The organism is Bacillus cereus group sp. BfR-BA-01310 (genome assembly GCF_022664325.1).
Classification (GTDB): Bacteria; Bacillota; Bacilli; order Bacillales; family Bacillaceae_G; genus Bacillus_A; species Bacillus_A paramycoides.
Map to the genome: position 1 here is coordinate 57,672 of NZ_JAKUHD010000012.1, position 57,671 is coordinate 115,342.

A 57,671-nucleotide genomic window follows, 5' to 3' on the forward strand; every position below is an offset into this window, starting at 1 on the left:
TAAAAATAATGAGTGTTATTTATTTAATAGTATCTATTATAACCGCTTTTTCTGCTGGAGCACTTATACAGGATCCAGGGTTTGGTGGAATATCATTTTCAATAACAGGCGCAGTTGGTGTTATGATAATTGGATCGATATTCCAGTCTGTTCTCGTATTTTGCGGGATATGGGTATTCATCCTATTAGTAGAAACGGTCATTAAAATTTATGAAAAAATGAAGTGAGTGAGAGGGAGAAACATATGCGAGTAAGAAATATTCAAGGGGAAGATTATATAAAGATTCATTCCGTTTTAAATGATTGGTGGGGCGGAAGAGACATGGCACATATGTTGCCAAAATTGTTCTTCGTTCACTTTCAAGAAACGAGTTTTATCATTGAAGAAAATGGAGAAACGTTAGGTTTCTTATGTGGTTTCTTTTCACAAACGAATAAAGAGGAAGCGTACATTCATTTTATCGGCGTAAATCCAAAGTATAGAAGAAAAGGAATTGCATCGACATTGTATTCTTATTTCTTCGATGCCGCTCGTGCAAACAATCGTAAAGTTGTAAAAGCAATCACATCACCAGTTAATAAAAAATCGATACAATTTCATCAAGAAATTGGTTTTCAAATTGAAGCTGGGGATGATGAAATAGAAGGTGTATCCGTACATACAAATTATGACGGGACCGGCGGGAGTAGGGTTTTATTTTTAAAACATGTGTAAAAGTAGGCTAGCGCGAAGTTAGCCTTTTTGTTGTGAGGAGGCATAAGTATGGAGAGTAAACAAAGTAGAAATGAGTATTTACAGCGCATATATAAAGTTCAAGATTATATAGAATCAAACATAAACGATTCGCTTTTAATTGAAGAACTAGCTGATGTAGCAGGATTTTCAAAGTATCATTTTCATAGAATTTTTAAAGGGATGATGGATGAGCCGTTATCTCGGTACGTGAATCGTTTGAAATTAGAAAGAGCAACACATTTACTTACATATCGTATGGATATGACGGTTACAGACATTGCTTATCACTTTGGATTCACGGATTCAGCAGTTTTCTCCCGGACATTTAAAAATCATTACGGAGTAAGTCCATCTTACTATAGAAATCACAATAGCAAGAATTGCAAAGACGGGAACGAAGGTTATCAATACAATGAATGTAAGAAGGTTCGAGGAAATGTTGAAATTAAAACAGCGGACAATGTAAACGTTGCATACATAAGACATGTAGGTACATATAAAGATTTAACTATAGATTTTCCAAAGATGATAGAAAAACTATTTCATTACGCAACGGAGCAAAACTATCATGTATTCGAGGATACGAAGGTATTAACAATTTATCACGATCATCACGAGTTTACAGAAGACTATCATTTAAGAACGAGCCTTTGTATAACAATTCCAGATGAATCCGCTGTAGAAACGAGCGAAATTGGAATTATGGCAATACCGCCAGGAAAGTATGCAGTAGGCCATTTTGAAATATTCCAAGACGAATATAAAGGGGCATGGGATTTCTTATATGGCGAGTGGCTACCGAATAGCGGATATAAACCGAGAGATTCGTATCCTTTTGAAATGTATAAAAATGATCCAGGGCAACACCCAGAACATAAACATATAGTTGAAATATATGTACCTATCGAACCTTTTTAATCATTGATTAAGGGGGAAGAACAATGCAAAATGCTGAAAAGTTAGATTGTGTTATAAAAGAAAAATACAAAAATATTAATGGTATGTTAGTTGTACATAAAGGTGATGTTGTTTTTGAAAATTATTATAATGGTTACGGTTCAGATGATGCATTTCATGTAGCATCAGTCACAAAAACGATAATCTCTGCGTTAATTGGAATATGTGTAGATAAAGGCTATATAAAAAGCGTTGATCAAAAGGTAATGGAATTTTTCCCGGAATATAATTGTAATTCAACTGAAATAACAGTGCGGCATCTTCTTACAATGACAGCTCCATATCCTTATGCAGATTGGCAGGAACCACTAGAAGAATTATGTACACAAAAGGATTGGATAGAGTATACGTTAAATAGAATCGGACAAGGCGGAGAAATTGGATCTTTTAAATATTCATCTGCAGGAGCTCATTTATTATCAGCAATAATTACGAGTGTAACTGGGAAAAGTGCTCGTGAGTTTGCGAATGAATACCTATTTCAGCCTATCGGTATAAGAGAAATTCCAAACTACAATATGAAAGCATTTGGATTTGATGACTTATTCGGAAAAGATGTAAAAGGATGGGTTCACGATCCAAACGGTATTTCAACTGGTGGTTGGGGACTTACATTAACAGTTAAAGATATGGCTAAGTTTGGACAATTGTATTTGAATGAAGGTATTCATAATGAAAAGCGAATCCTTTCAAAATCATGGGTAAAAGAATCAACGGTGATGAATCCAAATCGATATGGGTACTTATGGTGGTTACGAGAAGAGGATGGTATCTTTTCATACTGTGCAATGGGTGATGGTGGGAATGTGATTTGTTGTATTCCGGAGAAGGAATTGGTGGTGGTGATTGCGTCTGAAATTGTACCTGAAGCGCGGGATAGATGGAGATTAATCAAAGAGTGTATATTTCCTTATTTAAAAGTTTTATAAAATGATAATCAAAGGAATAGTTATACTAGTTATGTTCTTCATGATTGAAATAAGTGTTGTGAGAACGAAGTCGTTCAATTAAGATTAGAAAACTTCAACACCTATACGATTATTGAATAATTGAAAGGTGTTGAAGTACTTTCTAAGTTAATTAAGATACATTAAACTGAAATGCCTTTTTCTTTAATTGTTAACTATTTTTTAACTTTTCGATGTATAAGGTACATCATGCCGAGCACAATTGCTAATAAGATAAATTTAAATAATTCCATTAGGCTGGCATCCCACTTGTTTTGCAATCCATCTGTTAAATAAAATACATTAAACATACCATGTAAAATTGCGGGTGGTACTACAGAACAACCATACTCTCTCGTGTACGTCAAGATTATAGATAATATAAATAATAACGAGAGATAACTTAATATTCCTAAAAACCATAACTCATAGTTTTTATAAAAGAGTGCTACTGGTAAATGCCATAAAGACCAAAGTGAAGCGGTAATTATTGCTGCTTGTATTAATGAATATTTTTTTCGTAAATAGTAATGAAAATTCCCACGCCAAATAATTTCCTCTAAAAATGCAGATAAAGATCCAATTGTAAGACCAATGAGTAGGAGAAATCCCAGTTCATTACAATGATTAAATAAGAACTTTATATTATAAATATAAAAATAGAAATGGAGACATAGACCTAGAAGTAGTGGGAATAAAATGGAGAAAATTGGTGATTTTAATGTTAGACGTGAAATGCTAAATGTATGAACTATTTTTTGTTTCTTATATACTTTTTGATATAAAATAACCGCTAACAGCGGAACAACCATCGTAAAACCCAAATAATTACGACCATTTTCTATGTTTAGTAAAACGATATAAACAAGCGATGTGAGAAAATAAATGTATAATGTTGAATAATAAACTATGTTTTTATTAATATTATTCACCTACCTAAGTACGTATAATTTGTTAATCGAATATTGGATATTTTAATTATATATGAAGTGGAAATAGACAGAATGAATATTTTCATATTGTTGATTCTAATAATAGAGAAGAGGATTAAATTTTATACCGCTTATTATGTATAAGTAAGAGATAGAAAGAGATAGAAAGAGATTGCTCTAGATGGATAAAAGACGTTGTTTGAAAGGTGAGGGTATGATGACAAAGTCTAATATTGTAGAAATTATTTCAGCTTTAGTATCTATTATCGGCGTGTATATACTAATAAATGCACCAGAAATGGGGAGTAAGGCAGCAAGTAAATCTGTTGCAGAGCAGGGCGGTCATATGGATACGAGTACATATTTAGCTATATTACAAGGATATGGAAATTCATATACAATTCTAGGCGCGATTTGTTTATTTATGGGATTGTTCAGTTTAATTTCGATAATTTCAATTCAAGTGTATAAAAGTAAATAGACGTTGAAAAAACAATGCTCCTGTCAACTTGGCAGGAGTATTATTTTTATAAATAAGAATTTTTACGTTACAGGTTAATGAAGAAGGACGAACGATTATTATAGTAACTCATGATATTGAAATAGCTAAGCGATGTAATAGAATTATTAAGTTAGTTGATGGACAAGTAATGCGGAGTTAAAGGTAGAGATAATAAGAGCTAAGGGGAAGGGGTTATTAGTGAAAAGGAATCTATAATTTTAGAAAGAAATTATACGTAGTTTTTCGAATAGTGTGGTAATTAATTCGAGAGGTTAATACTATTAGATTTGAGGAACGGAGAAATTTCATGTTTATCGCCACTTACACGAAACATTGAATTAAAAATAATTGAACAAGAGGATATTGTAATTTATTGAGGCATTCCATACAGCCAATGTTAATCAGTACAAGAACGAGTTTGCTCTTGTGCTCATTGACATCCACTGGAGATAACATAAGATAAACTCCAATGCCTGCTGTAAGCCTCATAATAAGATTATATTACTTTAGATTTTGTATTCACTTTTTGTTCTTTCTTTTGCATGGAAGCAAGGCCAGCAAATAAAGCCATTACCACGAGAATTCCACCTATAACAGCATTCGCTTCAACACTAAAACGTTCAATCGTAATGCCACCAATTGTGGAGCCAAACGCCATTCCTACATGGACAGCTGAATTGTTTAAACTTTGCTGAATGTCCGATGTATCAGATGCAGCTATGATTAAATAGCTTTGAATAGCTGGTTGAAGTGCCCAGCTCAGCATACTCCATACTATCATAACCATAAGGAAAAGTGCTGCGTTAAATGTTGTAAAAGGAAGAATGAAAATGGACACTGCAAAAACGGGAATTACAGTAATTATCGTTTTCTTAGGACCTATACGATCTGACAACAATCCACCAACACCTCCGCCGATGATGGCCGCGATGCCAACAATCAAATACATTACGCTTATCCAGTTTCCATCAAGACTGAGTGTTCTTTGTAAAAAAGGTGTAAGATAGGCATAAAGCGTTAAATGGCCTCCAAAGAATAAAACAGACGTAAGTTGAATGCATATGATTTTTTTGTTTTTTAATGTTTGTAGTTGTGCCTGAATTGATATACTTGGTTTCGGTTCCATCTTTCCTAATAATAATTGGATACATACAATTGAAATTGCAGTTAAAACGACAATAAAGACAAACGGAGCGCGCCATCCAAAGGCATTACCGAGCATCAATCCAAAAGGAACACCTAATACGAGAGAAGCACTAACACCCATTAATACTAAACTAATCGCACGAGCACGGTAAGCTTCTGAACTAATATTGGATGCGATTGTTAAACAAAGGGAGATTAAAAGTGCTGCGCACATTGCCGAAATGATTCTAGTAACTAAAAGCACAGTGTAACTTAAGCTTAAGACAGTAATGATATTGGCAAACAACGCCACAGATAAAGTCAAAAGCATTAATCGTTTCCGTTCCATCTTTGATGTAGCAGAAAGTAGCAAGGGCCCCGATATGGCAAAAGTTAGAGAAAAAACGGAGATTAACATCCCTGCTTGGCCTAGGGAAATACCGAAATCATTTGCGACTAAAGGAAGAATACCTCCAAAAATCATCTCTACTAGGCCGACGACAAAAGAAACAATCGTCAGTAAATATACACGTTTGTTCATAAAACACCTCTCTTTAATAATTTTAAAAAATGCACTTCAATATGGAAGGTTACCATTCTATTACTTAAAGAGCAAGCTCAATAATAAAAAAAGAATTTATAGTAATTTTCTACATTCATAAATGTCATTCGATTCCGAAAAAAGTAAATCACCCCGTAACTTTCCACTATAAAAAATCGTTAAACAAAAGAAAGGATTTTTACTCGCGAATGGAGGAGAGACATGAAGATTCTAATTCTAGGTGGTACACGTTTTTTAGGAAGAGCGTTTGTAGAAGAAGCTTTGAAAAGAGGGCATGAAGTTACATTATTTAATCGCGGAACGAATAAAGAAATTTTTCCTGAAGTAGAGCAGTTAATCGGTGATAGAAATGGCGATGTATCAAGTTTAGAAAATCGAAAATGGGATGCTGTGGTGGACACATGTGGATTTTCTCCGCATCACATTAGGAAAGTAGGAGAAGTACTTAAAGATAATATTGAACACTATACATTCATCTCAAGCCTTTCCGTATATAAAGATTGGATTCCGTTGCACATAAAGGAAGACTATGTATTACAACCTGAACCTTCTATTGATAAGTTAAAGGCTGTAGAGAATGGTGAAATATCTCCTTATGAGTATTACGGTGCGTTAAAAGTATTATGTGAAAAAGAGGCAGAGAAGTATTGGCCAGATCGTGTTTTACACGTAAGAGCAGGACTTCTTTCAGGAATGTTTGATTATACAGATCGGCTTCCATACTGGATTCAGCGCGTAGCACAGGGCGGTAATGTATTAGTTCCTGGCAGGAAAGACCGTCCAGTTCAGTTCGTTGATATAAAAGATGTCGCAAGCTTTGGACTAAACATGTCAGAAAATAATAAGGTAGGGACATTTAATGTAACAGGTCCGAAAGATAAAATGACAATGGAGGAATTATTAAATACGTGTAAAGAAGTTACGAATAGCGATGCTGAATTCGTTTGGGTCAATGAATCATTCATGAATGAGAATAAAGTGCAGCCATGGACAGAAATGCCTTTATGGCTTCCTGAAACTTTTTCATTGGAAGGTGAAACAGAGCCGTGGAAAGGTGGATTCTTTGTTAATATAGAGAGCGCAGTTAAAGCCGGGCTTACTTTTAGAAGGTTAGAGGATACAGTTATAGACGTGCATGAGTGGATGAAGGGTATGAAAGATAGGGAATTAAAGGCAGGTATTTCGGGTGAGAGGGAGAGAGTATTATTAGAGAAGTGGTATTAAGAATGGGAAACAAAGGTATTTTGAGAAGGATTTGATTTTAAGGGATGGTATGATTCATTGTATAAATCTTTACTCAAGGAGATATTCTATTTATTTCTAAACTATAGTAGTTATTATGAATATAATAGTTGAATATAAAAGAGCACACTTATTCATAGCGAAAGTGTGCTCTTTTCCTTACTTATATTGTGATGGCGAAATACGGTCTAGCCATAGTATGCCATCGTATTGTTCAATCGGTCTTAAAATTTCTTCATAGTCTTTATCGCCCCAGTGTCTTGCGGTAGTAGGGGTAAACATCCAAGACGTTTCAGGGCGATTGCGCTCTCCTTTCAAATTGACAAATATATTAGGATTTTGAGATGTTCGCAGTATATTTTCGATGCTTTGTTCAGCGTGGTCTATATCTATAGGGACTATTTTATCAAGGTCATTACTATCCCAACTATTTCCGCTATACGCATATACGCCAATTGTATACATTTGCTCTTTTATCCGTTGAGGTAAATAATCAATCATATTAGGTGCTTTAAAATTGTATTGTTGGTATTTGGTCCAGTCGAGTATCATTTTTGAATTTTGTTTTCGGATATGATAGTTATGTCCCCATACAATGATTTTTTTATTTTTGTACTGAATATCACTTAACCAAGCTAAGGTTTGCCCCATCTTTTGATCTCGAATATAAAGTGATAGATCGGAAAGTTTAAAGTCTGTTGGGTAAATAGAGTTTTTTTCTTTTACAGTAGCATCTTGGTGTGTCTTAATTGTATCAATACGTGTACTGATAGTCTTTTCTAATAGGTTTACATCATATGTATTTGATGGAGCTACCTTAGTCAATTCTGTTTTATGTTGTTGGACAAACGTTTTAATTTTTTCATATTTGGCTATTATCGGCTGAATGTCCGTTTTATATTGTTCATAAGAGTACTCATTATCTTTAGGTGCAATTTTCTCCTCTATATTGAGTAATTCTTTATGAGCTATTTCTATATCATTAGCAATTTCAGGATTAATTTTTTCTAACCATTCTTTTGCAAACTCGGGGAAATAAGAATACCATCTAAATTGAGTATCAAAGCCTGTTAATATAAGAGGTGTTCCTTTTTCTTTTTGCTCTTTTATATATTGAAATAGCTCCACTATTTCTTCAGTATGCCAAACACCATATAAAGATTTTTTCATGGCCTGCAAGGCTGTTAATTGGTCGAGGTTTTGATTTACAGCATTTGCCTCTGCAAATCCTGTTTCAAACGCAATTACATCATATCCCATTTCTTCATGTAAATACTTAATCATACGTACTTTTGATTGGTTTATTTCCTTAGCACCATGTGTACTTTCCCCAAGTAGAACAATTCGTTTATCTTTTATTTTTTCTTTTAAAAAGGATAAATCTTCAGTTGTCTGTGCGTTTGGTTCGTTTAATTTTTGTGCATTTTCCTTTATCCATTCTTCCCATTTTGGCTGATCTTTCGGTTTCTCTTCAGCTGAAATCACAGATGTAAATGCTGTGAAAGCTAGAAGTGAAGTAATTATTCCTATTTTCCACTTAGTAAACACATATTTCCCCCCATGAAACAATTTTGTTCTTTAAATAACAGGATATATATCCAAATATATACTGTTCTTCCATGTATTTATATTAGTTGATAATATCATAAGAAACAATATAAAAATTAAGAAAATTCGATCTAGAATTAGATAATGAAGGTTATTATTTTTATTAGTTACTACGAGTTAGTTGACAACAAATAACGAATCAATAGTTAGAATAATGGTTTTTATCTAAAAATATTGAAAGGCATGATTGGATTTAGTAACCTTAATTTATAAATAATAGTGTGTAATTAGGTATAGTGCATATGAAAAAAGCTTTTGTGTACTTACTTGCAATTACAATTGTTTAATATCTTAATCCAAAACTATATAAAGGTGGTACAAAATAGTGGATCTTACATTTAAAGTAGAAAAAACATGTTTTAATTACCGCGTCGGAGCAATTTGTAAACAAGGTAATAAAATACTAATTCTGCAAGGTGACGGTGAAGATTTTTGGTACGTACCAGGTGGCCGTGTAAAAATGCTAGAAAATAGTGAAGATGCATTAAAACGAGAGCTTGCAGAAGAACTAAGCGTTCCTATTGAAGTGAAGAGATTAATATGGTCAGTAGAAAATTTCTTTACACTTTCTGAGCGGAAGTTTCATGAAATTAGTTTTTATTATGAAGTAGAGCTACATGAATTGCCAGCGAATGGAGCGGGTCAATATATTTTGGAAGAAGAGGGTAGAACTTATATGTTTAAATGGGTGCCGGTAGAAGAGTTAGATGCATATAACTTACAACCAGCGTTTATAAAAGAGAAAGTAAAGGATTTATCAATTCATACAGAACATATCGTTTTACAAAAGTAAACGTATTCGGAGGGGAAAACGGTGAAGGGGACTAAAAAAGAGATACATATAGATGATAAAGTAATGCGTTACACACATATCGAAAAAGGTTCTAATACAATTTGCTTTATGTTCTCAGGTTCAGGCTACAATTATGATAAGCCATTATTTTATTATGCAACAATGTTAATGCTTGAACATAAAATAGATGTAGTACATATTCATTATTCCTACGATGGACAATTAATGGAACAACCAATGGAAGAAATAACGAAAGTGATGATGGGTGATATTAATCCTATAATGAATGAAGTATTAAAAAGTGGGCAGTATAGCGATTTGATGTTTTTAGGAAAATCACTCGGAACAATCCCGATTGCAAATGATTTAATGAAGAGAGAGCAATACCTACAGTCAAAAATGCTATTAATTACACCTCTACTGACGTATCATTCGATTTTTGAGTCAATCTTACATAGTCATCACGAAGGGCTTTTAGTAATTGGAGACAAAGATCATCAATTCAATGCAAATCAAATTGAACAATTAGATCAATCGAATTTAAAGATTGAGGTTGTTAAAAACGCTAACCACTCTTTAAATGTTGGAGAATTTGAAACAGAGAATTCAATTGTAGCTATAGCAAAAGTAATAGAAAAACTAGAAGAAGTTGTTAGGTCAAACTAATTTAAGTTTTCAATACATGCAAAAAGAGGTGCAATTTGCACCTCTTTTTTATTTAATAAGCCTTCAACACATGAAGTAAATAATCTTTCCGATTGAGCGGATTAAAGTCAACCCGTTTTCGAGTAGGGAAAGGAGCCTTCAGTTCAGTGAAACCAGAAGGATTAGTTGTAAAGATACCTTCACCTTCAGTAAATGAATGTAGTAGTCGCTTAAAGCTTTCCGTTTTCGCAACAGGTAATGATCCAGTTAAGTGATAAGAATCATTATGCAATATAGGCTCTGCGAAAGTAGCTGGAATGGCAGCTAGTTTATACATCGCTGTACTAATTGAATGCTCTGGAACAGTTAATTCAAATTCATTTATTGGTTCAAATACACATGTTCCAGCTCGTTTCAAAGCATCCATTAAAATGAGCGGAGTTAAATTTCTAAAGTCGCTCGCTGTTGTCACAGGGCTTGCATAACCGGTATGAGTTAACGTGACTAGAATATCAGTAACTTCCCATCCGTATAAACCTTGTTTTAATGTTTGAAATACAGTATCCTCAATTGCTTTATGAAACGCTAAAGGTAGTGATCCAAGCTCAACACCTAAGTTATACGTTATGCCAGAGCTAAGCTCACCTCGTTCAATTTTGAAGCCGATTGTTGCGTAAAAAGGATTCGCCTTTTCACCCATTACTTCAATGCTATTTCCTATTCCGATTGGCTTTTCAATACAAACAACTCGCGTATTTGAAAAAGTAACTTGTAGATTGTATTTTTCATGAAGCATTGTCTCGATAACTTCTTTTTGTACTTCACCGAAAAGGCGAATATATAGTTCACTATGAACATCGTCTTTCCACACTTTAATGAGCGGATCTTCTTCACATAGTTCCATAAGAGCTACATATAAATCATGATTTCTTTCTTTAGGCATTGCTTTAATGGCTGCTTCCATTTGTGGTTCGGCCAATTGAATGTCTTTAATATGATTCGTCCGTTCTCCGATAATATCACCAATTTTAATATCGCTAAATCCCCAAACCTTACCAAAATCTCCACTTTGAACAGTAGGAGTTTGAACTGCATTGCCATTATGAAAAATACACATTTTTTTAATCTTTTCTTTATGTGTTAGAGACTTACTACGCTGAATATCAACATGTTTTCTAACGTGTAAACTACCAGAAAACACTCTTACATAAGCTATCTTTTCGCCAGAAGACTCACGTTCAATTTTAAAAACAACACCGGATAATGTATCATCTTCACAATGCGATGATGTATCCGCGGGAAGCATAGCTGAAATATTTTCAAGTAATTCAGTTATCCCTATACCTGTCATTGCTGAACCGAAAAAGATAGGGTATACATTTGTTCGCTGTATTTGCTTTTCTAGTTCTTTTCTTAATAGTGCGTCCGGTACAATTTCGTTATTTACATACGATTCAAGTAATGATTCGTTATATGTTGCTAGTAGTTCAATACAATCTTCATATGATTCATATTCAATAATGCGAGCTTGTTTTGTTCCTTCGTTTTCAACTGCATAGAAGGGTAATACTTCATTTGAAAGAGTTTCTCTTATTTGTTTCACAACTTTTTCAGTATTTGCGCCACTACGATCAATTTTATTAATAAATAAAACAGTCGGTATGTTTAGTTTCTGTAATGTCCGCATTAAGATTTTTGTTTGTGCTTGCACACCTTCAACGGCAGAGATAACTAAAATCGCACCGTCTAAAACGCGGAATGATCGCTCCACTTCAGCGATAAAATCAGCGTGTCCAGGTGTATCAATGACATTTACTTTTAAATCATCAAGAAAGAAAGAAACGACAGATGCTTTAATTGTAATTCCTCGTTGTCTTTCTAATTCCATTGAATCAGTATGTGTATTTCCGCTATCTACTCGACCGATTTCTTTAATCACATTCGTTTCATAAAGAATACGCTCAGTCAAACTCGTCTTGCCAGCGTCCACGTGCGCGACAATCCCTATATTTATAGTTGGCATATATTAAAATCCTCATTTCGTTTTCCATTTTCATTTCCTCTTTTCTATTTGTGAATTGCCGCATTACAATCACTCTCCAGTCATTTAAATTATTACTATTATAATGTAATTTACATTTTTTGTAACGCGACAAAGCGCCTTAATTTGGAAAAATAAGAACGAAAACAAAATGCTTGCATTTTAAATTGTTATCAATTATATTAATTGACATATCAACTATTGATGCATCAAACATTTTTGTTTTGAATGTAAAGGAGGGGTAATTTGACAAGTTCATGCTCAAAAGAAGCGATTATTTTATATAAATTACACTTCCTCAATAAAGAAGTAAGTTCGAAGTTTGAAGGGTGTACTGGTATGAGTCAGTCTAGACTAGAACTCATACTGCAGTTATATGAAGTAGATGAAATTAGTCAAAAAGCACTTCAGCAAGAAGTGAATATTGATAATGCCGCAATTACGAGGCATTTAAAACAGCTGGAGGCAAACGGAATGATTACAAGACGTAAAAATCCAGATGATAACAGAATTACTTTAGTTTCTCTAACTGAAGAGGGAAGAAATAAAATTCAAGTGTTTCAAGAGGAAAAAGAACGTTTTGCCGCTTCAGCATTTAAAGGATTAAGTGAAGAAGAACGCGATAATCTTTTAACTATGTTAGATCGCATTCAAGAAAATATAAAAGAATTATAAAAAAAAGGGAGAATACAACTATGACTAACTCAGTAAAAACAAATGATTTTAACGAAATTTTAACAGGACGTCGTTCAATTCGTAAGTACGATACTTCAGTGAAAATTAGCAAAGAAGAAATGACAGAAATTCTTACAGAAGCAACATTTGCACCGTCTTCAGTAAACATGCAACCATGGAGATTCTTAGTTATTGAAAGTGAAGAAGCAAAAGCAACACTTGCGCCACTTGCTAAATTTAATCAATCTCAAGTAGAAACATCTTCAGCGATGATTGCTTTATTTGGTGACTTAAACAACTTTGATAACGCAGAAGAAATTTACGGTACAGCAGTTGAGCGCGGTTTAATGCCAGCTGAAGTAAAAGAAGATCAAATGAAAAGACTTTCAGGTTACTTCTCAATGGTTACACCAGAAGTAATGAAAGATACAGTACTAATTGACGGTGGTCTTGTAGCAATGCAATTTATGCTAGCAGCTCGTGCTCACGGTTATGACACTTGCCCAATTGGTGGATTTGAAAAAGACCAAATCGCAGAAGCATTCGGATTAGATAAAGAACGTTACGTACCAGTTATGTTAATTTCAATCGGGAAAGCTGCTGACAGTGGTTACCAATCAGTACGTCTTCCAATTGACAAAGTTGCTGAGTGGAAGTAATCTTATAAGATCTTAGAAATATATGGAATATGAGAGGGGAAACATCATGATTATTATTCACGCAATATTTCAAGTAGATCCAGCAAAACAACAATCATTTTTAGAAGAAATTCAGCCACTAATTCATGGTTCAAGAGAAGAAAGTGGAAATGTATCTTATGATTTATATAGAAATACAGAAAAAGAAAGTGTTTATACGATGGTAGAAGTATGGAAAGATGAATCCGCAGTTGCGAGCCATAATGCGAGTGAACACTTCACATCTTTCGTTAGTAAAGCATCACAGTTTTTAACTGCTCCGTTAAATGTTCAAGTGTATAATGGAGAGCTAGTACAAAAATAAGAGAAATCCTTGGGAGCTTTGAACTAAACCCTAAAAAAGATGACTTTTGCTAAAGTCATCTTTTTTATATCTACGATTCGTGGTACAGCTCAATTAGAAAATAAAGTCGATGAATTCGATTTGTATTTTCATTCTTACTTGCTTCCCTACAGTATTTATACTAATTTATGAGTATTTAACTAAAAAAGTCACAAATCTAGAATCAAAAACAAAAAATGAATCAATATCTTATAAATTAGATAAAAACTTAGCAAAAAAATATAAACGTTTATATGTACAAACGGCAGGTAACTGACTAGGTTAACCGCCGTTTGTGCATGACACGGAGGAGAAATCCCCGTTTTGAAAAGAGTGAAGCCGGTGGGAAGTCGGTTCTGAGGTAGTATGTGTAATATAAAAAAGATTATTCGTAAAGGGGAATGGGAGATGGACAAACAAAAACGCATTGAAATCGTAAATTCACTTCTTAGTTACTTAGCAGATCACGAAAAAGATATCTTTCATTATGAAGATGAAAATAGAACAGCTCATTTTAAACATGTTGGTAGAAATCTATGGTTCGTTGACCACTATTCCAATGCGTATGACAAGAAGCAATGCAGATACTTCTCAAGTGGCGGAACGGTGTGGGGGTTAATTAGAGATTTCCCGGATTTTATATTTGGTAATGATAATTCAAATGGGCGAAATGGTTATGCGGGATTGTATTGTACTCATTGGAGGCGGCTAGAAGAAGGAATGGAAAAGATGTGTAATTGTGCAAGGGAAAACAGATATTTAAAAGCTTCATAAAATAGTTATTTGAATAGGAAAAGGGAAAAAAATTAAGTTCACTCGTTCTTAAGATTTTTCCCTTTAAAATTTACTTTTTGTTCGTTGTTCTATATACGTCTGAAATTGGTAAGTCCACGCCATGTAAATCTTGAGTAATGCCTGTCTTTTTAATATCGGTGTTGTTTGGATTATGTGCCTCTTGAGATGTTTCTTGCATTTGTTCTTGAGCCTTACTAGGAGTATTCAGAGCATCTGATGATACGTGGTCAAGTTGTTGACTTAATAGATTTTTTTTATCCATGTTATGTAGCTCCTTTGTGAATTTAGATATAAAAACAATGTAATTATAAATAGTTACTTAGATATTTTGTATCTTTGAATGGAATCATATGCACAAATTATATTGAGAAATTAACTGATTATAAATTTACATAGTGGGGTATGATTACATCGTTATCAAGCTAACAAAATTAAATACCCCCAAATTGAAAAAATAAGCTGAATTCTCTTAAATAACTAACTGTAGAGAAGTGAAATTTTTGCTTAGTGGGTACTTCAAAATCTTATCTTGATGGGCATGAGATAACGGAGACTTATTTAATTTCTAATCAAAATAATAGCCATTGTAAAAATAGGAGGCAATCTTTTTTGGGATTTACAATGGTATATTTTTTGTCATTATATCTTATTAAAAAACATCTTCAAATAGGAATAATCTATGCTATAGTAATAGAGAATAACTATAAAACGAATAACTACACTGTGTGTGGTTATTTAAAAAGCTGCTATCCATATGGATGGCAGCTTTCGTTGTTTTATAGGGATTTCGATTTTGATTCTTCTTCTCAATAAAAATGAAAAAGGAGCGAATAAGAATGAACACAGAAGGAAAAACATTATCGAAAGATAACAATATTTCTAATTCAACGTGGGGACAAATGTGGCAAAAATACCATGAACTAATCCTTGCTATTCTATCTGGTATTTTCATTTTAGCCGGTTGGATGTTAACCAAAAGCGAAGTAACAACAGCTGGGATTATCTTTTATATTCTTGCATATCTCACTGGGGGTTACGTAAAAGCTAAAGAAGGTATTACAGATACGATTGAGGAAAAAGATTTAAACGTTGAAATGTTAATGCTTTTTGCTGCTATTGGTGCTGCTAGCATTGGTTACTGGGCAGAAGGTGCAGTTTTAATATTTATTTTTGCATTAAGTGGTGCAATGGAGACTTATACACTAAGTAAAAGCCAAAAAGAAATCTCAGCATTGTTAGATTTACAACCTGAAGAAGCTTTACGTATTTCGAATGGAATGGAAGAACGTATTTCCGTAGATCAATTACAAATTGACGACATTATTTTAATCAAGCCAGGTGAACGCTTGCCTGCTGACGGTATTATTCATGCTGGTGAAACAAATATTGATGAGGCAGCCATTACAGGGGAACCTATCCCGAATGGGAAAACAATAGGTGATGAAGTATTTGCTGGAACTGTGAATTTACGTGGTGCGATTGAAGTTAAAATTACGAAACGAAGCGATCAAACCTTGTTCCAAAAAATTATTCGTCTTGTACAAAGTGCTCAAAGTGAAAAATCACCATCACAGCTTTTTATTGAAAAATTTGAAGGAACCTATGTAAAAGGTGTGCTTATCGTTGTTGTTCTTATGATGTTTGTTCCACACCTTTTATTAGATTGGAGTTGGAATGAAACATTTTATAGAGCTATGATTTTACTCGTTGTTGCATCTCCTTGTGCACTCGTTGCATCGATTACGCCAGCTACATTATCTGCGATTTCTAACGGAGCACGAAATGGTATTTTGTTTAAAGGCGGAATCCACCTAGAACGCCTTGCTTCTGTAAAAGCAATCGCTTTTGATAAAACAGGCACATTAACACAAGGAAAACCCTCTGTAACGGATGTCTATGTACGTGATGGAATATCAGAGCAAGAGGTAGTGTATATTACAGCCTCTATAGAAAGTCATTCAACACACCCGCTTGCAGAAGCGATTGTTAAATATGCAAAGCACGCATATGACATTACATTGACGAAACCAGAAAAAGTAGAGGATGTAACTGGATTTGGTTTGAAAGGAGTACTTGAAAATAAAACTTATAAAATCGGAAAGGCTGATTTTATCGGCGAAGAAGCACATTTGTTTCATAATGGTATTGCTAATACGCTCGAGCAAGAAGGAAAAACAGTCGTGCACATTAGTGACGAAGATGGAATTCTTGGTTTAATTGCTTTGAAAGATACATTGCGACAAGAAACGATTGCCGCAATTCGTGATTTACAAAGCCTTGGTGTAGAAGCAATTATGATTACTGGCGACAATGAACAAACAGCAAAAGCAATTGCAACTGAAAGTAATATAAAAGAATACTATGCATCATGCTTACCAGAAACAAAAGTAGAAACAGTCAAACGACTGAAAGAAAAATATGGTACGGTTGCTATGGTTGGTGATGGGATTAACGATGCCCCTGCACTTGCTACAGCAAGTATAGGTGTTGCTATGGGAGAAGGAACAGATGTTGCTTTAGAAACAGCAGATGTTGTTCTTATGAAAAATGAACTCTCTCGACTTGCTCAAGCAATTCGTTTATCAAAGCGAATGAATCGTATTGTAAAACAAAATGTTATCTTTTCACTGACAGTAATTGCAATGCTCATTTGTTCGAATTTTTTACAATTTTTAGCTCTTCCATTTGGCGTTATCGGTCATGAGGGAAGCACAATTCTCGTTATTTTAAATGGTTTGCGATTATTAAAAGGAAGTAATTAGATGGGTTCCCGCTGGGAACCCATTATTTTGTACTTGGGGGTAACAGAATGTCTTAAGTTGATAACGCCCCAAAAACAAAAGAATGTAAATTTTCATCTTTAAAAAGTAAAATTTGTGAAACATCAATGATCCCTAGTTCTTCAATCGCTTATTTTCAACGAATTCGTATTTTAGATGCAACGATTTTTCTGGTGCCAAAGTATTTATCTAGTGTGTATCCTGGGTCAGGTGGTTGTGCTCAAACAGCGGGTATAAAAATTCAGTTTCCACTTGAACAGATTTTGCTTTTCCATACCAATCACATCCTTTTTTAGAGTGCTAGTATCAGTATGTCCAAGTTTGATAGACCATTTTCATATATTTCAAAGTTTTTGCACCAGAACCAGGTAGATTAATATATAATAACTCACTCAAAAAAAAGAAGTGAAAAGTAAGAATTGAAAGTCTTTTCACATTTTTTTCAAATAACACACAAAAATGCCATAAATCTATCTTATTTTTATATATAGCAGTTATTTCATAAGCAATGTTTCTTGAAATAGTTACTACATAGAAAGGAGATTTTAAAATGGATATGGATTCATATTATTGGGAAATGGTTAAGAAGAATATAGGGGTTTATTCTAAACAGGAACAAGAATGCCTTCGAGAGAAGAGGGTCATTATTTTTGGATTAGGGGGAGTAGGTGGATATGAAGCGATTCTGTTTTCTCGAATGGGAATAGGGCATATTACAGGTGTTGATCCCGATGAATTTGAAGTTTCTAATATTAACAGACAAATGTTAGCGCTTTCTAGTGTGTTAGGTGAACCAAAAGCAAAGGTTGCAGAACAAGTTGTAAAAGATATACACCCCTATATATCAACAAATTTTATACAAACAAGAGTAGATGAGGATAATGTAATTGAACTTATAAAAGGACACGATGTTGTAGTAGAAGCCGTCGATGATATGCCTTCAAGAGTTATTATACATAGAACAGCTAGGGAATTGGGTATACCAAGTGTCGGGATGTCAGGTAGCCCCCCCACACGAGGATTTGTTTCTACATTTTTTCCAACCGGAATTCCTTATGAAGAAGCATTAAACATCTCAAGTGTCGGATGCAAATTAACAAATCAAGAATTAAGACAACAGATTGCTGATATAAAGAAAAGTCGAGCTTGGTATTCTGTGGAGAAAGGCGCACCGAAAGAGTGGGCACAAGACTTTTGTGATGGAAAAGCAGGGTGGATTATCACACCGATGCGTGCTCATCTATTGTCGCTATTTAGTTTTCATGAAGCAATACAAGTTTTAACTGGTCGTGAACCTCTAGCTAGAGCGCCTAAAGGCATTGTAATGGATTTAGATAGTCATATTCCGGTTCAAGTAAAAGAAGTCCCAAAGGGTGGATGGGATTATAAAACACTGTAAGGAGGAATATAATTTGTTAACAAAAAATAATGATATGCAAAATATATATGAAGAAAGTTTTACGCGAAATATTGGTGTCATCTCTGTAGAGGAGCAGGAGAAATTAAAAAATTCTCGAGTTACTGTAGTTGGGGCAGGAGGCGTAGGAGGAATTACACTCATCCAATTGGCACGAATGGGTGTGGGTTCTTTGCATGTTATTGATCAAGATATATTTGAAACAAGTAATATCAATCGACAAATGCTAAGTTCCATCAGTAAATTAGGACAGCAAAAAGCAGCGGTGGCTTTAGAAGTTTTGCAAGACATTAACCCATCATTACAAATAGAAATAACAAAAGAGTTTGTTACAGAGGACAATGCATTGGGACTTCTAACAAATACAGATGTCATTATAGATGCGACTGATAATTTAGTAGCAAGAGTAATCATCCATCGTACAGCTCAGACCTTAGGAATTCCTTCAATTTGGATTGCGGTTACGCCTCCATTTAGAGGTGGCGTCATGTCTTTTACTCCTGACTCTACACCCTATGAAATTGCGTTAGGATATCCGTCTTATCAACAAGAGCTAACAACAGAAATCCAAGATGAAATTCATAAATTAAAAGATGGGCGTGCTCTTCATTCTGTCACGTACGGCGCGGATGAGAACTGGGCGAATAGTTATGTACAAAAAAATCGGCCATGGGCGGTACTCTCTCCTGTTGCGAATATAGTAGGCATTCTAGCAAGCTTTGAAGCATTTAAATTTATGATAAATCGAGAAGAACTAAAACCTATAATAAGTCCAAATTTAATTCAAATTAACCTTGCAAATCAGAATATGGTACAAGTTTCTGTACCGGAAAATGGTAGTTGGGATTATACAACACTATAGATGAGGGAAAAGAATATGTTTCCTTTTTTGTTACTCGGAATTATTGTGGCACTCGCCCTGCTAATAAAGGATTATGCCCTAGCTGGTGCGGCTTGTTTATTAGGAGTTGTACTTGCTGTTGGACAAAAAACTTTATTACATCTTATTCAACAATATTCTTTTCCAATTGGTATTTTCTTTCTGATGTTATTCCTTTTAGTACCAATTACATCTGGGAAAATTACAAGTGAAAATGTAATAAAATTAATTACCTCTCCTATTGGATTAGGATCCATTCTAGCAGGTTTTACTGTGTCATACATAGGAGGAAAAGGTGTAGGAGTTCTACCTATGAATCCTACGATATTGCTAGGTGTCTTAATAGGTACTCTTATTGCCGTATTATTTACAAAAGGGTTACCAGCCGGATTAATTATTGCGGCAGGGATAATAGCTATTATTTCTATGAAATGAAAGGGATATTCTAAATGAAGATAAAATGGGCACATATTAGTTTAGTAGGGATTTTTTTGATAATACTTATGTCTAGTTGTTCTAATATCAAAGAAACTTCTCAAAATGATCAAACTTCTAAAGTGGTAAAACAAGAATTAGAAATTCAGCAAGGAGAAGAAAAATTATTTTTACTTCATAAAAACTTAAATAATAAAAAACAGTATACATCTGATGAAATTATCTTATTTTTAGAACCATTTAGTGTACCTACAGCTCAAGCATTTGATGTACCGAAACTGTCGTGGATGGATGAGTATGCCAGAAAAGGGTATGATACTTGGGCTATGGATTTCAGAGGGTTTGGTCGTTCTTCTCGCCCTAAAGAAATGTCAGATTCTCCTTCCCAAAACCGTCCGGTTATTCATTTGAATGATGCAACTAAGGATCTAGAAACAATTGTAAATTGGATTAAAAAGAAGAGAAACGTAAAAAAAATTCATATTGTTGGATGGTCCTATGGAGGCGTTGTAGCTGGAAATTATGCGATCTCCCATCCACAAGATATTAATAAAATGGTGTTATACGGATATATGCATGGATTTACGCTTCCTATGATGACAAAACCTCTTGAAAATCCATTACAACCTAATCAATTTAATCCTGAAGCATCAGCCTATCAAATGGTGGACTTTGATAAAGGAATGCATCATTGGCATATGATGATGGGAAATAAAAAAATTGTTACAAATGAAGCAATGGATGCCGTAAAACAAGTTTTTATTGATTCAGATCCTATGAGTAAGAAAAATAATCAAATGATTCGTCGACCGGTTGGTCCACTTAAAGATTTATTTTATATTTGGAAAAATCAACCTCTATATGATGTATCTAAAATTACTGTCCCAGTACTTGCTATTTATGGTGAAGATGACATATTTGCAGACCGAAATATGATGTCAAAATTAACAAGTACAAAACAAAAAAAAGAGGTAGTAATCCCTGATGCAACACACTGGGCTCTTTATGAAAAGAATCGTAATACCCTATTTGAACAGACATTAAACTTTATAGAAGCGAAAGAAGGCAAACAGGAATGAAAAAGGGTTTAACAATATTAGATGCTACCTTACGTGAAGGAGAACAACAATGTGGTATTCGTTTCTCCAAGGAAGACAAAATTAAACTACTTCACATGTTAGAAGATTTTGGAGTAAGTCTTATTGAAGTTGGACACCCTGGCATCTCTGAAGAAGAAGAAGAGATTTGCCGAGAAGTTGCAGCATCTGCAAAGCATGCCGAAATACTTATGCATGCTCGAGCTACAAATGAAGAAGTTCATGCGGCTTATCGGGCTGGTGCCAATTGGATAGGAATATGGGCGTCTATTAATTCAATTTCTTTACAAACAAAGTATAGTAATCGCTCAAAAGATTACGTCATCGATCAAGTGAAACAAGCAATTGAAGAAGCAAAATCTTTAGGGATGAAAATCCGTTTTACTATTGAGGATGCTTCACGAACTGAATGGGAAGATATCGCCTACATTGGAAAGGTTGCAAATCTAGCAGGAGCAGACCGAATTAGTTTAGCAGACACTGTAGGAATTTGGGAACCAAGTCAGTGTGCGGAAATCGTGAAGAAATCTGTTGAGACATTCCATTGTGAGATTGAAGTTCATCTTCATAATGATTTAGGATTAGCCCTAGCAAATGCTCTTGCTGCAATCGATTCAGGGGCATCTGTCATTGATACCACATTGTGCGGAATAGGTGAACGTGCAGGGATTGTTGACCTGCTAAACTTATCCGTTTTATTATCTCAAAAGCGTAATCTTCCGTACTTTAAACTACAGATGATTCCTGAATTAACTCAATCACTTCAATTAGCTACTGGTTGTAAAGTAGATCATTGGAGACCAATTATTGGGAAAAATATATTTACACATACCGCACCCTATCATATGAAAGCTGTTCAGCAGAATTACTCAGCATACGAGGGCATTCAGCCAGAAATGATAGGAAGAGTAAGGAACATACAACAAAAACGTATAGAGAGAAAAGGGTCTAGGCTTTCAAAGTCTTTGCGAGTTAGTAAACCATTTGTAAAGGGAGCATCTGAGCTTTTATATCATCGAGATGGTCCAGGAAAACGTTGGGTACAGATGGATTATAGAACTGATGAACGAGCATCATTTTATGTGATACAGCGTGTATTTTACGATGCACATATGGATGAGAACTTAGAAGGACATGTAGATATTCACGCACATCATTGTGATAGTGCCTTTATTTTCTGGGGGACTAGAATAGATGGTACAGGTCTCATATGTGAAGTGGAAATTGAAGGGGAATTGCAAATAATTGAAAGTCCAGCATCTGTTTTTATTCCATCGGGGTTAAAACATAGGTACAAATACCTTTCAGGGACAGGAACATATACAAACATCGTACTAGCACCTAATTATAATTCTAGTTTGCTAGAGAAAAATTTATGGGAAATGCGTGTGCATTGATTGAAGATAGCAAAAGTTAGTGCATATATAAATTAAAAAAGTATAGAACGCCCATTCTATACTTTTTTCTATAAGGGGTCACCATACATGCCCATCTCCATAAAGCTAAGGTTTTACACCATCCATTAAGAAAAATAGACGTTATTCTTTCTGTAGAAGTATAGGAAAGGATGGCGTTTTTTGTATGGTCGTAAAATGGATGTTATTTTAAGAAAGACGCGATGTTTTGAACAAAGTTGAGACGTTTCTAAAAAAGCTACATAAGACAATAAAAAAATAGCATATACTATATTTGGATTCTAGATTCTACAACATTTCAGCTTTGAGATAAGTTTTCTTCACATTGTCAAGGTTTAGGTGGAAGTAGCCATACGGCAGGAGTCAAAATTCAATTATCGTATACAAGAAAGAAAGTTTGCTATTGAAATTGCAGATAAAATTACTGAAAACCTTGAATTTAGAAGGTAGTTCACTGAACTCAACTATAATCCTACATAAGGATGTGGATTTTCACCAATACTACACCTCAAAACTGCCGCGCAAGACGTTCTACTACAATCACATAGAATAGCATTCCAAATCATAAAATGTTATAATTTGGAATGAATTATTATTTTAATTTTCAGAAATTATATCAAGAGTAATATAATCTATCTTATGCTGTAAACTGGTGTAGTTTACAGTATAAGGTCTGCTCCGCAAGCTATTATAGTCAACAGTCATGGGTACATAATGGGTACCTTTAGCCTAAATGCCTGGGGGAATTTAGTGAAATAAAATATAGGATAATAGATAGGGGTAGATGTATGGGTACATTTAAAAAAATTATCAACAATATTTCAAAGGTAATCATAGGAAAAGATGAATCGATTGAACTAGCAGCTATAGCTCTTATAGCAAGAGGACATATTTTATTAGAAGACGTCCCCGGTACTGGAAAAACAACATTAGCAAAAAGTTTAGCGAAAAGCGTGGATGCTAAGTTTCAAAGAATTCAATTCACAGCTGATACTTTGCCAGGTGATGTTATTGGTCTCGAATATTTTGATGTGAAAGAATCAGAATTTAAAACGAGATTAGGACCTATTTTTGCAAATATAGTATTAGTTGATGAAATTAATCGAGCTGTACCAAGAACGCAATCTTCGTTACTTGAGGTTATGGAAGAACGTACCGTTACGATCGCGAAGCATACATATTCGTTGCCAAATCCTTTTTTAGTTATAGCAACACAAAACCCTCTTGAATCAGCTGGCACATTTCCTCTACCAGACGCCCAATTAGACCGATTTTTACTCACTATACGTCAAGGTTATCCAACAAGAGAAGCAGAAAAGGAAATGATGAGACGATTTCAAACGAATGATCCTCTAGAAGCACTACATTCTATTATTTCAACTGAAGAAATTATTAATATACAAAAACGTGCAAGGGAAGTGTTAGTAGGAAATGATGTGCAAGACTATCTTCTTGAAATCATTGAGACGACGCGTAAGCATGATCTGATTGAAATTGGTGTTAGCCCACGAGGTACATTGGCGTTTATGAGAGCGATTCAAGCGCGAGCGATATTAAATGAAAGAGATTACTGTACGCCAGATGATATAAAGCTACTAGCAACATCAGTTTGTGCTCATCGATTAACGTTGACGATAGAAGGGGAGATGAAAACGACAAAAGAACAAATAATAAACGAAATTCTTCATACAGTTGATGTGCCAGTGGAGAATGTATGATGAAGCAACAGCTTGTGTATACATCGTTAGCGGAACTTTTCGTAATAGGGGTTATGTCAGTTGTAGCTGTTATTTTATGTATATTTTCAAGTAATCTACTCATTTTATCTCTCGTATTTTTATATTTAATGTTAATAGGAGCCACGCATGGATACATACGTAGAGTGTCTCGTGTTGAATGGGAATACAATCAAGGGAATTCGAACGTTTTTATAGGTGAAACGAATACGTGCAAAATAAAAATTTCAAACAACTCGATATTTCCTATTTTTAATATTGTATTTCGATTTAAATGTGAAAATAAGTTAACTTGGAATCATGATGAACTAAACAAAAATCATAGTACAGGTTCAAATTATTATTTGAATTTCAATATAAAAGGAGGAGAGACAGTTTCATTTGATTTACAAGCTGTAGCGTTAAAAAGAGGTATTGCGAAATGGGAAGAAGTTGAAATCGTTATTACTGATCTTTTTGGATTCATAGCAAACCACATAACATATAGTCAAGTTGATACGCCGTCATATTTAGTCTTACCAGCTGTTCCGAAAATACAAGTCCCTGAATTACAAGAATGGTCACGTGGATTTCGAAAAGCAATGTCGTCTCCGCTATATGATGAAACGAAAGTAATGGGAGTGAAATCATATGAAAATGAAGATTTTCGTTCCATCTATTGGGGCGCAACAGCAAAAACAGGGACGATAACTGCAAAAAAATACGAACGGACACAATCTGATAAATATGCGATTTATCTCAATTTACAAAATAAAAGTGGCGTTTCTTTGCGAAATGATACAGAGGAACTAATTGAATTAACGGCAGGCATATGTAAACAGCTGCTTATGCAAAACTGTTCATTTGAAGTATGGATCAATAGCGTAAAAGATAATGGATTGTTGCATATAAAGAACGGTGATAATCGGAAACATTTGCAAAATGTATTAAAGGTACTTGCCTCAATATCGGATCAAGATACGCCTGTATCATCTTCTTATTTTTACACAGCTGGATTTCGTCGAAAGGAATTGGATGCGGTCCCCTTAATACTCGGTACCTCTCCAAAAAGGATTAGCCGAACAAACAAATGGATTGTTATTAAAGAATAAGAAGGGGCTTATGTCATGTTTAATAAAAAGCGCCATATGAAAGTGAAGTTTTGGAGTGTAAGAGCCTTATTAATACTCTTCTTTGCGATTAGTACGATAACGTTATCACAAGGTGTTGTGCATGTACAGGACATAGTAAAAGAGCGTTTTTTTAGTGAGACTAAACCGGAAAAAATTTATAACGATACTAGTAAAGACGAACAGTTTGATGATTCTGCAAGATTTATGGATGAAGAAAAAGGAGATACAGGTATAAGAACGAAAACGAATAGAAAATTTCCAGTTTTTGAACGGAAAAGTTCATGGGGGGACGTATTTTCTGCGCTCTCAAATTCATGGATTACTATAGCTTTTTATGTAATTATCGCGGTGCTAATTATATATTCCCTTTACAAATCTATTAGGAAAAGGTTGATGAAAACAGAAATAGAGCAGGAGAAACAATCGGGAACAAAAGAGAATTCGGTAAGAACCGTAAAGAATGAAAAAGTCATTCATCAGTCAGAGCAACCACTGCCTACAGATACAATAAGGAAAAGATTAATTGAATGGGAGAGAACTTTACCATTTCACGAACAGCGAAAGTCCTATGAAACGATGCAACAATGGTTAAGGAGAATTTGTAGAACGGGAGACATTATTCCGATATATGAGTCTGTACGATATGGTGAAAAGATGTATACGGAGTTAGATCTAGAAAAGACTATGCGGTGGATAGAGAGGGATGGGAAGGTGGATATTTAAATATCCAGCCTTACTTTTTATAGGGGAATTTCATTTGGGATATCTAAGTTTATCGGTATTGTATTTGATATACTGGCAGCGAATAAGATGGCTAAATTAGATCCAATTGAGTGTTTACGATATGAAAATAAAAAGAGAATATAACTTTTGTTATGTTCTCTTTTTATTTTCATACATAACTCTTTCTCAGCTTATCATATCAAAATTTGAACGTAAGCATTTTGTAAGGAATGGATAAGAAAAAAGAGAGATTTATCATATAGGATTAAAGTATAACTTGATGTGAAGGGAGAAGAAATTAACTTAAATAATCAATTAGATAATGGAGTATTGCAAGAAATAGTAGTGATTTTTTGGCACAACATGTATATCAAAAAGTGAGAGTTACAGGTTGTTAGGAACGAAATTATTGGTACTTAAAATAGAGGCATTATATTTTTAGTGAAGAAAAGAGTTGTACGAATGAATCATTAATACGATATTAATAGAGGAGAGAGCGCCTTATGAAAAAATGTAATTTAATTAAGTTAGCAAGTTTGGCAGTTTTATTAGCAGGTACTACTTTACTTACACCGGGATTTACTGTGAAAGCAGAGTCTGTTCAAAATGTATCTAGTTCGTCACAATCAAATGATCAAAAAAATCATAATGGTTGGAAACGAGTAATGCAGGAAACAGTACAACTCGGAACTCCAGGGATATTAGCTAAGGCGTCTAAGAACGGAAAAACTAGTAGTTATACTGCTGGAGTGGCGGATTTGAGCACGAAGAAACCAATGAAATCGGATTATTGCTTTCGGATTGGTAGTGTGACAAAAAGTTTTACTGCTACGACTGTTCTTCAATTAGTAGGAGAAAACCGCGTACATCTTGATGATCCAATTGAAAAGTGGCTACCGGGTCTCATCCAAGGAAATGGGTATGATGGGAAACAAATTACGGTACGTCAACTTTTGAATCATACAAGTGGTATAGCTGAATACTTAAAGTCAAAAGACGCTGATATAATGAATACAAAAAAATCGTATACAGCTGAAGAAATAGTGAAGATTGGGCTTTCCCTGCCTCCAGATTTTTCGCCAGGTAAGGGATGGTCGTATTCAAATACAGGATACGTAATATTGGGAATGCTTATTGAAAAAGTAACTGGAAATAGTTATGCGGAAGAAATTGAAAAGCGAATTATTGAACCTTTGGACTTGTCAAACACGTTTTTACCAGGGAATTCAACCGTTATTTCAGGAAGTAATCATGCTCGAGGGTATGTGAAAAATGATGAAACAAGTGAGTTGAAAGACGTAACGTATTATAATCCAAGTATAGCTAGTTCAGCCGGAGATATGATTTCTAATGCTGACGATTTAAATAAGTTCTTTTCATCTCTGCTCGGTGGTAAGTTACTGAAGGAACGCGAGCTAAAAGAAATGCTTACTACAGTTCCTACAGGAAGGGAAGATATTCGCGACGGATATGGTCTTGGAATCTATGAGACAAAGCTTCCAAACGGTGTTTCAGTTTGGGGCCATACAGGGGGGATTCCTGGATTTACTACTTTTGCTGGGGGAATAATTGGAGGGAAACATACATTGGCTGTCAATGCTAACTCTTTAGGTGGGATTGATATTGGTACGCAGTTTAATAAAATGATGCAAATTGAATTTGGTAAATAGATAAAAAAATGTATCTTTTGAGTTAAGGTAATTCTCGATTCTTTATTATTCTGCTCATAATGAATAACTAAAATTCTTTATTAAATATATTAGTTATTACTTTCAAAAAACTTGCTATTAATCAAAATGGCAAGTTTTTTATTGTAAATAGTTAAAATTATATATTAAACTTACTAGGATTCTAATGTGCAGATAAGTGAGAATACTGAGAATTGTTATTGTTATTACTGTTCCATATAATAAGAGTATAGAGAGATGAAACTAATATATAGGGGAGCTAAGTCGATAATGGATATTACTTTAGTCGGTTAAGTATTTCTTGTTTTATTCTAATCTGTTTAAATGTTTAACACAAAATAATAGTATATTGAGTTGGAGTTGAATACATTGGGACAAAATCAATTAAGATGGAGTAATAAACAATTACGAGAGCATGTTGAAGTGATAGATGGCACAAGAAGTCTGCACATTTTATTAAAGAATGCAACATATTTAAATCCGTACATACGTGAATGGACGATAGCGAACGTTTGGATTTATGATGATCGAATAGTATATGTGGGAGAAAAGTTGCCGCAACAATTAAATGATTGTGAAGTTATAGATTGCGAAGGGAAGTATTTAGTTCCCGGTTATATAGAACCACATGCACATCCATACCAATTATATACCCCAGAGACTTTAGCAAATCATGCGATGCAATTTGGTACAACAACTTTAATTAATGATAATTTAACTCTATTTTTCACATTACAACGTGAAATAGCGTTTCGTTTGTTAGATGAATTCAAAAAGATTCCAGCAAGTATGTATTGGTGGTGTCGTTTCGATGGACAGACCGAGCTGCAAAATGATCAATCGTTGTTTAATAGTGAAGAAATAATGCAATGGCTTAACCATGAAGACGTTCTTCAAGGCGGTGAGTTAACAGCGTGGCCAAAACTATTAAATGGCGATGATGAAATGTTAAATTGGATACAGGAAACGAAACGGCTACAGAAGAAAATAGAAGGCCATTTTCCGGGGTCATCTGAAACTACGTTAGCGAAATTAAAGTTACTAGGTACCGATTGCGATCATGAAGCGATGACAGGGCAGGAAGCGTTAACACGTCTTATGCAAGGCTACACCGTTTCTCTTAGAAATTCTTCGATCCGCCCAGATTTAGAAGTTTTACTGAAAGAATTACTGAAATTAGGTGTTAGACAATTTGATAGATTCATTTTAACAACTGACGGTTCACATCCGTCATTTTATGAAAATGGTATGACAAATGTGATGATTTCTACCGCGATAAAACAAGGAATCCCAATAATTGATGCTTATAATATGGCAAGCTATAACATTGCTCGTTACTATAATATGGAGCATTTACACGGTACGATTGCAACAGGAAGAATTGCAAACATTAATATATTGGAAAGCAAAGAAAATCCAACTCCAATTAGTGTAATTGCAAAAGGGAAATGGGTGAAGCGTGAAGGAATAAACAAAAATGAATCAGTAAGTGTACAATGGGATAAATTCCAAGTAGCTCCATTACAATTAGACTGGTGTTTACAGAAAGAAGATATGATTTTCACTGGTGCAACGGGCATAAAATTATTAAACGACGTTATTACAAAGCCATATGTTAGTGAAATCGAATTATACTGTGAGGAACTTTCTTTTGAACATGATGAATGTTTTTTTATGATGATTGCTCGTGATGGTACTTGGCGAGTGAATACAGTTGTGAAAGGTTTTGCGAATCGATTAGGCGGTTTTGCAAGCTCATATTCTGGTACAGGGGATATTATTCTAATTGGAAAGAGTAAAGAAGATATGTTAGGCGCCTTTAATAGAGTAAAAGAACTCGGCGGTGGAATGGTACTAACTGAAAGGAATGAAGTTTTACATGAAATTTCATTGCCTTTATTAGGTATTATGTCAGACTTAGAAATGAGCGCATTAATACATAAAGAGAAAATGATGGTGAAATTATTACAAGAACGAGGTTATTCTTATAACGATCCAGCTTTCACAATACTATTCTTTTCAGCGACTCATCTACCTTTCATTAGAGTGACACCAATAGGTTTATATGATGTAAAGAATAGAGAAGTAATTGCTTCACCGATTAAATGTTAAATATAAATCCCCTATAAAAATCAATTTTATAGGGGATTTATATTTACAGCTTAAGAATAGAATCTCCTCAAAAACAAATAATATAGTATCTAAATTATTTGAGGTGATACTTAAATATGAAAAAACTACTGTATGTTTTAAGTGTATTTATTTTATGTGTATCTATACAACAAGTAGTGCATTCTCAAACAGATGCACCAAGGCTGTCTTCGGATTGTATGGAGGAAAGGAAAATTCGTGATGAAAAGTATGTGAAAAATATAATGAAGGACATCAAATCTACTTTCGAAATAAATATTGATGAAGGTGGATTTATGGAAGTAAGTAAAAAAGATTTAGAAGCTGCGCACTTAATGTATGGTGGACGGGAAAATGATTCTTATTATAATTCGTTAACTAAAGTTTTTGCTAATGGCGGATATAGAGGAGAGCCTAGGTTGTTTGTGAAGGCACTTGAAGCATTTTTACTGTATAAAGAAATAGACGATACAAATGTTATGAAACGCCTAAAACTTGAAAAAGGGGAATGGGTTGTTACCGAAACGAAAAAGAAGCAAGGGAAAATAGTGGAATACAAACCGTTACAATGTGAAAAGGGTTATCTGAAAAAGAGAAATGAATATCAAAATATAAAATGATGTAACCAAATACTAATTAATGTTGTTTCTATCCACTGATAGCTTGTTGTCTATATAAAATAGGGAAAGGTAAGTAAACATATTAGTCTTATGTAATATGCTTATTTACCTTTTTTTGAATGGGTTTAAAATTCGGAATGGTGTTTGGTGAAAAGGATTTGCTGGCTAATGCAATTATAATATTCAACTCCTCTTTTCATCGTAAAAAGAGGAGTTTGTGTCAAAAGATTTATACATTGCTGAACCGTTTGTGTATATTTTATTCTACAGTATTAATAAAAGAATGTTTGATATTCAGAGAAATATTATTGGCACAGTTTTTGCTAGTATTAAATTTAAGGAAGGAGGATTACATTTAAGAAATTTGTATTAGTAATAGTAAAAAACAAACTACTATTGCATCATTGATCTTACTTGTATTTATAGCGGAACTGTAAATACATACAAATAAGAATGTTTCGCTTTTAAAATTCAGAATTTTCTTTTAAATTATTAGGGGGTAGCGGTATGGTTAAATATTCGAAAATTTCTAAGCTGATTCTTGGTGTTGGACTAGTGACAATATCATGTAATGGTTTGCAAATTCAAGCAGAGACAAAAGAAAAAAATGTGAAGAACGTATTACAAATGGAGCCGGTAGGAATACAGAAATCCGTTGATGAGTTGGCACACTCTTCGAAAGTACAAGAAAATGCATCTTTTACAAAACGGTTAAAGTTAGCGGATTTATCGCAGCGTCCGCTAGCACCAAATGAGAATGAAAAACAGTTAGCTGAAGAGAAAAAATATTCGATGGCCGAATTAAATCAATTAAGCAACAAACAATTAACTGATCTTCTTGTGACGATTAAATGGTATCAAATTCCGGAATTATTTCAGTTTAATAGTGATAGTCTTAAGTTCTATCAAGATGATAGTCGCATGCAAGCGATAATTGATAAACTAGCAGAACAAGGACAAGCTTATACGAAAGATGATTCAAAAGGGATTGAAACATTAGTAGAAACTCTACGTGCGGCATTTTATTTAGGTTTTTACCATGATGAATTAAGCAAACTAAATGAGCGTAGTTATCATGATAAATGTTTACCAGCTTTAAAGACAATTGCAAAGAATCCAAATTTTAAACTCGGTACACCGGCACAAAACCAAGTTATTTCATCTTATGGAATGCTGATTGGAAACGCATCCGCTGATGCTGAGGTTGTTCAATATGCAGGTGAAATCTTCAAACAATATAACGATAATGTGGCAACTTTCATTGAAGACTATACAAAAGGAAATGCTGTATATGAGTTGATGAAAGGAATTGATTATGACATTCAGGCGTATATGTATAATACGGGAAAAGAAGCAAAAGATACGATGTGGTATCGAAACATCGATGGTTTTATTAATGAAATTAGTCGTTTTGCGCTAAATGGTACTGTAACAGATAAAAACGGATGGTTAATTAATAACGGAATTTACTACGCTGGCCGATTGGGCAAGCTTCATAGTACGCCAACAAAAGGACAGCAAGTTGTTACAGATGCAATGCGAATTTATCCATATTTAGGGGAGCAATATTTTGTTGCGGCAGAACAAATTACTACAAATTACGGCGGAGTAGATGCGAACGGAAAAACTATAAATTTAGATCAAATTCGAGAAGATGGAAAAAAGAAATATTTACCGAAAACGTATACGTTTGATGATGGAGCAATTGTCTTTAAAGCTGGGGATAAAGTTAGCGAAGAGAAAATTAAACGTCTGTACTGGGCGGCAAAAGAAGTACGTTCTCAATTTTATCGTACAGTTGGTAGTGATAAACCACTTGAAAGTGGACATGCTGATGATGTGTTAACAATGGTTATTTATAATAGTCCAGAAGAATATCAATTTAACCGTCAATTGTATGGTTATGAAACGAATAATGGTGGGATTTACATTGAAGGAAGTGGAACGTTCTTTACATATGAACGTACACCACAGCAAAGTATTTATAGTTTGGAAGAATTGTTCCGTCATGAATTTACACACTATTTACAGGGAAGATACGAGGTTCCGGGATTATGGGGCCAAGGGGAAATGTATCAGAATGAACGTTTAACATGGTTTGAAGAAGGGAATGCGGAGTTTTTTGCAGGTTCAACGCGATTAGACAGCGTAGTACCGCGAAAAAGCATAATTGGTGGATTGTCTTATGATCCTGCGAAACGTTATACAGCAGCACAAACATTAAATGCAAAATATGGAACGTGGGATTTTTATAACTATTCGTTTGCATTACAATCTTATATGTATAATAACCGTCCAGAAATGTTTGATAAAGTGCATGATTTAATTCGTGCAAATGATGTTCCAGGTTACGACACGTACCGTTCTACATTAAGCAAAGATAATAAATTAAATGAAGAATATCAATCTTATATGCAAATGCTTATTGATAATCGTGATAAGTATACAATTCCACAAGTATCAGATGAGTATTTAGCACAGCATGCTCCAAAACCGCTTTCAGATGTTGCGTCAGATATCACCAATGAAGCAAAGTTAAAAAATGTGAAGGTAACGAAGAATAAATCACAATTCTTTAATACATTCACACTACAGGGAACATATACAGGAAGTGCAGCAAAAGGAGAAATTGAGGACAGGAAAGTGATGAATCAAGCAACGAATGATATGTTGAAACATCTCTCAGAAAAAGAGTGGAGTGGATACAAAACTTTGACTGCTTATTTTGTAAATTACCGTGTCAATGATGCTGGACAATTTGAATATGATGTTGTATTTAGTGGAGTAAATACGGAAGAAGGTACTGCTGTAGAAAAAGAACCGAATAATTCATTTGATACAGCAAATCCATTATCTTTGAACACGTTATTAAGAGGAAACTTAAGTGATCAAGATCAAGTTGACCGATTTGTTATCGATGTAAAGGATCCAAAAGATTTACAAATTACAGTTACGAACGAACAAAACCTTGGACTGAACTGGGTGTTATATTCTGAATCAGATCTAGATAATTATGTAACTTATGCAACAAAACGTGATGGAAACAAATTGCTTGGAAATTATAATGCGAAGCCTGGGAAATATTACTTAAGTGTATATAAATATGGCGGTGGAACAGGGAATTATACAGTAGAAGTAAAATAATTTAATAATGAAGAAATTAAAATTTCTTTGTTAGAAAAATCGGCTGATATTGAAAAAAATCTACTGAAATATTAATTATTAACAAAAATCAGTAAAAACTTGTATATTATATGGATATTTATTGTGTAGAAATGATGTAGGTGCTTTTGAATTAAAGTTCTTGTTAAATTAAATGTGATTTACTGAAAATGGATATTTTCAATTACAGGTGTGGTTTTTACAATAACACTTATACTTAAACGATTTTTGTATTGTATTTTTTAGTGTAAGAAAGTATGTAAAGCCAGTATAACCCCGTATTAAGAACGGGGTTATACTGGTTTTAAATTTTATACTTAAACAATTGCATTGGATTTTGACAAGAAAGAAACTCATACGGATTAAAATTCTCGTCCATAAAGCATCTTCATGGTTAAATCTACTGAAATCATTTTACATATAAATTCATCTCGCTATAGTAGTTCATCAATAGATTCATACAAAGAATGGAGTGAATAACCTGTAAGTTAAACAGTCTTATAAAATGAAAATCACGTTTCACCATTAAAATGACCATTTTAATCTTCTTAATGCTTCTTCATTTCTATCTCTATTCTTTTTGCCAAATCAGTTGATACCTTATTGAAATACCCCATAACTACCTTTCTAATATCATCGGATATAACTTTCAAATCACTAGCTAAATTTTCAGCAAGATGTTCTTTCTCTATTTGTGTTAACTTCTCATAAAACTCACCAGCCTGTGCAAAGTCATTTTGCTTAGTTATAGAAGTTCTTTCAAGCTTTCCTTCAACGTATCTTCCGTCACCACTTGTAATTTGATTAGCAGGTGTCCAATCTTGCTGTTGGTTAATTGCTATTTTACGAAATTCGGGTCCAATTCTTCTTCTTTGAGAATCACTATAAATGTTAGCACGGCCTTGCAGCATTTTATCATCTGATAGTTCTGCACCGTCTAGTAAATTAGTAGGGGCGAAGGCGACTTTTTCTACTTGTTCCATATAATTTTCAGGATTTTTATTTAATACCATTTTGCCTACTGGCATAAGAGGATACTCCTTTTCATCCCATACTTTTGTATCGTCTAAAGGGTCATAAGAAAGGTGTGCTTCATCTTTTGGATCCATGAGCTGGACATATAAACCATATTCCACTGGTTTACCAGCCTCAATTGCATCGTATAAATCTTTCCCGCTATAATCAGGATTTTCGGCAGCTAGTTTATTTGCTTCCTCACTATTAATGAATTGTACACCTTCAAATGGATACCAATGATACTTTACGTACTTTCGATAACCTTGAGCATTTCTCCAAACATATGTATTTACACTATGTCCTGGGATGTGGCGAAGACTTTTTGCCGTACCAGCATCAGAGTATAAACGGACAACAAAATGAATGGATTCGGGTGCTCTAGCGACAAAACTCCAAAATCTATCAGGGTCTATTAAGTTATTTTTAGGTGAAGGCAACAACGCTTTAATAGTTTCAGGGAAACGCATCGGATCTCGAACAGAAAAGACAGGAAGATGATTACATAAAAGATCAAATACGCCTTCTTTTGTATAAAATTTTGTAGCAAAACCGCGTACATTTCTAGAAGTATCAGGTGTTCCTTTCGTACTAACAGCTAACGAAAACCGCACCATAACAGGAACTTTCTCATTTGAATTTTGTAAAAAGCTTAGTTTTGTATGTTCAGACATTGGATATATCGTTTGAAAATAACCGAATGCACCAAATCCTTTTGCATGAACAGGTCTTTCTAAAATTTTTTCATGAATAAATTCTTGTAACGCCTCGTGCAGTACAATATCTTGCTTTAAAACAGGTCCACGTGAACCAACTGTTTGAGAGTGAAGTTTAGCTGGTTCATTAAGTTCTCGATCGCTATTAAAGTCTTCTCCAAATAAAGATTGCCTCTGTTTATCATATTTTTCATTCATCGATATAGCCTCCAAAATTTTTTCGTTGATTGTTACTAAATATGATTCTTTAGCCTCGATTATGTATTACATACGAAGTTCAAATTAGTAACATACCGCTAGATGAAAAAAACGCACATGCAGTGGACCTGTTGAAATAGAAGAAATTATGGAAAAATGAATATCGGGAAGAGAAATAAAACGTTTTATTAAAAAGGTGGAAGAAAACCACTATTAAAATTTCAATCTTAAAAATTAATTTGAAAATGACTTTATAGATAATGAACATTAAAAACGGGAAAAATAGCTAGGAGGAATTTATCATGACGGATTGGTTTCAATTAGATAAAGAATATATTATGCCTACGTATTGTCGTACGGAGGTTGCGATAGAAAGAGGAGAAGGCTGTAAACTGTATGATGTGAACGGGAAAGAATATTTAGATCTATTTTCTGGCGTGGGTGTGAATTTATTAGGCTACAATCATCCAAACATTGTGCAGACTACATTAGAACAAGTTACGAAATGCTTGCATCTTCCATTCCATTTTTTAAATCCAGTTGCGATTGAATATGCAAAGAAATTAGTTGACTACACTTTGCAAAATGGTAAGGTCTTCTACTCAAACTCAGGTACTGAAGCGACAGAAACAACATTGAAATTAATTGATAAATATAGATCTATTACAAACGAAGAACGTGACGGAGTAGTTGTATTGAAAGGTAGTTTTCACGGGAGAACATTAGGCGCACTTCATTTTACAAGACAAGAAAGTATATATCAAAACTTCCCGAAAACATCCATTCCTGTATATGAAGTGGAACGAGAAAATTTAGAAGAACTAGAAAGAACGATTATTAATGAAAATCCAATTGCAATTATGCTAGAGCCTGTATTAGGAAGTGGCGGGATATATCCTTTATCAAGTGAATATTTAAACGGCGTTCAACATCTGTGTGATAAATATAATGTACTTCTTATTGTCGATGAAGTACAAAGTGGTATGGGCAGAACTGGAAAACTATTTGCGTATCAAAACTTCAATATTACACCAGACATTATTCAATTTGGTAAAGGAGCAGGAGGCGGGATACCGCTAGGAGGAATCATTGTAGGTGAAAAGTTATGTAATGTATTTTCTCCAGGAGATCATGGAACAACATTTGCTCATTCATCTATGGGAACGGCTTTAGGATTAACGGTATTAAAAACATTAATTGATGAGGGTTTAATGCAAGAAGCTTATGAAACGTCACTATACTTAAATGACAAACTTCAAGAAATTCAGAAAGAAAATTCGTATCTCATTAAGGAAGTACGTCACTCTGGAATGATGTTTGGAATTAGTATGAATGATACGAATGAAAACGTAAAGAAATTACAGTTAGCGTTATTGGATAGAGGGATGTTAGTTGATGTTACGCAAGGGAATATCATTCGTTTACTTCCGCCATATATTATTACGAAAGAAGAGATTGATACATTTGTTAATGAGTTTATTTCCTGTATTCATAGATTGTCAGCTATAGCAAGTGTTTGATTTCTATGTATAATATTTTCACTACAATAAATTAATTGTTTGTGACGATTAGAATGTAAAAAGTAACTTATTTTCAATTCACATAAAAGGAGATTAGGGGAGAAAATCATTGATTTATGTTCTCTCACGCACTATAAAATATAATAAATGTAAAGCTTGAAAAAGGCACTAATATAGTGTCTTTTCTTATTTTAAAGTACTTATTTCCTTAATCAAGGAAGCATCTCATTGGACAAATAATTAATTATGTGAAATAATAATAACAGATAAGGAGACGTTGCTTTTCCTTAAGTGCTTCGTATTAATTTTATTCAATAAGAGAAGGTGTGCTTAAAGAAGATAAATTAAATAAGGGGCTGTTTTACTATATGCAACAAAATAATGATTTAAATTTTGAACCTCAAGACGTTAATATTGTCAATCCTAAACAGGCTAGGAAAGCAGTTGTTGCTACTGGCATTGGGAATGCAATGGAGTGGTTTGACTTTGGATTATACGCGTATTTAGCGGTAATTTTAAGTCAATTATTCTTCTCAGGTGTGGATAATAGTGGTTTGCAACTTGTACTTACATTTGGTACATTTGCGGCGGCCTTTCTAGTTCGACCAATTGGAGGTATTTTCTTTGGGAGAATTGGTGATAAATATGGCCGAAAGATTGTTTTAAGTACAACTATTATTTTAATGGCACTATCTACATTATTCATCGCATTACTACCAACCTATGAACAAATTGGTGTATGGGCACCAATACTACTTTTAGTTGCTCGAATGATTCAAGGCTTCTCTACAGGCGGAGAATATTCAGGAGCAATGGTTTATATCGCAGAATCTTCTCCAGATAAAAAGCGTGGTATACTCGGTAGTGGTCTTGAAATAGGGACACTCTCAGGTTACATTGCTGCTTCGGTAATTGTTACCATTTTGACGTTATTATTAACAGATGAGCAAATGCTCAGCTGGGGATGGCGTATTCCTTTCTTAATCGCTGCACCAATCGGTTTGGTCGGCTTATATTTACGACGTCACTTAGATGAATCTCCAATCTTTGAAGAGATGGAAAAAGCGCAAGAGGAATCTGAAGACAATGAACAAATTCCGTTTAGTGATATATTAAAATATCACAAAAAAGACTTCTTATTAAGCACAGTAATTGTTGCCTTCTTTAACATTACAAACTATATGATCCTTTCATATATTCCTTCTTATCTAACACAAGTATTAAAAGTCAAAGAAACAACTGGCTTATTAATCATTTCAATTACGATGGCACTTATGATTCCACTGGCACTTTATTTCGGTAAATTAAGTGATAAAGTTGGTAATAAGCGCGTAGTACAAATCGGTTTAATTGGTTTAACATTATGCTCAATTCCAGCGTTTTTATTAATAGGGAATGGACATATTGCAGCCATATTTGCAGGTGTTTTCGTTTTAGGTTTCTTCCTAAGTGTTTATGAAGGAACATTACCATCGTTATTACCAGCACTCTTTTTCACCGATGTACGTTATCGTGCACTTTCAATCTCCTTTAATATAACTGTATCCATATTCGGTGGGACAACACCACTTGTATGTTCATACTTAGTTCATGCTACTGGCAACCCACTGGCACCAGCATTTTATTTAACAGGTGTAAGTGTAATTGGATTAATTGTATTTAGTGTACTGTTTGTTACAACATCAGGACGTGCGCTAAAAGGATCTTATCCTACAGTAGAATCGAAAAAAGAAGCACACCTAATCGCTAAAGAAGACCCTGAAGAAACACTTTGGTGGCATGAAGAATCTTTAGAAATTGCGGGAGAGCGAAAAGCATAAATTGTGAAAAGCAACGTGGACTTTTACACAAAAAGACTCCTAGTTTAATAGGAGTCTTTTTGTGTGTATCAAAACTTAAATTTATTCATTTTCTCTTCTTCTTCAAACTCTTCTGATACGCATAAAGCTTATGAACCTCTTCCTTAAATTCATGCAAAAGTACAGTGTTTTCACCATTTGAGTAACGTACTGCATTATACGCATCTATAATGATATGCCTCTGAATATTTACACCTTCTTCATCATTAATTCTCTCTAGCCAAGCTTCAACTGTTTCTCCTCGTTCACGGTTTAAAGGAGGGGATAACTTACTCTCCAGTTTGAAAATTTCTTTCCGAATTTCGTTATGTGGTGGTTTATTTCGCTTCATTCGTTTTTGGCTAATTCCTTCTTTATCAGTAATGATTGTAGATTCGAAGACTGGCATGTTTGCTAAGCTCAAATATTTTCGTTTTTTTACTATTTTCCAAACGACGTAAATAGCGATGGTTGTACAAACTATTATTGTAATGCTATTTATGAGTATTGGGTCAAAATCAGGAAGTTTTTTCCCGTCTTCAATTCGTGGTTTTAAGAGATGTCCTTTATTTGCCCAAACCCCTTCAGTGTCTTTTAATTCAGCGGCTATAAGTAATGGATTTATAGCGTAGCCGACCCCTAATGCGATTACTTCCGTGATAAAACCAAAAATAAGTCGAATGAAAGGAAATACTTGAACAATTAATATACTCATTACGCCAATCGTAAAGATAGAAGCAAAACGTAATAGTTGTTGTTTGCGATTTGCCCCGGTTAGCCAAAATGTAATCATAAGGTGTAAAGCTAATAGTAACAATTTCCATAACGGTGGAAATGGTGCATAAAATATAGCTGAAACGACAAACCATACAATACCGCCTAACGATTTTTGAACTGGATATCCAGGTCCGACCGCGTGTACGATAAAGAAGAAAAGCGGTAACATAATTGTGCCAAAAAGAGAAAATGGTAGGATTAAAGAACAACCAACTATTTGAGCAACTAACAGTATTACAAATCCTGTTGTTTTTTTCTTCATAAACTTATAAATAAGAAATACTCCTACATAGCCTGTTGCTAAAAATATAGCAATACCAACTAGTTCATCCCTTTCTGTTAATAACGAAAGGAGGAGGAGCAGAATAAAGTCATTAACGTGATAGAGCCAAGTTTTCAACTGGTTCCACCATCCCTTCATTAGTAATGAGAAACGTAGGTTGCGTTAGAAGAGGAAGCTCATTCTTCTGCAGACCAATGTAAATCAATGTAGATGATCGCTCTCTTTTTCTCGTGACATAATGAAGGAATCCTTGTTTCGGAAGTAACGTACTATCATCTGAAATACGTGCTAATTCCTCTAACGCTTTGGCGTAAGGTGTTTGTCCCTCGTTTAACGGTAAATGAAGGGGACCACCTTCTGCTAAAACACTAATAAATAACTCAAACGGAATTTGATGTTTCGTTGCGAATTGACAAATGTAAGTTGTAAATGAAATAAGGTCTTCTACATTCTCTTTCCAACCAAACCCGCGATCAGCAGCTAAAGAAAGACAAATCGTCCAACTATAATTTTTTACAGGCTCATATTGCTTCGCTTGTAACGCCTGCATTTTAGCAGACGCTTTCCAATGGATAGAGCGGAAAGACTCACGTTCGTATCGCTTTACACCAATAATAGATGTTTCATCATTGTAAAAAGAAAAATTCGTTCGATAAGAACCAGTTAATAGTTGCTGAAGTTCTTGCAAACCGGCTACTTCTTTAGGAGAAGGGTATACAATAATTTCAGTTTTTAATTTATCGAAAACAGGTAAATGTACAGTTAATAAATGAAACGGATCTTTTAATACGCATTCGAATTGTTCAATTTGAAACACACCACGCTTCGTTGCGGTTAATGTTAAATCCCATTTTTGTGCTGAATGAGTAGGTTGTGAAAAGGGAAAAGAAAATAACGTTTTTGATATTTGTTCAATTCCTTGATCCTTATGCGGTATAAGGGACGAATTTAAATGAAAATAACAAACACCGTTAACGAGTGGTATATTTGCTCCATTTTTTAAATGAATAAAAAACTGTCCAGATTCATCAGGGAAAAGCCGAGTTGTTTGTTTTTCATTTATAACTTGAAACTTTTTTTCTATGTAAGCGACATATTTATAAATGAAAATCGCAAATAAATAGTAGAAGAAAAAGGGAAACATAATAATTCGCTGCGGTAGAAAAAACGTAAATAGTAAAGCGATTGGTACAGTTAATTGAATGATATGGATTTGGAAAAATAAAGGTACAGTTACTACACGTTGTCCATTCATGCTTGCTCAATCTCCACAGGTACGTCAATTTCTTTTAAAATCCTTTGCATGATTTCATTTTTTGTCGTACGTAAAGCACCTTCCATAGACAATACAATACGATGATTCCAAACAGAAGGTACTAAAAATTGTATATCTTCAGGTGTGCAATATTCTCTACCACGTAAAAAGGCTAATGCTTGAACGGCACGTACTAAAGCTAATGTGGCGCGGGGGCTTACACCGTTAGCAATATAATCGTGATTTCGGGTCGCATGAGCAAGTTTAATAATGTAGTGTTCTAACGGTTCTGATACGAACACTTCTTTCACCTGTTTCTGTGCTTTTAAAATGTCTTCTAAAGAAATGACAGATGTGACGCTTTCTAACGGTGTGTTATTGCGAAAACGGCGCATCATTTTTAACTCATCTTCAGGAGCCGGATAACCAATAGAAATCGTCATTAAAAAGCGATCAAGCTGTGCATCTGGAAGAGGGAAAGTTCCTTGAGATTCAATCGGGTTTTGCGTCGCAATAACAAAGAATGGTTTCGGAAGAGTAGTAGACTGCTTTTCAAGAGTTACTTGTCGCTCTTCCATCGCTTCTAACAAACTAGACTGTGTTCTAGGCATCGCACGGTTAATTTCATCCGCAAGTAATATGTTTGTCATAACTGGTCCAAGTCTTAATTCGAATTCACTAGTTTTCGGATTAAAGTATTCAATACCTGTTACATCGCTCGGAAGTACATCAGGCGTAAATTGAACACGAGAAAAACTACCACCAATACTTTTGGAAATTGTTTTAGCTAGTAATGTTTTCCCGGTACCAGGCACGTCTTCAAGTAGTACGTGTCCGTCAGCAAGTAGTGAAACTATAAGTAAATCTATAACATTCTCCTTACCGACAAAAACAGATCCTATATTTTCTTTTAATTTATTTATCACATGTATCATTCCTTTCAAAATAAAAGCGGATATTTCTATATTTTAACAAATTATTCAGAAAATTAGTATTATTTTCAATTCGAAGAAATAGATATTTAATTTTTATATTACACTTGCATATTTTGGAATTTGATTATACAATATCGTTATACGATGTATCGTAAGTCGATATATCATAGGGCGATGTATTGGAGGTAGTTATAATGAATGAGAAAGCACAAAAATATATTCCATTAACAGAGGCGACATATTACATATTGTTGTCACTAGTAAAGCCAATGCACGGTTATGGAATTATGCAAATGGTAGAAGAGATGACAAATGGGGAAGTAAAGCTCGGTCCTGGTACTTTATACGGGAATACGACGAAGTTACTAAAAGAGAAGTTAATTGTTGAAGTTGCCTCTACAGACAGAAAGAAGTGCTACGAGTTAACACCACTTGGTAGAGAAGTGTTAGAGCTAGAGTATAAAAGGTTGCAACGATCTGTAAGGAATGGAAACAGTATTTTAGGGGAGTGAATGGAATATGGAGACAAAGAAGGTATTGAAATTTTTCGCGGCATGGAGTCTAGAAAAAGAGGAAGCTTTTTTAAGAAAAATGCATCAACAAGGCTGGGCGCTACAAAAATATAATGTAATGTATACGTTTAAGAAAACGGAACCGAAAGATGTAATATATAAAGCGGATTTTAGATTGGATTATAAAGATTCAAAAGAAAAACAAAAAGAATATATTGAACTATATGAAATGTGTGGATGGAAACATGTAACGAGTTTTGCAAAATGGAATTATTTCTGTAAAGAAGTAGAAGATGAAAATGAGTTGCCTGATATTTATTCAGAAAAGGAGACGAGGATACAAAAACTAAATGAGTTATTACTATTCTTTATTATTATGTTAGCCGCTATAATACCATCAATGTATAACGTATTTTTAAGTCCAATGGAATCAAGAGTACCAATTTGGGCGAAAGTTATGTTGGGATTTGTTTGTAGTATCTATACGTATCTTTTTATAAAGCTCTCTTGGAAAATTAAGAAATTCAAAAGCGAAATATTATAACAAAGAATGGATTTAAAAAAAGATGATTTCAGATTTTAATATCGGAATCATCTTCTTTTATTTCTATTTAATTTCATTTTGTTCACTCTTTTTTATATAATAAAAAACTATATATTCAAGGCATAGAACTAACGGTTACAAAGATAAACCAGTAATAATGTCTAAAAAAATCATAAATGATGAAGAAACGATTAATAATAATGAACTACCGATTAATATTATTTTATTAGAGCTTTGATTTTTTAAATGGTAATAAAGTAAAAAGCCACAAACAGTAGAAATAATCCATATAGTTAGACCGTAAGGAGTTGTGATCTTCTTCCAATCAAAGATCCAAAAATAAAAGATGATTATGTGACAAGCTAATAGTAAAAATGTAGATGGAATCATTAATCTTCTATTTAATATCATTAATTTCACCTCTTTTATGTAAATATTACCAAATAAGAGCGGGGTTTAAAATATAATAAGGAAAAAATACGTTTTTTATTACCGTATTAAACGGAAAAATCCCTTATAGAAAAATCTATTTCTACAAGGGATAGTACTGATTTTATGAGAAAGACTGATTTTGAGTCGGTTTAATAAATTGTTCAGGGTTTTCAACGAGTCCATAGGTCCTTGATAAGTCATATGGCAATCATTCATCGTTACATTTTAATATATTTAAGGCATAGAACTATGAGAGTAGTAAATACTTAGAAAATTAATAAATGACGATGAAGCTGCTAAGTAGCAATAAAGTCATTTGAAACATAATAAAGTAGTTTTAAAAACGCCAGTCATGCTATGCAATAATCGGACCAAATTGTTGCGTACCGTTTTTGATAAAATTTCAGAATTATGTTAGTAAAATCATGAAAGTGATTAAGGTTTTCGCTTAAAGAAATTACAAGGTGAGTTGCATTTGTTATTAAACCAATTTACATTTTATTGCGAATTTAAATGGCAAAAGAACCATATAAAATTATGAAGGGAGGAGAGTCATAAAATGCAGAGAATGAACAATTATTTTCGTGCGCGTGCGAGTATGGTGTACATGATGACTAATAATGAAGTAATGAATTCCATTATTGCTTTTCACATGGACACGAATGGAATACTCACCTTTGTGGGTTCTTATCCAACATACGGAAGAGGTACTGGTATAAAGGAAGTTTCTACAGAAACGGCAAACGATGGTATAGATCCTCTAGCATCACAAGGTTCTCTGACTTTGTCCCGTGATGGTCGTTTCCTATTTGCAGTTAACGCAGGCAGTCATAGTATCAGTAGCTTTATCATAGCAGATAACGGGGTACCGGTTTTCGTGGATGTAAAACCATCAGGAGGTGCTCAACCGAATAGCATTGGTGTGTATGGTAATCTTCTCTATGTCTCCAATGTAGGTTATGCTGCAAACAATTTTGCATCAAATATTACTGGTTTTCACATAGATGATAAAGGAAACCTTACTCCTATTCCAGGATCTACTCATTCTCTCAGTACCTTCAATGCGCAGCCGGCACAGGTTCTCTTCACTCCGGATGGTAGTAAAATCGTTGTTTCCGAGCTTACATCAAACCATCTCAGTGTATTCACTGTAAATAAAAACGGTACGGTTACAGGACCAATTGTTAATAATTCTTACGGTAAAGGCCCATTGGGTGCTTATTTTCTATCGTCTGGAATTCTCTTAGTTACAGAAGCAGTTTCAAATGCGCTGTCATCTTATTCATTGAGTAACGACGGTACCCTTCATGTAATCAGTGGCTCTGTACCGAACGGATATAAAACTGCTTGTTGGGTTATAACAACGAAAGATGAACGTTTTGCCTACACTACCAACACTTTAAGTGGCACCATTTCCACCTACCAAATTGCCCCGAATGGAGCACTGTCGGTAGTAAGGCATATTACTAGTACACCGCCGGGTACAGCACCAGGTCTTCCGATGGATGTTGGAGTGAGTAAAGATGGACGGCATTTTTACACTCTTAATGGAAATCAGGCTACAGTGTCAGTATTTAATATTCAAAGTGATGGTAGTCTAGTAAGATTGCAGGTTGTTGCTTCATCCAATGTGCCTTACTTTGGGTCGCAAGGCTTAGCTGTTCTTTAATTCTATTGGGTAGAATATGACGGTGTATGAATAGTAGACATGTAGATGAATTATGAACCTTTGATTAAAAATCAATTGTTTACCTTACTTACGTAAAACGGAAAAACCCCCTATAGAAAATTGATAGGGGGTAGGGAAAATGTTTAAGAGAAAGACTGATTTTGAGCCGGCTTAATAAATTGTTCAGGATTTTCAACAAGCCCGCACACAGCACATTGGACGCGGTAAGTTGGTCCTTGATAAGCCATATGAAAAGCATTCATCGTTTCATTTGTGTATTCTTCTTCTACTTGACCAGTTTGCGGATTTAATTTTACTGGTTTTACTTGTTGCTCAAGAATATTAAAGCGAGTTCGGTTCGTTTTACAGCTTGGACATAGCATTGGTTCCATATGTATACACCTCCATTTGTAGCATTTCTTAAAAGGTATGAATTTATGCACATAGTTTTATGGTCATGTAGAAAAAACTTTCTCAATATAAATAGGTATATATTATATTTAAAATTCAGAAAAAATAAAATATAATATATGTAAGAACTGGTTATGTCCAAACCAAATCTCCTGTTTTATGCCAATAAGCTGGGGGGCCGAGAAATCGGCCTCATTTTTTTGTGCTCGGCTTTATAAGGTACAAGGTTTTTAAAAACATTTGTCGAATTTTTAGAGGTGAAGGTAAAGGAGGAATAATGATGAACTTAAAAATGAAATACATTATTTTATATGTAGAAAAATTTGAACAATGTCTTCAGTTTTATAAAGAAATTTTAAAATTACCGATAAGAGCTGAACACGGTACATATATCGAATTTGAAACAGGAGCAACAATTTTAGCGATGAATACACGAGAGGATGTTAAGGAGTTAACAGGACTACCTCTTACAGAAGGTGTACTACAATCTTCTCATTTTGAGTTAGGGTTTGTTGTAGAGAATGTAAAAGAAACGATTGAGCAATTAAAAGAACAAGGGGTTAAAGTTTTAGTTGAGCCAATTGTAAAACCGTGGGGACAAACAATAGCTTACATAGCCGATCCAGACGGTAATTATATTGAAATTTGTAGTTCATTAGAATAGAAGGAGAAGAAGAGGATGGAGTTTCCAAAATTAGAAACAGAGCGTTTACTATTAAGAGAACTTACACTGTTAGATGCAGAAACAATGTTTCATTATTTTTCAAAAGAATCCGTTATTCGTTATTTCGGAATGGACTCTTTTGAAAATATTGAGCAAGCGAAAACGACAATTCAAACGTTTAGAAAGCGTTATGAAGAAGGAAGTGTATTTCGCTGGGGAATAGAGAAAAAAGGCACGGATCAATTAATTGGTACGTGTGGGTTTCATTTAATTAACAATCATCATAAACGAGCTGAAATTGGTTATGAGCTAGATGATACATATTGGGGGCAAGGATACGCAACAGAAGCACTGCAAGCAATGCTAGATTACGGGTTTGAAAAGTTGAACTTTATAAGAATTGCAGCTGTCGTATATATAGAAAATGAAGCTTCCCGTAATTTATTAAAAAAAGCAGGGTTTCAAGAGGAAGGATTACTTCGAAAATATATGATTCAAAATGATGTTGCTCATGACACGGTCGTTTATTCATTATTAAAAGAAGATTGGCAAAAGTAATGAGCATAAGTGAAATAATGAAAGTTATTAAGGAACATAAAGATGAGCGATTTATTTTAGGTATAGACGGGCTAAGTCGTTCGGGTAAAACAACTTTGGTTAAAGAGTTGGAAGAAGATATGAAACAAAATGGAATCCCGTTTCATATCTTCCATATTGATGATCACATAACCGAACGTAACAAGCGATATAATACTGGATTTGCAGAGTGGTATGAGCACTACAACCTTCAATGGGATATAGAGTGGTTGCAGCAAAACTTATTTCAGAAGTTACATAGCAACATGCAGTTAGAGTTGCCATACTATCATGATGAAACAGACATATGCGAAATGAAAGAAATACAGCTTCCTTTAGTAGGTGTAATAATTGTTGAAGGTGTTTTTCTTCAGCGAAAAGAATGGAGAGAGTTCTTTCATTATTTGGTGTATTTGGATTGTTCAAGAGAGACAAGGTTTCTACGTGAAAGTGTAGAAACACAGCAGAACCTTTCAAAGTTTCAAAGTAGGTATTGGAAAGCTGAAGATTATTATATGGAAATGGAATTACCGAGGAAAAGGGCGGATTTAGTAATACGCCATATGTAACAATGTAAGTAAGTACAAAAAAGAAGGTGTATAAAATGAATATATTATGGGATTTTGACGGGACGTTATTTGATACATATCCTGCATATACAATGATGCTTTCTGAAATATTAGGTGATGCAGTAGATAAACAAGAAATATACAAAAAATTAAAAATATCATATTCCCACGCAATTCAGTATTACAATATTTCATATGATCAGGAACAAAAGATTAAGATTTTGAAGAAAAAATTTACTCCAAAAGATATGAAACCTTTTGCAGGTGTCGAAGAAATTTTGAAATTTGCGGATAAAAATGTGATTATGACCCATAAACATAGGGCAGGAGTTATGGAAATCTTAAAGTATTATGGATGGGACAAATACTTCGTCGATATGGTTACAATTGACGATGGTTTCCCCCGAAAACCGAACTCTTTAGCTTATGATTATTTACATAAAAAGCACAATATTGATCTAGCAATTGGAGATAGAGAGTTAGATCTATTGCCTGCAAAGGAATTAGGTATTTCAACATGTATGTTTCAAGGTAAAAGTGATGTAGCGGATTATTCTTTATCGCATTACTCCGAGTTTTTTAAGGTAGTTATTGATAGAGATAGGGAGTTTTCATTATAGAGTATAGACTGTATCTTTTGTTTAAAAGGTACAGTCTGTATGCTTTAGGGTTATTGCTTCTTTATGAGACAATTATTTAAATTCTATACACTTCAATACGTTCTTTCCCCCATGTATCTTGCAAGTTATTAATATGTACTAATTGCCACGGATTAAAGAATGATTGTCCATCTTTATTAAAGAAATAGCCGTCACCTACATAATAAGAAGCATGTATTATATTGTTTCCTTCATTTCTCCATACAAGGATATCTTTAGGTTGTAAAAAATCTAATGACATTGATTTTAATCTATAATTTTTTACGTCTAAACCTTTTAGAAAACTATAATCATGGACCCATTTTGTAATAATCCATTGTACTTCGGAATGTTCGCTACGTATACTCGCTAAAGTTGATGCAAAGCAGTTTGGTCCATTTGTAGTACTAAAAGTATTAAAATATGGAGCTATATGTGGGAACTGTTCTTTAAATGTTTTAATTTGATTTTCATTTAATGAATTTTGATAAACAAATTGTCTCGCTAATAGAAGTAGAAATTTATATTTAAATTCTTTATGTAAGTTATCCCATAGCGTTTTTTGCATACTGATATATTGCTTCGAATTGTGTTCAAATGAATAAAGAGTTAAATATTGTATTATAGAATCTATTATTGAAACAGAATGGATATCTTGTAGTGTAAGTTCAATAAAATCCCATTCATAAATTGAACCGCTATTAACTTCAAGTTGAGTTTGAAATATAATTTGGCGTGTCTCATTGTCTAATTGTGTAATCACATTAGGATTTGCTACACAAATTAAATTAACGTCTTTATGGATATTCCATATTTGATAGCTATTTCTATTATCAATATTGTTAAAAATAGAATGATTGAAAAACTCATGTTTAGTCATAAATAAAGTGTTAGAAGTAAAATGCTTTACTATACATTCATTTTTAGCTGGAAAAAAGAATAAATCATAGTCAGGTAGGAATTGTTCTATCCATTTATTTAGTATATCTGTTTCTATATGTATACTAGTCATTAAAATCACCTCTAGTTTGTATTCTATAATGGTAGTTTAAATGCCTTTTCAGTTTGAGGGGAAAAGGATATTATTCATTTGTAATTGAGAAAGCTGGTACATTCGAAAAGATCGAAAAAAAGTCGATTGAAGAAAAAGATGGTTTATATACTGTTGTTCTTGTAGCGAAATATAGTAAAGAACAACGTACCTTTATCGTAACTTATAATGATAAAGAAGAAATAGCAGGATTGTTTATTAAAAAGTAGTTGAATGACAGATAAAGTGATTGTATTTACTTTATCTGTTTTTTATTTTTACTAATTTTTAGTTACTCGTACTAATATTAACTCATATGTATAAAGAAGGGGGTGAAACGTTGAAAACTGAAATAGTTACTCCAAAGTACAGTATAATAAGTTATACATCTTTAATTATCGGAATTATGTGTTTTTTATTCGTTTTTATAACTCCAACGAGGATTGCGAATGCGGGTAATATAGTGGGAGATTATATTACTATTGCTCTGACAGGTGTAGGTATCATACTTTCAATAATCACAATGACGAAAAAAACAGAGAAGAAGGCAATTGCAATTATCTCATTAATACTTTCCTCATCGTTCTTTATATTTTGGATTATCGCGATTATCTTATTGTTTACTGGCCAAATTAATTTTGCACCTTAATGTCATTTATATAAAATAAAACGAGTCCATCTCATAAGATGGACTCGTTTTATTTTATTACCTAGAGAGAATTTTTAATGTTATAATCCCAATTTACAAATCATCTGAATCAGAATTTTCAAGTCTATACTCTAATAGATCCCCAGGTTGGCATTCTAATGCTTTACAAATAGCATCTAAAGTTGAAATTCTAATTGCTTTTGCTTTTCCATTTTTTAATATAGAAAGGTTAGCCATTGTAATTCCAACCTTCTCTGAAAGTTCAGTTACACTCATTTTTCTTTTCGCCAGCATTACATCAATATTTACTATAATTGCCATGTTATTCACCTCAGACCGTTAAATCATTTTCTGATTTTATATCTATAGCATCTTTTAGAAGTCTTTGGAGAACAGCAGCAAAGACTGCGATAACCATTGAAGCAAAGATTAGGAGCATTCCAAGTATAATAATACTCGGTGCGTCAGCTCTCTCCGCCACGATATAGAAGAGTGGCATGCCTACCACATATAAAATACTGATTGTTACTGCGCAGTATTTGATCTTCTTTAAAGCTCTAACAGATAATTTCGAGAAAGCGTTATTTTTGTCAATGAAGCTTACAAGCTTAAAAGCTTGATACAGAGCTAAATAAAAAGGTATCACCGTTGCATACAGATTGATTAAAACAAGATATTTTATAGATGCAATATCGGGATACAATTCCGCTGCATAATTCCCTATTTTAGGAACTAAAAATATACATAAAGCAAGAACAGGGATTCCGATAAGAATAATAGCGGTCTTTAAAAAGAGTGTTGATCCTTGTTTCATATAAAGCACCTCATTTAAATATTATCTATTTAATCTAACATGATATTTATCGTTTAACAATAAATCTTTATTTATTTTAATCGTGTTTATATTGTTAAGCAAATTTGAATTTAAATGAAGATAATCGTTCCCTCTTTCTGTAAATGATGTTATGTTAAAAGTAATAATCAATCCTTTCTTATAATAAGAGTTTTTAGAAAATCTATATTTTGCGTAATTTGAAGAGGTGTTAATAAAATGAAATCGTATACACAATTTGAACGAAGAAAATATATACTAGATGAGTTAGAAAAGTATAACCGAGTTATGGTAAATGATTTAGCGAAAGTATTAAATGTTACAACGGAAACGATACGAAGAGATTTAGATATGATGCATAAGGAAGGGACGCTTACTAAAATACATGGTGGTGCACTTAAGAAAAAGGATCAAACACTAGAATTTCATTTTAATAAACGTCGATCTGAGAATATTGAAGAAAAACGAAAAATTGCAATGGAAGCAAGTAAACTCGTAGAAGATAATGATATTATCGCAATTGAAATTGGGACAACTACAATGCAAATTTTAGATTACTTACACGATAAAAAGAATTTGACGATTTTAACAAACTCCATACCAGCTGTAAATAAAATTATTGAGCTTAAAGAACAATATGATTCCTTTGATTGTAGGTTAATAGTTATTGGTGGAATATTGAATTCAAATTCATTAGCACTGTCTGGAGAAATGACGTTAAACTATCTTGATCATTTCACTGTTAATAAATTATTTGCTTCGTGTGATGGAATTTCACTAGAAAAAGAACTGACATGTTCGTATATTGAAGATGCACAAATATATAAGCAGTTAAAGAACAATGCAAAGCAAGTTGTCATGATGGCTGACGAGTCAAAGTTTAATTTAACAAAGTTTTATAAAAGCGGGAATTTTAGTGATATAGATGCATTATATACAAATGCTAAGCTTGATGAAGCGTGGCAAAATGTGTTAACAAGTAATGGGGTTGAAGTAATAACAGTATAGTAAAACAAGAAGAAGACTATTTCTTAGTAAGTTGAGAAATAGTCTTCTTCTTGTTTATGTGTTGTTTTATTTTGTTTATATGTTGTTTTTACAATTAGTTAACAAATTAACAACATTGTGTTAATAATGTACTCGTACAATATGAATTAGGAGGTGGCAAGAATGCAAATAAAACTATCAAAAGCTGTGTTCTTTTTAATACCAGTTGGAATACCTCTAATATTGTTTTGGATTATTCCGAATTTCATTAGTTTAGGTATTAGTTTTACTGATTGGGATTTTATGACGAATGATTTTAACTTTGTTGGATTAGAAAACTATTTCAATTTGTTTACACAAGATTCTTTTATGCAAGCATTGTTAAATACGTTTTATTTCGGAATTGGAACAGTCATTCCGACAATTGCATTAGGTTTAGGATTCGCATTATTCTTCCGAAAAAAATTTAAAGGTTCCGCATTGTACCAATTAATGATTTTTTCACCTTGGGTAACGCCAACGATAGCTGTATCCATTGTGTGGTCACTCTTATATGAACCTCAATTTGGAGTTATTAATAAAGTTCTAAACTTTTTCGGGATACCAGGTTTGGACTGGCTTCAAAGTAGTAAAACAGCGATGTTAGCAGTCATTATTGTGACAGTTTGGAAATTAGTTGGATGGACAATGATTTTTTATATCGGTGCATTAGAAAAAGTTCCGGATAGTTTATATGAAGCAGCTAGTATTGATGGAGCGAATTCGTGGCAGAAATTTCGATATGTAACACTACCAATGGTTTCATCAACAACTTTCTTCTTAGTTGTTGTCAATACAATTTCTGCGGTGCAAGCTTACGACCAAATTAAAATTTTAACGCAAGGTGGACCTAGTGGTTCGACGCGTACGTTACTATATTTATTCTTCCAACAAGGGTTTGAACAGTTTGATATGGGATCTGCAACAGCAATCGCATTTATCATCCTAATCATTACAATTCTACTATCTGTTATAAACAAAATAATAGGTGACAAGTGGGTGAATTATTAAGGTGAATAATATGAAAAAAGGTCCATTAATCGTAAAGCATCTCTTTCTAGCGTTATCAAGTATCCTATTTATTTTTCCGTTCATATGGATGGTACTTGGTTCGTTTAAAACATCCAGTGAAGTATTACAAGGAGGCTTTTGGCCTAAGGAATTTCATTGGGAAAATTATCGTCAAGTATTAGATATACTTCCATTTAACACGTATTTATTTAATAGTTTCTATACTTCTTTCCTTATTACTATATATGTACTTGTTTCGTCAGCGCTTTTTGCTTATATGTTGGCATTTTACAAGTTTAAAGGTAAAAATATTACGTTTAGTGTTGTGATGGCAACCTATATGATCCCTGGAGCTGTATCGTATGTTCCTGTATATGTAATGTTAGGGAAGTTTGGTCTACTTAATTCACATTTTGGATACATGATTTCTATGGCTGTTAGCGTATTCGGTATTTTCTATTTAAAACAATCATTCCATAAAGTTGGTTTTGAAATAGTAGAAGCAGCCAAAATTGATGGAGCAAGTGACTGGCGTATTCTTTGGAAGATTATTTTTCCAATGACACGATCATCATTTGTAACACTAGGATTGGTCACATTTATTGGTAATTATAATAATTACATTTGGCCAGCTCTTATTTTGAAAGATAATACGCAAAAGTTAATCACGAATGGAATTGCTGATTATTTCATTAATAGTTCTTTAGGACGAGATTGGTCACACATTATGGTTGCAAGTACAATCGCAACGGTGCCGCTCTTACTCGTATTTTTAATTCTACAAAAATGGTTCTTATCTGGTGTTACAGATTCAGGAATAAAGGGGTAATTAAATAGTAAAGGAGATATGTGGGATGAAAAAAATATTCATGCTTCTAACAGTTTTAACATTGTTTGTTAGTGCACTTGCGGGTTGTTCAGGCGGAAAAGGAAGTACTGTTAAAGCGAGTAAAGAAGGCGAGAAGGTTGTTGTTCCATTTATTAATGGAGTAGGTGGTTCCCTTGCAGATCGTGTAGACAAAATCGTGGAAGAATACAATAAAAGTCAGGACAAATATGTAGTGAAAACGACGAAGGCGGGCAACTACGATGAGTCTTATCAAAAGCTACAAAGTGGATTTGCAGCGAATAACCAAGAAGCAATTGCATTACTAGGTTCAGACGTCATTCAAGAGTATGTTAAAAAACAGTTAATTGTGCCTATAGATGAATATGTTAAAAATGATAATAATTTCAAAAAAGAAGATTACGGAAAAGGTTTTATGGAGCAAGCAACGATTGACGGGAATTTATATGGGATTCCGTTTTACGGTACAACACAAATCTTTTATTACAATAAAAAAGCGTTAGCGGAGAATGGATTTACAAAAGAGGATTTAAAGACGTGGGAAGGTGTTGAAAAGGTAGCAAAAACAGTCGCAAAACGTGGTGAGAATGGAAATGTTACGTATGCTGGCTGGATGCCAATGTGGGGGACGTCAAACTTAATTGATGCGGTCCGCAGCGCTGGCGGCAGCGTATTAAGTGAAGATGGTAAAAAAGTATTAATTAACGATGATACTTGGGTTACGGTATGGGAGAAATTCCGTACATGGCTTCATGAAGATAAAATTATGAAAATACATTCAGGTGGTACTGGATGGGAATATTGGGATAAAACAGTAATCGATTTAGTAGAAGGTAGAACGCTAGGGTTTACAGGATCATCTGGTGACCAAGGATTTGTTTTTAAATCATTAGGTAAAGGAATGACGGAAGAAGAACGCTTAAACACATTTGAAGCATTACCACAACCAGCTTGGGGTAATCATAAACCAGCACCAAAATTAGAAACATATTTATTCACATTAACGAGAAATATTGACCCAGAAGTAGCAAAAGGTGCATATGACTTTATGAAATTTGCGACAAGTACCGAGAAAACGGCTGAATGGTCAATGGCAACTGGCTATATCCCTGTTCGTAACAATGTAACAGAGTATGGTCCATATGCTGAATTTGTTAAAAAACAACCACAAGCATTAGTTCCGTTAGAACAAGCTAATAATTACGGAGTGGGACCATTTGTAGATCCAACGGGCGGGAAAATTAATGATGCCTTAAATGTAGCTAAAGATAAAGTAGAGATTGAAGGAGTTCCAGCAAAAAAAGCATTAGATGAAGCAGCTAAAGTTGCACAAGAAGAGTTAGATAAAGTTCTGAAAAAGAAGAAATAAACCTGTTTTGTATGACTAACGTGAGGTGCTTTTGAACGAAAGAAGTGCCTCTAACATTCTTTTATAAAAATATAAAAAAGGTGTGAGAACTATGGCTGAAATGAAAAGTACGATAACACTTTCTCCATTCGTAAAAAATAAACATTGTTTCCAAATGGATGAAACTGATATTACAAACTTTACATTAACAATTGATCAAGGGGATAGCCGGAAAATTCCTCTTTTACTAATCTTGAGAGATCCTAACGGTTATGTACGTATACAATATCAAACTCCAATTGTAAATGAAAAACTAGTTGTTTCGAAAGATTCAAAGTTTTGTTCCGCTGGTTGTATTGGAGGAGAAATACAGTCAGGTAATTGGGAATTAGAAGTCGTGTATATACCACATTGTGCAAAGAAAGTAGTAAAGTTTACCGGAGAAAAAGTTGACTATACAGTAAATATAGTAGTGAATGATCAGTTGGAACGAAAGTATAATAGAGAGCATTTTTGCAAGGGAAATGTTTTTATCGATGAAGATCGTTTTAATAAGGTAGTAAATGAAGAACATCGCTGGTACAAAGGGGATTTTCATGAACATACGGATTTAACAGACGGTGAGATAGATGATGAACTTGGAATGAAAGTATGTGAAAAACAAGAATTAGATTTTTTATATGCGACGGAGCACAATATTGTTATGCCATCTTATGAAAAAGGAAACACATTAATTATACCATCTATGGAACTTACAACTCCTTACGGTCATTACAACATATTCGGTATGAAGGAATACGTGGATTTTACAGAGTATGTAGACGAATCGTATAGCGCCGAAAAAATGAATGCACTATTTTCATTCATGAAAGAAAGAGGCTATTTAATGAGTGTGAACCATCCATTTATGAAGCCTTGGGCGAACCAAGTGAATATTAATTTAGAAAATGTTCATACGATGGAAATTATGTGTGATCCAACGTATAAAAAGAGTAAGTCGTCTACTTTAGAAGCTTTGCGTTGTTTCGATCAAATGTGGTCAAATGGTCTTAAAATCTGGGGGATAGGAGGAAGTGATTCTCATTTACATCCGTCTAAAACATTCCCAGGATCAAAAGACCCATCTATTTACGGTGATCCAGGAACATTTGTATTATGTAACGGTTTATCTATTAAAAACTTAAAAGAGGCGATCAAAAATGGGAAAATTTATTTCTCTCGATTTAGAAAACTAGCGATAGATATTCAAAACGAAGGTGAAACGATTTATGTCGGTGATGAGGCTAAAGGAAATATTATGTACAACATTCGTACAGATAAACCGTGTGAATGGAGACTACTTATAAATGGACAAATGATTGAAAAAGAATATGGTAGCGACGTAACCTTTGCATTCTCTTTAAATGAAGGGGCATATGCTAGAGTTGAGGGATGGGAAGAGGATGAATTAGTAGCGTTTATTAATCCTATTCATAATAAAGTTCAGTATAAAAATATGAAAACATGGAATGAAGTTTTAGGGGGAATAAAAGGTGAATAAAGCAATTATTTTTGACAAAGATGGAACATTAATACAATTAGATTCAGTTTGGTACAAAATTGTGCATCGTGTGTTAGATGATATATTTCAAATGTATCCAAATGAAAAGAGTAAACGAGATGACTACTTAACGATTATTGGTATGAATGATAACGATTTTGAGAGTACGAGTTTACTAGCTTGTCGCACAAATTACTTTATTGCGGCTGCTTGGTTTTCGTTGTTAGAAAATCAACATGTGAATGAAGAGAAGTTTATTCATGATGTATGTCTTTTATTCAAAAAATACTCTACTGCAGATGACTTAGTATTTACAGAAGTGGAAGGTGCAAAGGAAACGTTACGATATTTAAAAGACAATGAATATATTATTGGGGTTGTAACGGCAGACGATGTTGATGCAGCTATACATTCTTTGAAAATGACAGAGTTATATGATTATGTAGATTTTTTAGGTGCAGATGATGGTGTGAATAGAACAAAACCTGAAAGTGACTTTTATCATATGTTTAAAGAACAATTTTCACTAACTGAAGAAGACGTACTTATGGTAGGTGACACATTAACAGACGTAACATTTGCGAGAAATAGTAATATTAAAGTAGTGGGCGTCTTATCGGGTGCGAGCCGGAAGGAAGATTTAGAAGGGAAAGCGGATTATATTTTAAACAGTATGAAGGATATTTCGAAAATTTTATAATACATGTCATGAGTATTTTTAACAACATCTATAAAAATAGCTCAAATTCTAGGAGGATATTATGGCTCAACTATCATTCAAAAACATTTACAAAAAATATGATCATGATGTGACAATCGTAAAAGATTTTAACCTAGAAGTAAATGATGGAGAATTTATCGTTTTGGTTGGCCCTTCAGGTTGTGGGAAATCTACAACATTACGCATGATTGCAGGACTTGAGGAGATTTCAGAGGGTGACTTTTATATTGATGGAAAGCGTGTAAATGATATTACACCGAAAGATAGAGATATTGCAATGGTATTTCAAAACTATGCGCTTTATCCGCATATGAGTGTTTATGAAAACATGGCATTTGGAT

55 protein-coding genes and 5 pseudogenes (2 of these 60 cut by a window edge) are annotated in these 57,671 nt (G+C 33.9%); 45 read left to right on the forward strand and 15 right to left on the reverse strand.

The genetic code is table 11. The features are described from left to right. The 4 genes in view from MR109_RS20640 to MR109_RS20655 are tightly spaced (at most 48 nt apart) and all read left to right on the forward strand, a layout consistent with a single transcriptional unit that may run on beyond the window. Positions 1-227, forward strand: partial view of a DUF3980 domain-containing protein gene (locus MR109_RS20640; RefSeq protein WP_098305837.1) — the 3' portion only. 175 nt of this gene lie to the left of the window's left edge; 227 of the gene's 402 nt are visible here — the last part of the coding sequence; its start codon lies off the left edge, out of view; its stop codon occupies positions 225-227. A 17-nt stretch (positions 228-244) separates the two neighbouring features. Continuing rightward, entirely contained in the window at positions 245-715 is a 471-nt protein-coding gene (locus MR109_RS20645) for a GNAT family N-acetyltransferase (RefSeq protein WP_242273705.1), read from the forward strand. Between the two features lie 48 nt (positions 716-763). Beyond that, the gene (locus MR109_RS20650) at positions 764-1,654 is read left to right on the forward strand and encodes an AraC family transcriptional regulator (protein WP_242273707.1); all 891 of its coding nucleotides are present in this window, start codon (positions 764-766) and stop codon (positions 1,652-1,654) included. A gap of 23 nt (positions 1,655-1,677) precedes the next feature. After that, positions 1,678-2,622, forward strand: a complete 945-nt coding sequence (locus MR109_RS20655) for a serine hydrolase domain-containing protein (protein WP_242273708.1) — start codon at positions 1,678-1,680, stop codon at positions 2,620-2,622. 194 nt (positions 2,623-2,816) lie between these two features. Here MR109_RS20655 and MR109_RS20660 read toward each other — a convergent pair whose 3' ends face one another. Beyond that, positions 2,817-3,572 (reverse strand): CPBP family intramembrane glutamic endopeptidase, encoded by a 756-nt coding sequence (locus tag MR109_RS20660; protein WP_242273709.1) that lies wholly within the window; start codon positions 3,570-3,572, stop codon positions 2,817-2,819. Between the two features lie 181 nt (positions 3,573-3,753). On the opposite strand from MR109_RS20660, the gene MR109_RS20665 reads away from it, so the two are divergent. Then, complete coding sequence (locus MR109_RS20665; RefSeq protein WP_242273710.1) at positions 3,754-4,053, forward strand: hypothetical protein; 300 nt, start codon at positions 3,754-3,756, stop codon at positions 4,051-4,053. Positions 4,054-4,120: 67 nt separating this feature from the next. Next, positions 4,121-4,234, forward strand: a pseudogene (locus MR109_RS20670) (ABC transporter ATP-binding protein); the annotation flags it as partial. A gap of 336 nt (positions 4,235-4,570) precedes the next feature. On the opposite strand, the gene MR109_RS20675 reads toward MR109_RS20670, so the two are convergent. After that, entirely contained in the window at positions 4,571-5,740 is a 1,170-nt protein-coding gene (locus tag MR109_RS20675; RefSeq protein WP_242273711.1) for an MFS transporter, read from the reverse strand. Positions 5,741-5,962: 222 nt separating this feature from the next. Between MR109_RS20675 and MR109_RS20680 the strand changes: the two genes are divergently transcribed. After that, positions 5,963-6,985 carry an SDR family oxidoreductase gene (locus MR109_RS20680; RefSeq protein ID WP_242273712.1) on the forward strand — a complete coding sequence of 341 codons (1,023 nt, stop codon included), beginning with the start codon at positions 5,963-5,965 and terminating at the stop codon, positions 6,983-6,985. A gap of 177 nt (positions 6,986-7,162) precedes the next feature. Here the strand turns inward: MR109_RS20680 and MR109_RS20685 are convergent, their stop codons facing one another. Further along, positions 7,163-8,551, reverse strand: a complete 1,389-nt coding sequence (locus tag MR109_RS20685) for an erythromycin esterase family protein (protein ID WP_242273713.1) — start codon at positions 8,549-8,551, stop codon at positions 7,163-7,165. Between the two features lie 385 nt (positions 8,552-8,936). Between MR109_RS20685 and MR109_RS20690 the strand changes: the two genes are divergently transcribed. Both MR109_RS20690 and MR109_RS20695 read left to right on the forward strand, forming a co-directional pair. After that, entirely contained in the window at positions 8,937-9,404 is a 468-nt protein-coding gene (locus MR109_RS20690) for an NUDIX hydrolase (protein ID WP_242273714.1), read from the forward strand. A 21-nt stretch (positions 9,405-9,425) separates the two neighbouring features. Further along, positions 9,426-10,070, forward strand: coding sequence for an alpha/beta hydrolase (locus tag MR109_RS20695; RefSeq protein ID WP_242273715.1), 645 nt, complete (start codon positions 9,426-9,428; stop codon positions 10,068-10,070). 52 nt (positions 10,071-10,122) lie between these two features. On the opposite strand, the gene tet is transcribed toward MR109_RS20695, so the two are convergent. After that, the gene (gene tet / locus MR109_RS20700) at positions 10,123-12,072 is read right to left on the reverse strand and encodes a tetracycline resistance ribosomal protection protein (protein ID WP_242273716.1); all 1,950 of its coding nucleotides are present in this window, start codon (positions 12,070-12,072) and stop codon (positions 10,123-10,125) included. A 264-nt stretch (positions 12,073-12,336) separates the two neighbouring features. Between tet and MR109_RS20705 the strand changes: the two genes are divergently transcribed. The 4 genes from MR109_RS20705 (at position 12,337) to MR109_RS20720 (ending at position 14,559) form a co-directional block, all read left to right on the forward strand. Further along, entirely contained in the window at positions 12,337-12,765 is a 429-nt protein-coding gene (locus tag MR109_RS20705; protein ID WP_002172515.1) for a MarR family winged helix-turn-helix transcriptional regulator, read from the forward strand. A 20-nt stretch (positions 12,766-12,785) separates the two neighbouring features. Further along, positions 12,786-13,424, forward strand: a complete 639-nt coding sequence (locus tag MR109_RS20710) for a nitroreductase family protein (protein ID WP_242273718.1) — start codon at positions 12,786-12,788, stop codon at positions 13,422-13,424. Positions 13,425-13,470: 46 nt separating this feature from the next. Next, positions 13,471-13,767: a putative quinol monooxygenase gene (locus MR109_RS20715; protein ID WP_025147872.1), complete on the forward strand. Its 297-nt coding sequence runs from the start codon at positions 13,471-13,473 to the stop codon at positions 13,765-13,767. A gap of 426 nt (positions 13,768-14,193) precedes the next feature. After that, positions 14,194-14,559, forward strand: a complete 366-nt coding sequence (locus tag MR109_RS20720) for a hypothetical protein (protein WP_242273719.1) — start codon at positions 14,194-14,196, stop codon at positions 14,557-14,559. Positions 14,560-14,629: 70 nt separating this feature from the next. Here MR109_RS20720 and MR109_RS20725 read toward each other — a convergent pair whose 3' ends face one another. Next, positions 14,630-14,842, reverse strand: a complete 213-nt coding sequence (locus MR109_RS20725; protein WP_002172511.1) for a hypothetical protein — start codon at positions 14,840-14,842, stop codon at positions 14,630-14,632. Between the two features lie 574 nt (positions 14,843-15,416). Between MR109_RS20725 and MR109_RS20730 the strand changes: the two genes are divergently transcribed. The 14 genes and pseudogenes from MR109_RS20730 to colA all read left to right on the forward strand — a co-directional run bounded on the left by MR109_RS20730 (position 15,417) and on the right by colA (position 33,757). Next, a complete protein-coding gene (locus MR109_RS20730) occupies positions 15,417-17,342 on the forward strand; it encodes a heavy metal translocating P-type ATPase (RefSeq protein ID WP_242273720.1) in 1,926 nt (641 codons plus the stop codon). Positions 17,343-17,440: 98 nt separating this feature from the next. Then, a pseudogene (locus MR109_RS20735) lies at positions 17,441-17,605 on the forward strand (IS4 family transposase); the annotation flags it as partial. Positions 17,606-17,910: 305 nt separating this feature from the next. Continuing rightward, positions 17,911-18,759: a HesA/MoeB/ThiF family protein gene (locus MR109_RS20740; protein ID WP_002172503.1), complete on the forward strand. Its 849-nt coding sequence runs from the start codon at positions 17,911-17,913 to the stop codon at positions 18,757-18,759. Positions 18,760-18,772: 13 nt separating this feature from the next. Then, positions 18,773-19,639, forward strand: a complete 867-nt coding sequence (locus tag MR109_RS20745; protein ID WP_002172502.1) for a HesA/MoeB/ThiF family protein — start codon at positions 18,773-18,775, stop codon at positions 19,637-19,639. A 15-nt stretch (positions 19,640-19,654) separates the two neighbouring features. Continuing rightward, entirely contained in the window at positions 19,655-20,092 is a 438-nt protein-coding gene (locus MR109_RS20750; RefSeq protein WP_002172501.1) for a DUF441 family protein, read from the forward strand. Positions 20,093-20,106: 14 nt separating this feature from the next. Continuing rightward, on the forward strand, positions 20,107-21,171 hold the full coding sequence (locus tag MR109_RS20755) for an alpha/beta hydrolase (RefSeq protein WP_242273722.1): 1,065 nt from the start codon (positions 20,107-20,109) through the stop codon (positions 21,169-21,171). Next, entirely contained in the window at positions 21,168-22,586 is a 1,419-nt protein-coding gene (locus tag MR109_RS20760; RefSeq protein ID WP_242273723.1) for a homocitrate synthase/isopropylmalate synthase family protein, read from the forward strand. The genes MR109_RS20755 and MR109_RS20760 overlap by 4 nt, the downstream gene beginning before the upstream one ends. A gap of 806 nt (positions 22,587-23,392) precedes the next feature. Further along, positions 23,393-24,322, forward strand: a complete 930-nt coding sequence (locus tag MR109_RS20765; protein ID WP_242273725.1) for an AAA family ATPase — start codon at positions 23,393-23,395, stop codon at positions 24,320-24,322. Continuing rightward, positions 24,322-25,431 carry a DUF58 domain-containing protein gene (locus MR109_RS20770; protein WP_242273726.1) on the forward strand — a complete coding sequence of 370 codons (1,110 nt, stop codon included), beginning with the start codon at positions 24,322-24,324 and terminating at the stop codon, positions 25,429-25,431. The genes MR109_RS20765 and MR109_RS20770 overlap by 1 nt, the downstream gene beginning before the upstream one ends. A gap of 15 nt (positions 25,432-25,446) precedes the next feature. Then, on the forward strand, positions 25,447-26,175 hold the full coding sequence (locus tag MR109_RS20775; protein ID WP_242273728.1) for a signal peptidase II: 729 nt from the start codon (positions 25,447-25,449) through the stop codon (positions 26,173-26,175). Between the two features lie 503 nt (positions 26,176-26,678). Continuing rightward, positions 26,679-27,845, forward strand: coding sequence for a serine hydrolase domain-containing protein (locus MR109_RS20780; protein ID WP_242273729.1), 1,167 nt, complete (start codon positions 26,679-26,681; stop codon positions 27,843-27,845). 387 nt (positions 27,846-28,232) lie between these two features. Next, positions 28,233-29,975: an adenine deaminase C-terminal domain-containing protein gene (locus MR109_RS20785; RefSeq protein WP_242273731.1), complete on the forward strand. Its 1,743-nt coding sequence runs from the start codon at positions 28,233-28,235 to the stop codon at positions 29,973-29,975. A 116-nt stretch (positions 29,976-30,091) separates the two neighbouring features. Beyond that, complete coding sequence (locus tag MR109_RS20790; RefSeq protein ID WP_242273733.1) at positions 30,092-30,613, forward strand: hypothetical protein; 522 nt, start codon at positions 30,092-30,094, stop codon at positions 30,611-30,613. Positions 30,614-31,120: 507 nt separating this feature from the next. Continuing rightward, positions 31,121-33,757 (forward strand): collagenase ColA, encoded by a 2,637-nt coding sequence (colA, locus tag MR109_RS20795; RefSeq protein ID WP_242273734.1) that lies wholly within the window; start codon positions 31,121-31,123, stop codon positions 33,755-33,757. A gap of 566 nt (positions 33,758-34,323) precedes the next feature. Here the strand turns inward: colA and MR109_RS20800 are convergent. Then, the gene (locus tag MR109_RS20800; RefSeq protein WP_242273735.1) at positions 34,324-35,703 is read right to left on the reverse strand and encodes a catalase; all 1,380 of its coding nucleotides are present in this window, start codon (positions 35,701-35,703) and stop codon (positions 34,324-34,326) included. 302 nt (positions 35,704-36,005) lie between these two features. Between MR109_RS20800 and MR109_RS20805 the strand changes: the two genes are divergently transcribed. Then, positions 36,006-37,223: an aspartate aminotransferase family protein gene (locus MR109_RS20805; protein ID WP_242273737.1), complete on the forward strand. Its 1,218-nt coding sequence runs from the start codon at positions 36,006-36,008 to the stop codon at positions 37,221-37,223. 368 nt (positions 37,224-37,591) lie between these two features. Continuing rightward, positions 37,592-39,043, forward strand: a complete 1,452-nt coding sequence (locus MR109_RS20810; RefSeq protein WP_242273738.1) for an MFS transporter — start codon at positions 37,592-37,594, stop codon at positions 39,041-39,043. A gap of 85 nt (positions 39,044-39,128) precedes the next feature. On the opposite strand, the gene MR109_RS20815 is transcribed toward MR109_RS20810, so the two are convergent. Genes MR109_RS20815 through MR109_RS20825 form a run of 3 tightly spaced genes read right to left on the reverse strand, consistent with a single transcriptional unit; the run spans position 39,129 to position 42,302 of the window. Continuing rightward, positions 39,129-40,238 carry a DUF4018 domain-containing protein gene (locus MR109_RS20815; protein ID WP_242273740.1) on the reverse strand — a complete coding sequence of 370 codons (1,110 nt, stop codon included), beginning with the start codon at positions 40,236-40,238 and terminating at the stop codon, positions 39,129-39,131. After that, positions 40,213-41,376: a DUF58 domain-containing protein gene (locus MR109_RS20820; protein ID WP_242273741.1), complete on the reverse strand. Its 1,164-nt coding sequence runs from the start codon at positions 41,374-41,376 to the stop codon at positions 40,213-40,215. The genes MR109_RS20815 and MR109_RS20820 overlap by 26 nt, the downstream gene beginning before the upstream one ends. Beyond that, the gene (locus tag MR109_RS20825) at positions 41,373-42,302 is read right to left on the reverse strand and encodes an AAA family ATPase (RefSeq protein WP_242273742.1); all 930 of its coding nucleotides are present in this window, start codon (positions 42,300-42,302) and stop codon (positions 41,373-41,375) included. The genes MR109_RS20820 and MR109_RS20825 overlap by 4 nt, the downstream gene beginning before the upstream one ends. A gap of 203 nt (positions 42,303-42,505) precedes the next feature. Between MR109_RS20825 and MR109_RS20830 the strand changes: the two genes are divergently transcribed. After that, positions 42,506-42,823, forward strand: a complete 318-nt coding sequence (locus tag MR109_RS20830) for a PadR family transcriptional regulator (protein WP_025147892.1) — start codon at positions 42,506-42,508, stop codon at positions 42,821-42,823. A gap of 7 nt (positions 42,824-42,830) precedes the next feature. Next, positions 42,831-43,367, forward strand: a complete 537-nt coding sequence (locus MR109_RS20835; protein WP_098475582.1) for a DUF2812 domain-containing protein — start codon at positions 42,831-42,833, stop codon at positions 43,365-43,367. A 115-nt stretch (positions 43,368-43,482) separates the two neighbouring features. Here MR109_RS20835 and MR109_RS20840 read toward each other — a convergent pair. Beyond that, positions 43,483-43,778, reverse strand: a pseudogene (locus MR109_RS20840) (hypothetical protein). Between the two features lie 142 nt (positions 43,779-43,920). Then, positions 43,921-44,024 (reverse strand): annotated as a pseudogene (locus MR109_RS20845) (DNA alkylation repair protein); the annotation flags it as partial. A gap of 334 nt (positions 44,025-44,358) precedes the next feature. Here MR109_RS20845 and MR109_RS20850 point away from each other — a divergent pair. Further along, positions 44,359-45,468, forward strand: a complete 1,110-nt coding sequence (locus tag MR109_RS20850) for a lactonase family protein (protein WP_242273743.1) — start codon at positions 44,359-44,361, stop codon at positions 45,466-45,468. Positions 45,469-45,611: 143 nt separating this feature from the next. Here the strand turns inward: MR109_RS20850 and MR109_RS20855 are convergent, their stop codons facing one another. Continuing rightward, complete coding sequence (locus MR109_RS20855) at positions 45,612-45,860, reverse strand: hypothetical protein (protein WP_000433610.1); 249 nt, start codon at positions 45,858-45,860, stop codon at positions 45,612-45,614. A 299-nt stretch (positions 45,861-46,159) separates the two neighbouring features. Here MR109_RS20855 and MR109_RS20860 point away from each other — a divergent pair, with 299 nt between their 5' ends. Genes MR109_RS20860 through MR109_RS20875 form a run of 4 tightly spaced genes read left to right on the forward strand, consistent with a single transcriptional unit; the run spans position 46,160 to position 48,308 of the window. Then, the gene (locus MR109_RS20860; RefSeq protein ID WP_242273744.1) at positions 46,160-46,543 is read left to right on the forward strand and encodes a VOC family protein; all 384 of its coding nucleotides are present in this window, start codon (positions 46,160-46,162) and stop codon (positions 46,541-46,543) included. Positions 46,544-46,558: 15 nt separating this feature from the next. After that, complete coding sequence (locus MR109_RS20865) at positions 46,559-47,101, forward strand: GNAT family N-acetyltransferase (protein ID WP_002172484.1); 543 nt, start codon at positions 46,559-46,561, stop codon at positions 47,099-47,101. Then, positions 47,101-47,688, forward strand: coding sequence for a kinase (locus MR109_RS20870; RefSeq protein WP_242273745.1), 588 nt, complete (start codon positions 47,101-47,103; stop codon positions 47,686-47,688). Before MR109_RS20865 ends, MR109_RS20870 begins: the two co-directional genes overlap by 1 nt. A 35-nt stretch (positions 47,689-47,723) precedes the next feature. After that, positions 47,724-48,308 (forward strand): HAD-IA family hydrolase, encoded by a 585-nt coding sequence (locus MR109_RS20875; protein ID WP_242273746.1) that lies wholly within the window; start codon positions 47,724-47,726, stop codon positions 48,306-48,308. Between the two features lie 76 nt (positions 48,309-48,384). Here the strand turns inward: MR109_RS20875 and MR109_RS20880 are convergent, their stop codons facing one another. Further along, positions 48,385-49,338 (reverse strand): NlpC/P60 family protein, encoded by a 954-nt coding sequence (locus MR109_RS20880; RefSeq protein ID WP_242273747.1) that lies wholly within the window; start codon positions 49,336-49,338, stop codon positions 48,385-48,387. A gap of 80 nt (positions 49,339-49,418) precedes the next feature. Here MR109_RS20880 and MR109_RS20885 point away from each other — a divergent pair. Both MR109_RS20885 and MR109_RS20890 read left to right on the forward strand, forming a co-directional pair. After that, positions 49,419-49,586: pseudogene (locus tag MR109_RS20885) on the forward strand (DUF3887 domain-containing protein); the annotation flags it as partial. A 110-nt stretch (positions 49,587-49,696) separates the two neighbouring features. Further along, the gene (locus tag MR109_RS20890; protein ID WP_098475592.1) at positions 49,697-50,005 is read left to right on the forward strand and encodes a hypothetical protein; all 309 of its coding nucleotides are present in this window, start codon (positions 49,697-49,699) and stop codon (positions 50,003-50,005) included. Positions 50,006-50,098: 93 nt separating this feature from the next. On the opposite strand, the gene MR109_RS20895 is transcribed toward MR109_RS20890, so the two are convergent. Beyond that, complete coding sequence (locus MR109_RS20895) at positions 50,099-50,326, reverse strand: helix-turn-helix domain-containing protein (protein ID WP_098475593.1); 228 nt, start codon at positions 50,324-50,326, stop codon at positions 50,099-50,101. Positions 50,327-50,336: 10 nt separating this feature from the next. After that, positions 50,337-50,819 (reverse strand): DUF2975 domain-containing protein, encoded by a 483-nt coding sequence (locus tag MR109_RS20900; protein ID WP_242273748.1) that lies wholly within the window; start codon positions 50,817-50,819, stop codon positions 50,337-50,339. 237 nt (positions 50,820-51,056) lie between these two features. Here MR109_RS20900 and MR109_RS20905 point away from each other — a divergent pair, with 237 nt between their 5' ends. From MR109_RS20905 to MR109_RS20935, 7 genes are all read left to right on the forward strand, one after another. Beyond that, positions 51,057-51,845 carry a DeoR/GlpR family DNA-binding transcription regulator gene (locus tag MR109_RS20905; protein ID WP_242273749.1) on the forward strand — a complete coding sequence of 263 codons (789 nt, stop codon included), beginning with the start codon at positions 51,057-51,059 and terminating at the stop codon, positions 51,843-51,845. 162 nt (positions 51,846-52,007) lie between these two features. Further along, positions 52,008-52,874: a carbohydrate ABC transporter permease gene (locus MR109_RS20910; protein ID WP_025147907.1), complete on the forward strand. Its 867-nt coding sequence runs from the start codon at positions 52,008-52,010 to the stop codon at positions 52,872-52,874. A 10-nt stretch (positions 52,875-52,884) separates the two neighbouring features. Beyond that, complete coding sequence (locus MR109_RS20915; protein ID WP_002172478.1) at positions 52,885-53,703, forward strand: carbohydrate ABC transporter permease; 819 nt, start codon at positions 52,885-52,887, stop codon at positions 53,701-53,703. 25 nt (positions 53,704-53,728) lie between these two features. Beyond that, entirely contained in the window at positions 53,729-55,090 is a 1,362-nt protein-coding gene (locus tag MR109_RS20920; protein WP_242273750.1) for an extracellular solute-binding protein, read from the forward strand. 91 nt (positions 55,091-55,181) lie between these two features. Continuing rightward, positions 55,182-56,609: a CehA/McbA family metallohydrolase gene (locus tag MR109_RS20925; RefSeq protein ID WP_071719204.1), complete on the forward strand. Its 1,428-nt coding sequence runs from the start codon at positions 55,182-55,184 to the stop codon at positions 56,607-56,609. After that, a complete protein-coding gene (locus tag MR109_RS20930; RefSeq protein ID WP_071719205.1) occupies positions 56,602-57,309 on the forward strand; it encodes an HAD family hydrolase in 708 nt (235 codons plus the stop codon). The genes MR109_RS20925 and MR109_RS20930 overlap by 8 nt, the downstream gene beginning before the upstream one ends. 61 nt (positions 57,310-57,370) lie before the next feature. Further along, positions 57,371-57,671, forward strand: the 5' portion of a protein-coding gene (locus tag MR109_RS20935; protein ID WP_242273751.1) for an ABC transporter ATP-binding protein. 800 nt of this gene lie beyond the right edge of the window; only the first 301 of its 1,101 coding nucleotides appear in the window; its start codon is at positions 57,371-57,373; its stop codon lies beyond the right edge, outside the window.

Coding starts and splice junctions, on each gene's coding strand:
- colA (WP_242273734.1), top strand. CDS start 31,121: ATGGTTAAATATTCGAAAATTTCTAAGCTGATTCTTGGTGTTGGACTA.
- MR109_RS20780 (WP_242273729.1), top strand. CDS start 26,679: ATGAAAAAATGTAATTTAATTAAGTTAGCAAGTTTGGCAGTTTTATTA.
- MR109_RS20870 (WP_242273745.1), top strand. CDS start 47,101: ATGAGCATAAGTGAAATAATGAAAGTTATTAAGGAACATAAAGATGAG.
- MR109_RS20850 (WP_242273743.1), top strand. CDS start 44,359: ATGCAGAGAATGAACAATTATTTTCGTGCGCGTGCGAGTATGGTGTAC.
- tet (WP_242273716.1), bottom strand. CDS start 12,072: ATGCCAACTATAAATATAGGGATTGTCGCGCACGTGGACGCTGGCAAG.
- MR109_RS20725 (WP_002172511.1), bottom strand. CDS start 14,842: ATGGATAAAAAAAATCTATTAAGTCAACAACTTGACCACGTATCATCA.
- MR109_RS20865 (WP_002172484.1), top strand. CDS start 46,559: ATGGAGTTTCCAAAATTAGAAACAGAGCGTTTACTATTAAGAGAACTT.
- MR109_RS20900 (WP_242273748.1), bottom strand. CDS start 50,819: ATGAAACAAGGATCAACACTCTTTTTAAAGACCGCTATTATTCTTATC.
- MR109_RS20915 (WP_002172478.1), top strand. CDS start 52,885: ATGAAAAAAGGTCCATTAATCGTAAAGCATCTCTTTCTAGCGTTATCA.
- MR109_RS20645 (WP_242273705.1), top strand. CDS start 245: ATGCGAGTAAGAAATATTCAAGGGGAAGATTATATAAAGATTCATTCC.
- MR109_RS20790 (WP_242273733.1), top strand. CDS start 30,092: ATGAAAAAACTACTGTATGTTTTAAGTGTATTTATTTTATGTGTATCT.
- MR109_RS20880 (WP_242273747.1), bottom strand. CDS start 49,338: ATGACTAGTATACATATAGAAACAGATATACTAAATAAATGGATAGAA.
- MR109_RS20655 (WP_242273708.1), top strand. CDS start 1,678: ATGCAAAATGCTGAAAAGTTAGATTGTGTTATAAAAGAAAAATACAAA.
- MR109_RS20800 (WP_242273735.1), bottom strand. CDS start 35,703: ATGAATGAAAAATATGATAAACAGAGGCAATCTTTATTTGGAGAAGAC.
- MR109_RS20765 (WP_242273725.1), top strand. CDS start 23,393: ATGGGTACATTTAAAAAAATTATCAACAATATTTCAAAGGTAATCATA.
- MR109_RS20715 (WP_025147872.1), top strand. CDS start 13,471: ATGATTATTATTCACGCAATATTTCAAGTAGATCCAGCAAAACAACAA.
- MR109_RS20835 (WP_098475582.1), top strand. CDS start 42,831: ATGGAGACAAAGAAGGTATTGAAATTTTTCGCGGCATGGAGTCTAGAA.
- MR109_RS20730 (WP_242273720.1), top strand. CDS start 15,417: ATGAACACAGAAGGAAAAACATTATCGAAAGATAACAATATTTCTAAT.
- MR109_RS20650 (WP_242273707.1), top strand. CDS start 764: ATGGAGAGTAAACAAAGTAGAAATGAGTATTTACAGCGCATATATAAA.
- MR109_RS20775 (WP_242273728.1), top strand. CDS start 25,447: ATGTTTAATAAAAAGCGCCATATGAAAGTGAAGTTTTGGAGTGTAAGA.
- MR109_RS20740 (WP_002172503.1), top strand. CDS start 17,911: ATGGATATGGATTCATATTATTGGGAAATGGTTAAGAAGAATATAGGG.
- MR109_RS20905 (WP_242273749.1), top strand. CDS start 51,057: ATGAAATCGTATACACAATTTGAACGAAGAAAATATATACTAGATGAG.
- MR109_RS20810 (WP_242273738.1), top strand. CDS start 37,592: ATGCAACAAAATAATGATTTAAATTTTGAACCTCAAGACGTTAATATT.
- MR109_RS20860 (WP_242273744.1), top strand. CDS start 46,160: ATGAACTTAAAAATGAAATACATTATTTTATATGTAGAAAAATTTGAA.
- MR109_RS20925 (WP_071719204.1), top strand. CDS start 55,182: ATGGCTGAAATGAAAAGTACGATAACACTTTCTCCATTCGTAAAAAAT.
- MR109_RS20875 (WP_242273746.1), top strand. CDS start 47,724: ATGAATATATTATGGGATTTTGACGGGACGTTATTTGATACATATCCT.
- MR109_RS20675 (WP_242273711.1), bottom strand. CDS start 5,740: ATGAACAAACGTGTATATTTACTGACGATTGTTTCTTTTGTCGTCGGC.
- MR109_RS20895 (WP_098475593.1), bottom strand. CDS start 50,326: ATGGCAATTATAGTAAATATTGATGTAATGCTGGCGAAAAGAAAAATG.
- MR109_RS20770 (WP_242273726.1), top strand. CDS start 24,322: ATGAAGCAACAGCTTGTGTATACATCGTTAGCGGAACTTTTCGTAATA.
- MR109_RS20830 (WP_025147892.1), top strand. CDS start 42,506: ATGAATGAGAAAGCACAAAAATATATTCCATTAACAGAGGCGACATAT.
- MR109_RS20720 (WP_242273719.1), top strand. CDS start 14,194: ATGGACAAACAAAAACGCATTGAAATCGTAAATTCACTTCTTAGTTAC.
- MR109_RS20710 (WP_242273718.1), top strand. CDS start 12,786: ATGACTAACTCAGTAAAAACAAATGATTTTAACGAAATTTTAACAGGA.
- MR109_RS20680 (WP_242273712.1), top strand. CDS start 5,963: ATGAAGATTCTAATTCTAGGTGGTACACGTTTTTTAGGAAGAGCGTTT.
- MR109_RS20820 (WP_242273741.1), bottom strand. CDS start 41,376: ATGAATGGACAACGTGTAGTAACTGTACCTTTATTTTTCCAAATCCAT.
- MR109_RS20760 (WP_242273723.1), top strand. CDS start 21,168: ATGAAAAAGGGTTTAACAATATTAGATGCTACCTTACGTGAAGGAGAA.
- MR109_RS20665 (WP_242273710.1), top strand. CDS start 3,754: ATGGATAAAAGACGTTGTTTGAAAGGTGAGGGTATGATGACAAAGTCT.
- MR109_RS20920 (WP_242273750.1), top strand. CDS start 53,729: ATGAAAAAAATATTCATGCTTCTAACAGTTTTAACATTGTTTGTTAGT.
- MR109_RS20805 (WP_242273737.1), top strand. CDS start 36,006: ATGACGGATTGGTTTCAATTAGATAAAGAATATATTATGCCTACGTAT.
- MR109_RS20755 (WP_242273722.1), top strand. CDS start 20,107: ATGAAGATAAAATGGGCACATATTAGTTTAGTAGGGATTTTTTTGATA.
- MR109_RS20750 (WP_002172501.1), top strand. CDS start 19,655: ATGTTTCCTTTTTTGTTACTCGGAATTATTGTGGCACTCGCCCTGCTA.
- MR109_RS20855 (WP_000433610.1), bottom strand. CDS start 45,860: ATGGAACCAATGCTATGTCCAAGCTGTAAAACGAACCGAACTCGCTTT.
- MR109_RS20910 (WP_025147907.1), top strand. CDS start 52,008: ATGCAAATAAAACTATCAAAAGCTGTGTTCTTTTTAATACCAGTTGGA.